The following is a 57,671-nucleotide window of genomic DNA, read 5'->3' as shown; positions in this document are numbered from 1 at the left end:
AGGTCGCGGTGAGCGCCGCACCGGCGCCGGGGAACAGCGAGCGAACGTGACCGCCCGGGAGGCCGGCGCCGGCCGGCCTCCCGACGGCTGAGGCGCCGGGCGCCCCGGCCATCCAGAACGTGCCCGGTCCGGCCTTTCTCCACAGGGGTGGGGAGGCTGGACCGGGCACACCCTTGCGCGCGGACGGCGGGGCGCCGTGCCGGACGGCGCCAGGTTGGCCCACCTACCCGACGCCGTCGCGGTCGGCGACGAGCCGGCGTCTCGGACGGGCGCGTGCGGTGACAGGTGTTCGGCCCCGGTCTCTGGATCCGCTGACCCGGCCGAGCGCGTTCAGGCCAGTGCGACCGAGACCAGATCCGTGAAGACGGGATGCGCGGCTTCCGTTCCGGGGCCCGCGCCGGACGCGCCGCCCGGGTTCTCCTCGGGGCGGTTCACCAGCGCCGTTCTCCACTTCGCCCGCCGAGCCGCGTCGAGTTCCCGGGCGAGGTCGGAGACGAAGAGCATCTCCTCCGCCGGGACGCCGACGCCGCCCGCGATGAGGCGGTAGGAGTTCGCCTCCTTTTTCGGCCCGGCGGTCGTGATGTCGAAATGGCCGCGGAGCCACCGGCGCAGATCCCCGAACTGGGTGTGCGCGAACCAGAGCCGCTGGGCCTGGACGGATCCCGACGAGTAGACGTAGACGGGCACCCCGCGAAGCCTCCATTCACGAAGCGCGTCCAGGGTGTCGGGATAGACGTGCCCGGTCACCTCGCCCGTCGCGAATCCCTCGGCCCAGATCATGCCCTGGAGCGTTTTGAGCGGCGCCACCTTGCGGTCCTCGTCGGACCACCGCTCCAGGGCCCGGATCACGGCGGCATCGTCGTCCGGCGCGTCCTCTAGACGAAGCCTCTCCCGCGTCTCCCGAAGGACGTCCCTTGCCTGATCCTCGTGGTCGGCGACCCATTTTCGCAGGCGCTCACGCGCGTAAGGGAACAGCACCTCCTGGACATGGGCGGTGGAACTCGTGGTGCCCTCTATGTCCAGGACGACGGCGCCGGTCATACCCGGGCCAGGAGGTCGTCGAGCCGCGGGAAACGCGAGGCGATGCTCTCCGGGAGGAACTCGCCGATCCAGCCGTCCTCCTGCTGGAAGAAGCGAATGGCGGTGAAGGACGGGGTGCGCCCCATGTCGAACCAGTGGACGGTGCGCTTCGGCACGGAGAGCAGATCACCGGCCGTGCAGACCGTGGCGTAGACCTTGCCATCGACGTGCAGATAGAAGCAGCCGGTGCCGTCCACGAAGAAGCGCACCTCGTCCTCCTTGTGGAAGTGCTCCTCCAGGAACTTCGACCGCGCTTGGGCGGCGAGCTTCACCCATTCCGGGTCGCCGGGGTTCGGGATCATCCGCACGACGTCGACGAGGGTGTAGCCGCCCTCCGCGCTGATCCGGTCGATGTCGTGCCGGTAGGCGTCCTTGATCGTGGACTCGTCCGCCGAGGCGGGCAGGGACGCGGCGGTCTCCCAGTGCTCGACGCGCACGCCGATCCCGGCGAGTTCGCGGCGGACGGCGCCCGCGTCCTCGGTCCGGAGCAGCACGGTGCCCGGTGCGTCGTCGGGCATGATCTGGAGCAGCGTCATGGGGCGCCTCCTCAGGGTCAGATGGTCGTGGAGCCGTTCATCAGAAGCGAGAGGCGGGAGAGCGCCTCGACGCATTCGAGACGGTTGCGGGCATGGTCGAGGTCGCGTCCCCACGTCGTGACTCCGTGCCGCTCGATGAGCAGACCGGCCGTGGCGCGCGGCGGGCTCGCGCGCAGAAAGGCGCCGACGTCGGCGGCGATCCGGCGGACCTCCGGCCAATTGACGAAAACCGGGACGCGGACGTGCGAAGGGTCGTCGAGCCCCAGGCCCTTGGCCAGCTCCATGTCGACGAACTCGACGTGGGCGACGTCCTGCCCCGCGCGATGGAACCGGGGAAGCGAGGCGAGCGCCGTCGAATACGGGGCATGCGCGTGAATGACCGCGCCGCAGTCCTCGTATTCCCTGTAGAACGCCAAATGAACAGCGGTTTCGGCGGAGGGGCGCCGCGTCTCGCCGGTGAGCCGCGACCCGTCGCCGGCGTTGACCAGAACGGTGTCGCGACGGTCGACCGTGCCCTTGGCGCATCCGCTCGCGGAGATCAGGACCGCGTCTCCTGATCTGACCGAAATGTTGCCGGACGTGCCTTCCATCCAGCCCCGTCCGTACAACTGCCTGCACATGTGCGCCACGTGCTCCCGCAGGGTCGCGGGCACCGTTTCGAGGTCAGCGGAGTTCATCGTTCTCCCGGTCGCCCTCGGAGGTGACGGTGCGGAGGCGCCGGCCTGAAGGGGCACCGCCGCACAGCCAGCCTCCACCAACGTCCGAACGGCGGCAAGGGCGTTCCCGCCGCTCCACTCGTCCGATAATCCTCGCGGTATACATACCGGTATAGCAACTTACCTAGCCATACCGTTAGGGGTACATTCCAGGGGTGGGCGCCGATAAGGCGCTCCCAGGCGGCACTTACCTGGGAGGAGGTGGGGAGACGGAGCCTTGACGGGCTTTGTGTCCCCTTTCGGAGATGACGCACAGCACGGGGCTCCCGGGCCGGGGCGGCCGGCGGCGCCCCCTCACCCCCGCCGGCGCGCGCGTTCTGGGGACCGCCTCGCGCCTGTTCTACGAGCACGGCCTGCGCGCGGTCGGCGTGGAGGCCATCGCCGACGAGGCGGGCGTGACCAAGAAGACCCTCTACGACCGCTTCGGCTCCAAGGACGACCTGATCCTCGCCTACCTGCGCGGACGCGACGAGCTGTGGCGGTCGACGCTCGTCGGCTTCGTGGAGGAGCGCGGCGGCACGCCCACCGAGCGGCTGCTGGCGACCTTCCGGGCACTGGACGGGTGGCTGAAGGAGCGCAACCGGCGCGGCTGCGCCTTCGTCAACGCGCACGTCGAACTGCCCGAGGACCACCCCGGCCAGCGGCTGGCGCGCGAGCACAAGGCGTGGATGCTCGACTACCTCGAAGGGCTCGCCGCCGACGCCGGGGCCGCCGATCCGGCCCTGCTGGCGCGCCGGCTCCTGATCCTGCACGAGGGCGCCTGCGTCACCGACTCCATGGGCACGGTGGACGGGGCCGCCGAACTGGCCGAGGAGATGGCGGCGGCCCTCATCGAGAGGTCGCTGGCGCCCACGTCCGCCTGACCTGCCGCGCGAGCGGTGTCAGGCCGGGCGAACGCGGTACATGTGTGGTGAGGGCGTCCTCATCCTGAGCGGATTTCCGCGCCCGAGCAGGTCCAGCGATGAGTTCTCCATACATCAGGAGTCGATACCGCCATGACGACGCATACGCTCCAGACCCCCGAGGTCGATCTCGTGTACGACGTGCACGGCACGCCGCCGTCCGCCGCCGGGCGCCCGGCGCTGCTCATGATCGGACAGCCCATGGAGGCCGCCGGTTTCGGCGCGCTGGCCTCCCACTTCCCCGACCGCGCCGTGGTCACCTACGACCCGCGCGGCATCGGCCGGAGCGTCCGCAAGGACGGCCGCACCGACCACGTGCCCGAGGCGCAGGCCGCCGACGTGCACGCGCTGATCGAGGCGCTCGGCGCGGGCCCGGTCGAGATGTTCGCCAGCAGCGGCGGCGCGGTGACCGCGCTCGCGCTCGTCACGGCCCACCCTGGCGACGTGACCACGCTGGTGGCGCACGAGCCGCCGCTCATCCCGCTGCTGCCCGACGCGGACGCGGCGCGGCGCGCGGGGGCCCGCGCGCGGGAGGTCTACCAGGCGAAGGGCTGGGGCGCCGCCATGGCGATCTTCATCGCGATGATGTCGTGGCGGGGCGAGTTCACCGACGACTACTTCGCCGGGCCCGAGCCGGATCCCGCGGCCTTCGGGATGCCCGCCGAGGACGACGGCTCCCGCGACGACCCGCTGCTGTCCGACCGGTCCCAGGCGGTCGGCGAGTACCGTCCCGACGCCCGCGCGCTCGCCGCCGCGCCGACCCGGGTCGTGATCGCGGTGGGCGAGGAGTCCAAGGACACCCTCACCGGGCGCACCGCGGTGGCGACCGCCGAACTCCTCGGGCAGGAGCCGGCGGTGTTCCCGAGCCACCACGGCGGCTTCGTCGGCGGCGACTCCGGGTTCGCCGGGAAGCCGGAGGAGTTCGCGCGCCGGCTCCGCGAGGTCCTCGACGGCGCGGGCTGACGTCCCCGGCGCCGCGATCATGGGTGCGGGGCGGGAGCGTGTCGCTCCCGCCCCGCACCCATGGCTCCGACGAGGGCGGTATGAGATCCCGAATCGCGTCACGCACTCATTCCGCCATCCGCGTCGTGCCGCCGCGAAAGTGACGGATCAATGCACGTCGAGGTCGATGCACGCGTAGAAGGCGTTGGCGGTGTCGGCGATGTTCCAGACCGCGAGGACTTTCTGCCGCCCGGTGACCCCACCGAGGTTGACCGTGTGGGACGAGCCGCTTCCGCCGAACGTCGCGATGCGCCGGCCGCCGAGGAAGTAGTCGTAGCTCCTCGTGCTGTGGCGGGCCGTGAACGTCCAGGAGAAGGTCACGCTCTGGCCGACCGAGGCGGCCTTCCACGGCTTGCTGTCGTCGTCGAGGTCGGCGAACCTTGAGTTTCCGCCGCTGCAACTCTGGAGCCCCTTCGGGCCCTCCACGCTCTGCGGTTCCCACCTGATCTCGCCGCACTTGACGGTCCCCTGCGCGCACTGGGCCTGCCGGCTCGGTGGCGAGTTGACGTAGCCGTGGGCGAGGGCGGTGGTGGCGGGGAGCACCACGGTGACGAGCGGGGCGATTCCCACGCCCGCCGCGATCGCGGCGAACCTGCGTCGTGATGACTTCATGCGGAGTTCCCTGTTTTCGGGGTGGTCAGGTTTTCTCACGGGCGCCGGCCGGCGGGCAGCCGGCATTTTCGGGAGCGGGCTCGGCGGGTGGATGATGGAGGGGAGCGGGGCATGCGAACTCCATCAATAGGAATTTTCCTATTCGGTGGTTGGACGTTAACTCTCCGTCCGTTCAGTGGCAAGACGCCGCCAGTGCCCGCTGATTCACAGGCGCCATACCGGCCCAGGCCAGAACCCGAACCAGTCCGGCCCGCCGGGAATAATCGTCACAGTGTTCCCAGGATCGGCCGATCGGTCGGCAACAAATGCCTATAAGACGGGGACGAATCCCCCGCCGGCACGCGGTCAGGCGGCGTCCGAGGCGAGGTGTTCGAGCGCGGTGACGAGCCGCGCCGGGGTGGGCCGGGCCAGCATCTCCTTGCGCAGCCCGGCCGCGCCGTCGCGGTAGGCGGGGTCGCCGACCAGGCTCTCGACGGCCGAGCGCAGCGCGGCGGGGGCCGCCTCGTGGCCGCGCAGGTGCAGGCCCGCCCCGGCGGCGGCGAGGCGGCGGCCGGCGGCCTCCTGCTCGGAGGCGAACGTGGCGGTCAACTGGGGGACGCCCGCCCAGAGCGCGGTCATCGCGCTGCCGCTGCCGCCGTGGTGGACGACGGCGGCGCAGTCCGGCAGCACGGCCATCAGCGGGACGTGCTCGGTGACGCGGACGCCCTCGGGCACCGCGCCGAGGGCGGCCACGTCCCCGGCGGTCGCCGTGACGACCACCTCGCAGCCGAGGCCGTCCAGCGCCTCCAGGATGGCCGGGAGCAGGTAGGAGTTCGGGCCGGTGGTCGCGGTCAGCGCCGTCGACCAGGTCACGCAGACCCTCGGGCGGCCGGGCGCGGGCGGTTCCAGCGCCCACGGCGGGACGGGCGTGGTCCCGTTGAACGGGACGTAGGCGTAGGGCAGGCGCTCGGCCGGGGCCGGCACGTCCAGCGACGGCGGGCAGGGGTCCAGGACGCGTTCGATCATGTCCAGGTCGAACGCGTCCTGGCCGTGGCGGGGGAAGGACCCGCTGTGGTCGGTGGGGACGATGCGCATGTGCTCGGGCTCGTGGGTGCCGACCGGGCCCCACAGGCTCAGCGCGGACGGCACGCCCGTGGCCCGCGCCGCGAGCAGCCCCTCCAGGCTTGCCGGGTCGTGCAGGACCAGGTGCGGCCGCCAGGCGCGCGCGAACTCCACGCTCGCGTCGAAGCCCCGGGCGGCCCGCTCGGCGAGGGCCGGGGCGACCTCGTCCCGGAAGGCCGCGAGGTCGAAGTCCGCGAGGTCGTCCAGCGGTTCGCCGGTGAGCGGGTGCGGGGGCAGCCAGGGGTAGGGCCAGTCACCCTCGGCCGCCTCCCGGTACGCCTGGAGGCGGAGCCGGGTGATGACCCTCATGCCGTCCAGGACGGGCACCGGGAGCAGGCCCGTCCGGCCGACCGCCGCCGTCTGGTCGGGGGTGCAGAGCACCCGCACCTCGTGCCCCGCCGCTTGCAGCGCCCAGCCCTGCGGGACGAGCGCGGAGTAGTGGGTCGCCTGCGAGGACACGGTGAACAGGACCCGCACGTGGACGCTCCCCCCGACGAAGACGGCACACCGACGCCGGTCAGGACGCGAGGCGGTCCCGGTCGTGCGGCTCGTCCCAGTCTGCCCGGTGGGGCTCGACCTCGATGCGGGACACGGCGGGATCGAGGAACGGCGGCCCGAGGTGGGTGAAGGCGTCCAGGTCGGTGGTCTCGCGGAAGGCGCGCCGCGAGTACAGGTCGCGGGCGTATCCCCACAGGTGCGGGAAGTCGACCAGGCGGCGTTCGCTGATCTTGCAGAACGGGTTGTAGGTGAGGTCGAAGCGGGCCAGCGTCACCCACAGCCGGACGTCCGACTCGGTGATCGCGTCGCCGTGCAGGAAGCGGCGGGTGGCGAGGCGCTCGTCCAGGCCGTCCAGCGTGGCGATCACGCGGCCGCGCAGCTCGGCGTACGCCTCGTCGGACGCGGCGCCCGCGACCCGGTAGTTGCCGTCGTTGAAGTTGACGTAGATGTGATCGTTCAGCTCGTCGATCTCGTCCCGCAGCTCCACCGGGTAGAGGTGGACGGTCGGGTCGCCGAACTCCTCGAACTGGGTGCCGAGGTCGATCGTGAGGTTGAAGAAGTCGTTGCTGACGATCCCCTTGGTCGTCCGGTCCCAGAGCACGGGGACCGACACGTGGCCGCCGTAGCCGGGCTCGGTCGCCTCGTAGGCCTCGCGCAGGAACCGGAAGCCGTTGACCGGGTCGGCGCCGCGCCTCTCCCGGAAGGCCCAGCCCCGCCCGTCCCGCTCGTCGTCCACGTAGGAGAGGGAGACGACGTCTTCGAGCCCCTTCAGGATCCGGACGATGGCCGAGCGGTGCGCCCACGGGCACCGGTGCGAGACGTAGAGGTGGTAGCGCCCCGGCTCGGCCCTGTAGCCGCTCGACCCGTCGGCGGTGACGCGCGCCTGGAAGGGGTAGCGGGGCCGGTTCCAGCCGCCGTTGTCCACCTTGAGCGCGGTGGCCCCGTAGACGCCGTGCTTGTCGAGGTCCACGGCGTCGGCGTAGACGGGGGCGGCGGTCGGCGTGCTCATCAGTCCGTCTCCAAGGGAGGTCAAGGGGGGCGCGAGGGAGCGGTCCAAGCGAACCACCGCCCCGACGGCCAGTCAACTATTCCTATTCTTTAAATAGGGAATTCGCGTCGCCGCTAGGGGTTCCCGGCGCGACGATAGGGGGACCGCGCGCCGGTCCGCCGTCCGACGATGGCAATCATGAAAGCCCTGGTCCTTTCGGGCGGGTCCGGAACACGGCTGCGCCCCATCACCCACACGTCCGCGAAACAGCTCGTGCCCGTCGGGAACAAACCGGTCCTGTTCTACGGGCTGGAGGCCATCGCCGAGGCGGGCATCACCGAGGTCGGCATCGTGGTCGGGGAGACCGCCGCCGAGATCGAGCGGGCCGTCGGCGACGGGTCGTGGTTCGGCCTGCGGGTCACCTACCTCCGGCAGGAGGCGCCGCTCGGCCTGGCGCACGGCGTCCTCATCGCGCGCGAGTTCCTCGGCGAGGACGACTTCCTGCTGTTCCTCGGCGACAACTTCATCGTCGGCGGCGTGACCGGCGTCGTGTCCGGGTTCCGCGCGGACCCGTGCGACGCGCGGCTGCTGCTCACGCAGGTGCCGGACCCGAGCCGCTTCGGCGTCGCCGAGCTGGGCCCGGACGGGCGGATCATCGGCATCGAGGAGAAGCCGCGCCGCCCGCGCAGCGACCTGGCGCTGGTCGGGGTGTACCTGTTCGGCCCGGCGGTCCACCGCGCGGTCCGCGCGATCGCGCCGTCGGCCCGGGGCGAGCTGGAGATCAGCGACGCCATCCAGTGGCTGCTGGACGAGGGCCTGGACGTGCGCTCGACGACGATCACGGGATACTGGAAGGACACCGGCGACGTCGACGACATGCTGGAGGCCAACCGCACGGTGCTGGAGGGCCTGGAGCACAAGGTCGAGGGCGACGTCGACGCCGACACCGAGATCATCGGACGGGTCCGCATCGCGGCCGGCGCGATCGTGAAGGGGTCGCGCATCGTGGGCCCGGCGATCATCGGCGCGGACGCCCGGATCGTCGGCTCCTACGTCGGCCCGTTCACCTCCATCGCCGACGGCGTCCGCCTGGAGGACAGCGAGATCGAGTACTCGATCGTGCTGGACGGCTCGTCCATCCAGGGCGTGCGGCCGATCGAGGCGTCCCTGGTCGGGCGGGCCGTGGAGGTCACCCCCGCCGCCCGCACCCGCGCCGCCCACCGGCTCGTCCTCGGCGACTACAGCAGGGTGCGGATCTCATGACGCGGCTCCTGGTCACGGGCGGCGCCGGGTTCATCGGCTCGCACTACGTGCGGCGGCTGCTCGGCCCCGAGGGGCCCGGCGACGTGTCGGTCACGGTCCTGGACGCGCTCACCTACGCGGGCAACCGGGCGAACCTGGCCGAGGTCGAGGGGCATCCGGGGTTCCGGTTCGTCCACGGCGACATCTGCGACGCCGGCCTCGTCGCCGGGCTGGTCGCCGAGCACGACGAGGTCGTGCACTTCGCCGCCGAGTCCCACGTGGACCGCTCGATCGAGGCGGCGGCGGCGTTCGTGCGCACCAACGTCGTCGGGACGGGCACGCTGCTGGACGCGGCGCTCCGCGCGGACCTGCGAACGTTCGTCCACGTGTCCACCGACGAGGTCTACGGGTCGGTGGAGGAGGGGTCCACGGCCGAGACCGCGCCGCTGCGGCCCAGCTCGCCGTACGCCGCGTCCAAGGCCGCCGGGGACCTGCTCGCCCTCTCCTACCACCGCACGCACGGCCTGGACGTGCGGGTGACGCGCTGCTCCAACAACTACGGGCCCTTCCACCACCCGGAGAAGCTCATCCCCCTGTTCGTGACCCGCCTGCTGGAGGGGCGGCGCGTCCCGCTGTACGGCGACGGGCTGAACGTCCGCGACTGGCTGCACGTGGACGACCACACCCGCGCCGTCGAACTGGTGCGCGCCAAGGGCGCCCCGGGCGAGGTCTACAACATCGGCGGCGGGACGCACCTCACCAACCGGGAGCTGACCGGGCTGCTCCTGGAGGCGACCGGCACCGGCTGGGACCTGGTCGAGCGCGTCGCCGACCGCAAGGGGCACGACCGCCGGTACGCGGTCGACGACGGCAAGATCCGCGCCGAGCTGGGCTACGAGCCGCGGACCGGGCTCGGCCCCGGGCTCGCCGCGACCGTCACCTGGTACCGGGAGAACCGGCACTGGTGGGCGCCGGCGCGGTCCTGACCGGTCCCGCGGCGGCGTGCCGCCGCACCTCGTCGACCAGCCGGGCCTGCTCCAGCACCAGCGCGCCCTCCAGGACGGACGGGACGCCGTCGCGGACGCGCCGCACGAACGCCGTGACCGCGCCGGCGAAGTGGTCCTCGGCGGGCAGCGTCAGTTCCTCGGCGTGGTCCTGGCGCTCGATCCGCAGCACCGGGCGGTGCGCCGCCGACGGCGTGTACGCCCACAGCAGCTCGATCCGCCCGGTGCTCCCCCACAGCGCGTACCGGGAGCGGTAGGAGCGGTCCGCTCCCCACGTCAGGTGGGCGGTCTCGCCGCCGGGCGCGGTCAGCAACGCCGCGCCGGACACGTCCACGTCCCGCTCGGCGTCGAACCGCAGGTGCGCGCCGCGCACCTCCAGGCCGGACCCGAAATAGAGGAGGGCCGTGCGCACCGGATAGACCCCGGCGTCGGTCAGCACCCCTCCCCCGAGGTCGGTCCGGTAGATGTTGCGGCCGTCGGGCATCGGGGGGAACCCGAACTCGGCGGTCAGCGCGCGCGGCTCCCCGATCGCGCCCTGCGCCACCAGCTCCTGGACGCGCGCGTGCTGGGAATGGCACAGGAACATGAAACTCTCCAGCAGCGCCAGGCCGCGCGAGGCGGCGAGCGCGACCAGCACCCGGGTGTCCTCGGCGGTGGCGGTGAGCGGCTTCTCCGCCAGCACGTGGCGGCCCGACTCCAGCGCCCGGCTCACCCACGCGAAGTGCAGCTTCGCGGGCAGCGGGACGTACACCGCGTCGAGGTCGGCGCGCTCCAGCAGCGCCTCGTAGCCGGTCACCGGCTCCCCGCCGAACCGTTCGGCGAAGCGCCGCGCCTTGGCCGGGTCGCGGCTGGCGATCGCCGTCAGCCGCACGTCCGGGTGGGCGGCCAGGGCCGGGAGCGTGCGCCGCCAGGCGATGTCCGCGCAGCCGATGACGCCGATTCTCAAGGGTGCCGAATTCACCGACACGACCTCCATCCACGAAAGGGCAGAATCGCGACGAGAATAGGAACGGCGCGGCCCGCGCTCCCCCCTGACGTGCCGTCCTCCATCCCCGGACACCCCCCTTATCTCCCCCCTGACCACCGGCCGCGAACATCACGGACCACCGCCGCGGCACGCATATTGGAGTCCTTTGTAAGGGTATTTCTTGGGAGGGCCGATGTCGGGGATTCTCACGGCGTTGACGAGCGACCACCGGAGGGCCGTGCGGATCGCCGAGTCGGCGCAGGCCGCGGCGGGCGTCATCACGCTGGCGCGGTTCCACGAGTGGTTCGCCGAGCGCCGCAAGGGCGACGTCTCGCGCGTCGAGCGGGTGCCGCTGGACGCCCTGGACCGCTGGGGAACCGATCCCGCGACCGGCGACATCCGCCACGACAGCGGCCGGTTCTTCACCGTGACGGGCCTGGCGGCCGAGGTCGCCGGCGCGGCGGTGCCCGCGTGGACGCAGCCGATCCTGCTCCAGCCGGAGATCGGCATCCTCGGCATCCTGGCCAAGGAGATCGACGGCGTCCTGCACTTCCTCATGCAGGCCAAGAACGAGCCCGGCAACCCCGGCGGCGTGGAGATCTCGCCGACCGTGCAGGCGACGCGGAGCAACTACACGCGCGTGCACCAGGGCGCCCCGGTCCCCTACCTCGACTTCTTCCGCGACACCCGGCGCCACCACGTCGTCGCCGACGTGCTCCAGTCGGAGCAGGGCGCGTGGTTCTTCCAGAAGCGCAACCGCAACATCATCGTCGAGACGACCGACGAGGTGGAGCCGCTGGAGGGCTTCGTCTGGCTCACCCTCGGCCAGCTCCACGCGCTGCTGGCGGGCGACACGGTGGTCAACATGGACGCGCGGACGGTGCTGTCGTGCCTGCCGTTCTCGGGCGTCGGGCTGTCCTCGTCCTACCCCTCGCCGTCCCCGTCCCGGGCGCTCGGCGACGAGGAGTTCCGGCAGTCCGTGCTGCGCTCGTGCAGCGAGGAGTTCGCGGGCCTGCACGACATCGGCGACATCCTGAGCTGGATCACCGGGACGCGCAGCGGGCACGAGGTGGGGGCGCGCCGCGTCCCGCTGCGCGAGGCCGAGCTGTGGCACCGCGACGAGGAGGCGATCCGGCACGAGTCGGGGCTGTTCTTCCGGGTCATCGGCGTGGAGGTGGAGAGCGGGCACCGCGAGGTCGCGCGGTGGAGCCAGCCGCTGGTGGAGCCGATCGGCGTCGGCGTCAACGCGTTCGTGGTCAAGCGGGTGGACGGCGTCCTGCACGCGCTGGTCCACGCGGGCGTCCAGCCCGGTTACCTCGACGTCCTCGAACTCGGCCCGACCGTGCGGTGCACGCCGGGCAACTACGCCTGGCTGCCCGAGGCCGCGCGGCCGCCGTTCCTGGACGAGGTGCTGGCCGCGCCGCCGGAGCGGATCCGGTTCTCCAGCGTGCTGTCGGAGGAGGGCGGCCGGTTCTACGGCGCCCGCAACCGCTACCTGATCGTCGAGGCGGACGCCGACCACGCGCCCGACCCGGGGCCCGACTACCGGTGGCTGACCCTCCACCAGCTCGTCGGGCTGCTGCGGCACAGCCACTACGTCAACGTCGAGGCGCGCAGCCTGGTCGCGTGCCTGCACAGCCTGGCGGGCCGGCCCGCCTGACACCCCGTCGCGCCGGCCCGCCGGGCGTCAGCCGTGGTGCCCGCCGCCCTTGCCGCGCCCCGGCGCGCCGGCCGACATCCTGGCCGCCATCGTGGTCTGGACGGTCCGCGGCGCCACGACGAACGGCCGCATCATCCCGTGGTCCTCGTGCTCCAGGATGTGGCAGTGGTACACGTAGTTGCCGGTGCCGCCGTGGAAGCGTCCCGCGACCGTCACGTGGTCGTGCTCGTCGATGCGGACCGTGTCCTTCCAGCCCTGCTCGTCCGGGCCGAGCCCCTTGGGGGCGCCGTAGGTGGCGGTGTAGGTGAAGATGTCGTTCGCCGCGTCGGAGGCGACGGCGACGGTGTAGGTGTCGCGGGCCAGCGCCTGGAACGACATCAGGTGGACGTGGGTCGGGTGGTTGGGGCCCGCGAGGTGGACGAAGTTCCAGATCTCCCATCCGTCGAGCGCGACGTGGAAGGTGACGGGCTCGTCGAAGCTGCTCGCCGCCCGCCGGAACACGGTCGTCCTCCCGTCCTTCACGATCTTGACGATGCGGTCGCCGCCGCGCGGGACGTACCCGTCGGGGACCTTCGCCAGCTCCCACATCTCGGGCTGCCCGGCGGCGGTGCCGTCGTGGGTGGCGGACGCGACGTAGCGCTCGGCGAAGCCCGCCGGGACCTTGTCGCGGGTCAGCCGGGAGAACGAGGGCGACACCGTGGCGGGGACCTTGAAGGAGTCGGCCGGGCCCTTCCCGGCGACGCGGAACTGGAGGATCTCGGGGCCCAGCGGCGAGGTGGCGAGGTCGGTGTTGGACAGCTGGAGCCGCGCGCCCCTGAACGCGGCGAAGTCGATGAGGACGTCGGCGCGCTCGGCCGGGGCGAGCGTGAGCCGGTCCAGCTTGACGGCGGCGCCGAGCAGGCCCTGCTCGGTGCCGATCTGGACGAACGCGCCGTCCACCGGTGAACTGGTGGTGCCGTCGGAGCTCTCGCGGCGCAGCTCCAGCGTGTAGGTGCGCGCGTTGGAGCCGTTGAGCAGCCGGAACCGGTACCAGCGCGGCTCGACGTCCAGGTGCGGCCAGATCACCCCGTTCGCCAGGTTGTAGGGGCCCGCGAACGGCAGCGAGACCCGCCGGTCGCCGAGGTCGTAGTAGCCGACCTTGTGCAGGAGCCGCCCGTTGAAGGCGCCGGTGGCGTCGGTGTCGAGGTTGCGGTCGGCGAGGATCAGCGGGACCTCGTAGGCGCCCGACGGCAGGCGCAGCGCGTCCTCCTCCCTGTCGCGGACGATGTACATGCCCGCGAGCCCGGCGAACACGTTGTAGGCGGTGATGTCCATCGCGTGGTCGTGGTACCAGAGCGTCGAGGCGCGCTGCGCGTTCGGGTACTCGGTGGCCTGGCCCTGGCCGAACGAGACGCCGTTCTTGGGCCAGCCGTCGCTGTCGCCGCAGACCTCGCCGCCGTGCAGGTGGGTGACCACCCAGGGGGCCAGCTTGGCGACCTCGGAGATCGGCTCGGCGTCGCCGCGTCCGGGGCCGAGGATCGAGTCGATGCCGGTGAAGGGGACCGCGACGGCCGTCGCGGGGAACGCGCTCTCGATCCGGTTCAGCCAGCTCACCTTGATCCGCTGGCCGGCGCGGACGTCGATGACCGGGCCGGGGAAGCTCCCCTCGTAGGTCCAGGCGGGGGTCGGGGGAAGCTGCGAGTGCAGCCGCACCGTCGCGGCCCGCTGCCGGATGGTGAGGGCGCCGTCGGGCCGCAGCACCCTCGGGACGGGAAGCGGGTCGGCGAACTTGGTGAGGCCCGTCGGCGCCTTCCGGAAGACCCGGGAGGCCGTCGCGAACGCGGCGAGGTTCGCCTGAAGGGTGGCGGCCACGCCGATACCGGCGGCCGAACCTGCGAGGAACTGACGACGACTGGGCATGGGGGGCTCCTCCACGAGCGTTGGGTCGGCGGAAACGATCTTTCGCACGCGCCGGAGCCGGGCTCAATCGGGGAGCCGGAAGTCAGGGGGTTCGGGCGGTCACGCGTCAGGTTTACCGGGCTCCCGACAGGGGATGAGCAGGCCCGTCACGGGTGGCCCGGGGTGCCCGCGCGTCTGGTGCGGCGGTCGATAGGCGCGCGATTGCCGGGCAGTGGGCGGAGATCTTCGATCATCGGACCCGTGGTCGCACTGGTCGAACGAGACGAACAAACACGGCAACTCGACGCCCTGATGGAGGACTGCCTGGCCCGCCGCGGGCGGGTCGCGCTCCTGGAGGGGCCGATCGGCACCGGCCGGACGGCGCTGCTGCGCGGCGTCGCCGAGCGCGCCGAACAGTCTGGATTCCGGTGTCTTCGTGCTTCCTGCTCCCCCGCCGAACAGGCGCTCCCCTACGGCGTCGCCGGCCAGCTCCTGCGCGGCCTGCCCCGGCCGGAGGGGCCCGGCGACGGCTCCGGCCGCACGCTGGACGACCTCCTCGACGACGTCGCCGCCCTGGACGGCCCGGACGCGGCACCGGCGCCGGCGGAGATCGCGCGGACCCACCACGAGCTGGCGCTGGCGCTGCTGGGGATCGCCGAGCGGCAGCCGCTCCTGGTCACCGTGGACGACCTCCGCCACGCCGACGTCCCGTCCCTGCACTTCCTGCTGCACCTGGTGCGGCGGCTCGGCTCGGCGCGCGTGCTGGTCGTGCTGGCCGACGAGGCGGCGCCCCGGCCGCGGCACCTGGCGTTCCTCGCCGAGCTGTCGCGCAGCCCGGAGCTGCACCGGCTGCGGCTGGCGCCGCTGTCGCGCGCCGGGACCGCCCGCGCGGCGGCCGCGCTGATCGGCGCGCCCCCGGATCCGCGCCTGGACCTGCACGCGGTCAGCGGCGGCAACCCGCTGCTGCTGGACGCCCTCGCCGAGGACGTCCGGGCCACCGGCGGCCCGCGGGCGCAGGGATACGGGCTGGCCCTGCTGAGCTGCCTGCACCGGGGCGACCCGGCGACGCTCGCCGTGGCGCGGGCGCTGGCGATCATGGGCGAGGAGGCCGCGCCCGCCGAGCTGTGCCGGCTGGGGGCGCTGACCTCCGAGGAGGCCGGGCGCGCGCTCGGCGCGCTCAACGCGGCGGAGGTCCTCGACCGGGGCCGGTTCCGGCACCCGGTGGCGCGGACGGCCGTGCTGGACGACCTCGCCCCGGCGGAACGGTCCGAACTGCACCGGCGCGCCGCGCGCCTGCTGCACGAGCGGGGCGTGCCCGCCGCGCGGGTGGCGCGGCACCTCGCCGAGGCCGACCACGCGCAGGAGCCGTGGGCGCCGGCCGTGCTGCGCGAGGCGGCCGAGCACGCGCTGCTCGACGACCGGGCGGAGAGCGCGGCCCGGTTCCTGCGGCTGGCGCACCGGGGCCTGTCCGACGAGGGGGAGCGCGCGGCCGTCCGGGCGCGGCTCGCGGGGGCGGAGTGGCAGACCGCCCCGTCCTCGGCGGCCCGGCACCTGGCGCCGCTGGTGACCGCCGCGCTCGGCGGCCGGCTCGGCCTCCCCGACGGCCTGGCGCTGGTGAGCCGGCTGCTGTGGTTCGGGCGCGGCGGCGAGGCGCTGCGGGTGCTGGACCGGCTGCGCGCGGACGCGCGTCCCGAGAACGGCGACCTGCGCGACGCCGAGGTGTGGCTGGCCTACGCGCACCCGCCGCTCGCGCGCGACCGGCGCACGCCGGTCCTCGCCGCCGACCGGCGGTTCGCCGTCCCGGCGCCGGGCGGCGACCCGCAGCTGCACGCGGTGGCGATCCTCGCCGACGGGCTGACCCGGCGCCGCGGCCAGGGCCTGGTGGACCGTGCCGAGCAGGTGCTCCGCGACCTGCCGCTGCATCCGCGCAACCCGTGGACGGTCGAGGCGGCGCTGCTGGCCGTCCAGGTGCTGCTGCGCGCGGACCGGCTCGACGTGGCGGCGGCCTGGTGCGAGGACGCCACCGGCGAGGGCGGCGGCGAGGGCGGGGAAGACACGCGGGCGGCGTTCTTCGCGGCGGCCCGCGCGGAGGTGGCGCTGCGGGCGGGCGACCTGCCGACCGCGCTGCGCGAGGCGCGGGAGGCGCTGGCCCGGCTCAGCGCGCGGTCGTGGGGGGTGGCGATCGGGTACCCGCTGGGGACGCTCGTCCTCGCCGCCACCCGCGCGGGCGAGTACGACGAGGCCGCCCGGTGCCTGGCCCTGTCGGTCCCGGAGCCGATGTTCCAGAGCCGCCACGGGCTGCACTACCTGTACGCCCGGGGCCACCACCACCTGGCGGCCGGGCACGCGCACGCCGCGCTCGCCGACTTCCTGAGCTGCGGGGAGCTGACCCGCGGCTGGGGCCTGGACACCGCGGGCCCGGTGCCGTGGCGGACGGACGCGGCGGAGGCGTGGCTGCGGCTCGGCAACCGCGACCAGGCCCGGCGGCTGATCCGCGAGCAGCTCTCCCGCACCGACGGGCGCGGCCCGGCGCTGCGGCTGCTGGCCGCCGCCAGCCCGGTCGGGCGGCGGCTGCCGCTGCTGACCGAGGCGGTCGACCTGGCGGAGGCGTCCGGCGACCGGTTCGAGCAGGCGCGGGTGCTCGCCGACCTCAGCCGCGTCCACGCGGCGGGCAACCGGCGGCGCGCCCGGCTGCTGCTGCGCCAGGCGCTGCACGTGGCGAACATGTGCGGGATGCGGCCGCTCGCCCAGGAGCTGCTGTCGGTGCAGGACGACCTCGGCGGCGCGGAGGCGATGGCCGACGGGCTGGAGGGCATCGCGTCGCTGACCGACTCCGAGCGGCGGGTGGCGTCGCTGGCGGTGCTCGGCAACACCAACCGGGAGATCGCCGCGAAGCTCTACATCACCCCGAGCACGGTCGAGCAGCATCTCACCCGCATCTACCGCAAGCTGGGGATCCGCCGGCGCAAGGAGCTGCCCGCCGACCTGTGGGCGGGGCTCAGGAAGACCGGCTGACGGCCTGGTCCGCGCCCAACCCGTCGAGGAGCTCGTCGACGAGGGCCGTGGTGCCGTGGCGGTCGGCCGCCGTCCCGAACAGGTAGAAGTCGGGGCGGACGAGCGCCGCCGCGGCACCGGCGCGGGCCAGGTAGGGCAGGTGGACGGCGTCGAGGTCGGCGGCGGCGTCGAGCCGGACGGTCCGCGCGCCGAGCCACGCCAGCGCCCCCGCGCGGGCGGGGTCGAGGAGGTCCCTGGGGTCCTCGGTGGTGAGCAGGACGAAGCGGGGGGCTCCGGTGATCTCGTCCAGCAGGCCCTCGCGGCCGCCGACCCGCACGCGGCCCTGCGGGGTCAGCCCACCGGCCGGGCCGCGCGGGCGGCCCCGCGCGTCCCGCGCGAGCAGGCCCTCGGTGAGGGGGTGGACGGCCGAGGGCGGGGGCGCGGCCAGGCCGCGCTCCCGCATGCCGATCATGACGGCGTCGCGGTCGGCGGCGGCCTTCGGGTCGGTCTGGCAGATGACGCGGCCGAGGTCCACGGACATGGTGATCGCGTGCCGGACGTGCTCGCGCCGCTCGGCGGTGTAGGTGTCCAGGAGCGTGTCGGCGGCGCGGCCGGTGAGGACGAGGTCCAGCTTCCAGGCCAGGTTGGCGGCGTCCCGGAAGCCCGAGCACATGCCCTGCCCGGCGAACGGCGGCATCAGGTGGGCGGCGTCGCCCGCGATCAGCACCCGGCCCTCGCGCCAGCGGTCGGCGTGCCGCGCCTGGAAGGTGTAGACGGCGTGCCGCTCCAGCGTCGCGTTCTCCTCGTGCACGCCGAACAGCGCGAGCAGGCGCCACACGTTCTCGACGGAGCCGAACTGCTCCGGCGGCTCGTCCGGCAGCCGCATGAACTCCCAGCGGCGGTGGTCCGGCCCGGCGGAGACGGCGGTGCGGGGCCGGGCCGGGTCGCAGACCTGAAGGTTGTTGGGGACGAAGTCGCGCGGCTCGTGCAGCCGCACGTCGCAGGTCAGCCAGTCGTTGAAGAACCGCAGGTCGGTGGAGGTGGCCGCGACCGCGTCCCGGACGAGGCTCCCGGCGCCGTCGCAGCCCACGACGTACCGCGCGGACAGCACGCCGCCCTCGGGCCCCTCGACGGCGGCCTCGACCCGGTCGCCGGTGTCGCGCAGGCCGGTCACGCGGTGGCCGCGCAGTACGCGCAGCGTGGCCTGGCGGGCGCCGCGCGCGGTCAGCGCCGCCTCGATGCCCGGCTGGTACATCGAGACCGAGTCGGGCCAGCCGGACCAGCCCCGCTCGGCGACGTCCACCTCGAACAGCGTCGCGCCGGCGCCGTTCGTCCAGACGTAGTCGCGGGACGGCTCGGCGACCTCGCGGAGGGCGGCGCCGATCCCGGCGGCGGCGAGCACGCGCGCCGACTCCCCGTCGAAGGACACCGCGCGCGGCATCGGGTAGGGCTTCGGGCGGCGCTCGACGACGGTGACGCGGTGCCCCTGCCGGGCGAGCAGCGTGGCGGTCACCTGGCCGACCGGCCCGTACCCGACGACGAGGACGTCGATATCCGTGCCGCTCATCGGGTGCTCCCCGCGCGGAGGATGTCGGCGACGACGCGTTCGTGCTCGGCGGGGTCGGTGAGGACCCGGACGGTCTCCTGGCCGCCGTCCACGGTGAGCAGGCGCTTGCCGATGAGGACGCGCTGCCCGGTGGCGAAGGACCGGCCGCGCACCAGGATCGCGGCGCCCGCCAGCGCGCGGGCGAACTCCTCCAGCTCGGCGGAGGGAGCCTGCCATTCGGCCAGGTCGCGGGGCCGGTCGCGGAACCGGTAGACGGCCTGCCACGCGCCGGACGGGACGCCGCGCTCGACCACCTGGTAGCCGTCCGCCGCGACGACGCGGAACCGGCTGCCGTGCTGCCGCTGGACCTCCGGGCTCAGCCGCAGCGGCTCCAGGTAGGACGGGCCGACGAAGCCGACGTCGACGAGGTGCACCTCGCCGTCGAGGCGGACGTGGTTGAAGACGTGCTCAAGGTCCGGGCCGAACGAGCCGTCCATCTGCCGGATGCCCGCGCCGAACACGCCGACCTCGAACCCGAGCGCCCCCAGCAGGGCGCGGAACAGGCCGCTCAGCTCGTAGCAGACGCCGCCCCGCCCGCCGAGGACGATCGCGTCGAACGCGGCGTCGAGGTCGATGTCCACGCCGGCCCACAGCGCGGTCCCGCGCCCCGCGTTCAGCGCGCTGTCGTAGGGGAACGTGGCGAGGTGCCGGTGGTGCAGGGACCGCAGGGTCTCCAGCGTCGGCGCGGTGGGGCCGCGGTGGTCGAGGGCCTTGAGGTAGGTGTCGACGTCGAACGGCATGGTTCAGCCCTCCACCGGATCGGTCGGCGCGGTCGGCTCGGTCGGCTCGGACAGCTCGGTCAGCAGGTGGTCGGCCAGCTCGGCCGGGGTGGCCAGGTCGAAGATCAGCATCGCGGGGAGCTCCAGGCCGGTCGCGGCGGCGAGCCGGTTGCGCAGCTCGACGGCGGTGAGCGAGACGAACCCGGCCTCGAAGAACACCTCGGCGGGGGCGAGGGTCTCGGCGGGCGGGCGGCCCAGCACCGCCGACGCCTCGGCGCGCACGAACGCCAGCAGGGTCTCGCGGCGCTCGTCCTCGGGGAGGTCGGCGAGCCCGGCGAGCGGGTCGGCCTTCTCCTCGGGCTCCTCCGCCTCCGCCGCCGGGCGGGCGGTGGCGGTGGGCGCGGCGGACTCCAGCCAGTAGTGGCGGTGCTGGAAGGCGTAGGTGGGCAGGTCGACGCGGGGGCGGCCCGCCAGGAGCGCCGACCAGTCGACTCCGGCGCCGCGCACGCGCAGGGCCGCCGCCGACAGCAGGAACGCGCCGAGCCCGCCCTCGCCCCGGCGCAGCGTGCCGGTCACGGCTGCGGCCGGCCCGGCGGCGCCGGTGATCTCGGCCGCCAGCACGGGGTGCGCGCTCACCTCGACGAACGTGCGGAAACCTTCGTCCAGGAGAGCGCGGGTCGCGGTGTCGAAGCGGACGGTGCCGCGCAGGTTGCGGTACCAGTAGGCGGCGTCGAGGCGCGTGGTGTCGATCCGGCCGCCCTCGACGGTCGAGTAGAACGGGACGGCGGACGGCTTCGGCGCGAGCCCGTCCAGGAGCGCGTGCAGCTCGTCGCGGATGCCCTCGACGTGCGCGCTGTGCGAGGCGTAGTCGACGGGGACGCGGCGGACCCGCACGCCGTCGTCCTCGCAGGACTCGATCAGCTCGGCGAGTGCGTCGGCGTCCCCGGCGACGACGACCGAGGCGGGTCCGTTGACCGCCGCCGTCGCGAGGCGGCCGTCCCAGCGCCGCAGCCGGGCGGTGACCCTGTCCTCGGGGAGCGCGATCGAGGCCATGCCGCCCTTGCCCGCCAGGCCGCGGCCGATGGCCTGGCTCCGCAGCGCCACGACGCGCGCCGCGTCCTCCAGGGACAGGGCGCCGGCGATGTGCGCGGCGGCGATCTCGCCCTGCGAGTGCCCGACGACGGCGTCGGGACGGACGCCGAACGACTCCCACAGCCGCGCCAGCGCCACGTTCACCGCGAACGAGGCGGGCTGGACGACGTCCACGCGTTCCAAGCCGCCCCGCAGCTCCTCGGCCAGCGACCAGTCCACGTACGGCTTCAGGGCGGCCTCGACCTCGTCCAGCGCGCGGGCGAACACGGGAGACCCGGCCGCGAGTTCGACGCCCATCCCCGACCACTGCGCGCCCTGCCCGGAGAACACCAGGACGGTGCGGCCCTCGACGTCCGCGACGCCGGTCACCGCGACCGGCGAGGGCTCCCCCGCCGCCACCGCGCGCAGCCCGTCCAGCGCCTCGCCCCGGTCGGCGGCGACCACGACGGCGCGGTGGGCGAGCGCGGCCCGGCCGGACGCCAGCGACGCGGCGACGGCACCGGGCTCCAGCCCGGGGCGGTCAGCCACGAACGCGGCGAGCCGCGCGGCCTGGGCGCGCAGCGCGTCCGGGGACCCCCCCGAGACCTCCCAGGGGGTCCGGTCCAGGGGCGGGGGCGGGGCCTCCGGTTCGGCGTCCGCCGGGGCCTGCTCGATGATCACGTGCGCGTTGGTGCCGCTGACCCCGAACGAGGACACCCCGGCCCGGCGGGGGCGACCGGGGTCGGGCCACTCCCGCCGCTCGGTGAGCAGCCGGACCGCGCCGTCCTGCCAGTCGACCTGCGAGGACGGAGCGTCCACGTGCAGCGTCGCGGGCAGGACGCCGTGCCGGAGGGCCTCGACCACCTTGATGATCCCGGCGGCCCCGGCGGCGGCCTGCGCGTGCCCGATGTTGGACTTCAGCGACCCGAGCCACAGCGGGCGGTCGTCCGGGCGGTTGCGGCCGTAGGTCGCGAGGAGCGCCTGGGCCTCGATCGGGTCGCCCAGCGGCGTGCCGGTCCCGTGGCCCTCCACCGCGTCCACATCCTGCGGGGTCAGGCCCGCCGCGTCCAGCGCGGCGCGGATGACGCGCTGCTGGGACGGCCCGTTGGGCGCGGTGAGCCCGTTGGACGCGCCGTCCTGGTTGACGGCGCTGCCGCGCACCACCGCCAGCACGGGATGGCCGTTGCGGAGGGCGTCCGGCAGCCGCTCCAGCAGGAGCACCGCCGCGCCCTCGGCCCAGCCGGTGCCGTCGGCGGCGTCGGCGAACGCCTTGCAGCGCCCGTCGGGCGCGAGGCCGCGCTGCCGGGAGAACTCGACGAACGGCGACGGCCGCGCCATCACCGCGACGCCCCCGGCGAGCGCGAGCCGGCATTCGCCGTCGCGCAGCGCCCGCGCCGCGAGGTGCACGGCGACCAGCGAGGACGAGCAGGCGGTGTCGACCGTGAGCGCCGGGCCTTCGAGGCCGAGGGTGTAGGAGACCCGGCCGGACACGACGCTGCCCGAGGTCCCGGTGCCGAGGAACCCCTCCAGGTCGCCCGGCACGTCCGCGAGGCCCGCGGCGTAGTCGTGGTACATCACGCCGGTGAACACGCCGACGCGTTCGCCGCGCAGCGCGGTGGGCGCGACGCCCGCGCGTTCGAGCGCCTCCCAGGAGATCTCCAGCATGAGCCGCTGCTGGGGGTCCATCGCCAGCGCCTCGCGCGGCGAGATCCCGAACAGCGCGGCGTCGAACGCCCCGGCGTCGCGCAGGAACCCGCCCTCGCGCACGTAGGAGGTGCCGGGGCGGTCGGGGTCGGGGTCGAAGAGCGCGCCGAGGTCCCAGCCCCGGTCGTCGGGGAAGGACGAGAGCCCGTCCCGGCCCTGCGACACCAGGTCCCACAGGTCCTCGGGCGAGGCGACCCCGCCGGGCAGGCGGCACGCCGCCGCGACGATCGCGACCGGGGCGTCGGCGGCCCGCGCCGCGAGCCGGTCGACCTCCTGCCGCAGCCGCTCGTTGTCGGCCAGCGCGACGCGCAGCGCCCGCACGACCCTGTCCTCGCTCATCGGTTCCCTCCGAGTGCCCGTTCCACCAGGTCGTCGACGCTCATCTCCTCGATCGCCGAGGCGACCGGGTCCTCGGGCGGGTCGGGCACCAGCTCGGCCAGCAGCCGCCGGGCCAGGTCGGCGGGGGTCGGGTGGTCGAAGACGAGCGTGGCGGGCAGCCGCACCCCGGCCGCCCGTGCGAGCCGGTTGCGCAGCTCGACCGCCGCGAGCGAGTCGAACCCGAGGTCCCGGAACGCCTGCGCCGCGCCGATCTCGTCCGGCGAGGCGTGCCCGAGGACGGACGCGGCGCCGCGCCGGACGAGGTCCAGGGTGAGCCCCGGGCGCTCGGGGGCGGGCAGGGCGGCCAGGCGCGCGGCGAACGACGCGGTCTCCCGCTCGGCGGCGGGCGGCGCGGCGGCGCGGGCCGGGCGGACCAGGCCGCGCAGGACGGGCGGCAGGTCCCCCTCGGCGGCGAGGGAGCGCAGCGCGGCGAGGTCGAACCGCGCCGCGACGAGGACCGGGTCCCGCGCGCCGAGCGCGGCGTCGAACAGGGCCAGCCCCTCCGCGGTGGAGAGCCCGGCGAGCCCGGCGCGGGCGAGCCTCGCCAGGCCCGCGTCGCCGAGGTGCCCGGTCATCCCGCTCGCCCGCGCCCACAGCCCCCACGCGATGGACACGGCGGGGAGCCCCTCGGCCCGCCGCAGCCGGGCGAGCCCGTCCAGGAACCCGTTGGCCGCCGCGTACCCGGCCTGGCCCGCGTTGCCGAGGACGCCGGCGCCCGAGGAGAACAGGACGAACGCCGCGAGGTCCAGGTCGCGGGTCAGCTCGTGCAGGTTCCAGGCGGCGTCGGCCTTGGGGCGGAACACCGCGGCGATCCGCCGGGGGTCGAGGTCGTCGAGCAGCGCGTCGTCCAGGACGCCGGCCGCGTGGACGACGGCGGTCAGCGGATGCTCGGCCGGGACCGTCGCCAGGACGTCCGCCAGCGCCGCCGGGTCGGCGGCGTCGGCGGCCGCGACCCGCACCCGGGCCCCGGCCTCGCGCAGCGCGGCCGACAGCCCGTCCGCGCCGGGCGCGGCGTCGCCGCGGCGGCTGACCAGGAGGAGCTCCCGCACTCCGTGCGCCTCGACGAGGTGGCGTGCGACGAGCCCGCCCAGCGTTCCGGTGCCTCCGGTGATCAGCACCGTCCCGCCGGGATCGAGGGGCCTCGGCGCGGCCGTGTCGGCGTGCGCGATCCGGGGGACGTGGGCGCTCCCGGCCCGCAGCGACACCTGGGGTTCGCCGGAGGCGATGATCCCGGGAAGCGCCGCCCTCGCGTTCTCGGCCGCGTCCGTCTCCAGCAGGACGACCCGTCCGGGCTGCTCGCGCTGCGCCGACCGCACGAGGCCCCGGACGGCCGAGGCGGCGAGGTCGCCGGGCGCGTCGCCGGTGAGGACCGCGACCGGGCCGCCGTCGCCGCTGAGCCGGGCGGTGAGGAAGGCGAGCGCCGCCGCCGTCGCCTCCCGGGCCCGCTCCGGGGTCCGGCCGCCGTGGGCGGTGAGGTCGAGCACGTCCTCGTCCGGGATCCCGGCGGCGGACGCGGGCAGGGTGACCGGCACCGGTTCGAGCCGGTAGGCCAGGTCGTGGGCGGGCGCCAGCCGGTCGGGGGCCACGGGCCTGAGCACGAGGGAGCCGATCGAGGCGACGGGCGCGCCGCCCCGGTCGGCGACGGTGATCGCGTACGCGGACGCCGCCGCGTCGCGGGTCGCCCGGACGCGCAGCGCCGACGCCCCGGACGCGTGCAGGCGCACGCCGGTCCAGGCGAAGGGCAGCGGGATCCGGCCGTCCTCGGGGACGTCCGCGCCGAGGAGGCGGGTGGCCTGGAGTGCGGCGTCCAGCAGGGCCGGGTGCAGGGCGAAGCCGTCCGCCTCGACGCCCTCGGGCAGCTCGACGTCCGCGAAGACCGCGTCGCCGCTCCGCCAGGCCGCGCGGAGCCCCTGGAACGCGGGCCCGTAGGCGTAGCCGTCCTCCGCCATCCGCGCGTAGAAGTCGCCGACCGGGACCGGCTCGGCGTTCGCGGGCGGCCACGGGAACGGCTCCGGCGCGGGCCCCCCGGCGGACAGCCGGCCGGTGGCGTGCCGGGTCCACCGTCCTTCGTCCCGCCGCGAGTGGATGGCGACGTCCGGGCCGTCGGCGACGACCCTGAGCTGGACCTCCCCCTCGCCGGGGACGGTCAGCGGCGTCTCGATGACGAGTTCGTCCAGCCCGCCGTGCCCGGTCTCGGCCCCGGCGTGCAGCGCCAGCTCGACCAGCGCCGAGCCCGGCAGGACGGTCGTGCCCGCGACCGCGTGGTCGGCGAGCCAGCCGTGGTCGCGCGCGGACAGGCGGCCGGTGAGCACGACGCCGCCCGGCAGCGGGACGGCGGCGCCGAGCAGCGGGTGCCCGGCCTCCTCCAGCCCGGCGGCGGTGAGGTCGCCGCCGCCGCGTCCGGTGTCGAGCCAGTAGCGGCGGTGCTGGAAGGCGTAGGTGGGCAGGTCCGCGCGCCGGAACGGGCCGGGCCCGAACGCCGCGCTCCAGTCGACGCCGACCCCGGCCGCGTGCGCCTCGCCGGCGGAACGCAGGAACCGGTCCAGCCCGCCGTCGTCGCGGCGCAGCCCGCCGACGACGACCGCGGGTGCGGGGACGGTCTCCGCGATGCTCGGGACCAGGACCGGATGCGCGCTGATCTCGATGAACGCGCCGAACCCGTCCTTGGCGAGGGTCTCGGCGGCGTCGGCGAACCGCACGGTCCGGCGCAGGTTGCGGTACCAGTAGCGGCCGTCGAGGGCCGTCGTGTCGAGCCACCGGCCTTCGACGGTGGAGAAGAAGGGCACCGGCGAGGTCCGGGGGCTGAGGCCGTCGAGCAGGTCCGCCAGTTCGCCCTCGATGGACTCGACGTGGGAGCTGTGGGAGGCGTAGTCGACCGGGATCCGGCGCACGCGCACACCCTCGGCCTCGTAGGCCGCGACCAGGTCGTCCAGCGCGTGCGGGTCGCCCGAGACGACCGCCGAGGCGGGGCCGTTGACGGCCGCGATCTCCAGCCCGGGGACGAGCCGCGCGGCGACCCGCTCGACCGGCAGCGCGACCGACACCATGCCGCCGCGCCCGGCCAGGCGGCGGGCGATGGCCTGGCTCCGCAGCGCCACCACGCGCGCCGCGTCCTCCAGGGAGAGCGCCCCGGCGATGTGCGCGGCGGCGATCTCCCCTTGGGAGTGGCCGACCACCGCGTCGGGACGGACGCCGAACGACTCCCACAGCCGGGCCAGCGCCACGTTCACCGCGAACGAGGCGGGCTGGACGACGTCCACCCGCTCCAGCCCGCCGCCCAACTCCTCGGTCAAGGACCAGTCGGCATACGGCTTCAACGCCGCCTCGACCTCCGCCAGCGCACCGGCGAACACCGGGGACGCCTCGGCCAGCGCCAGTCCCATCCCCGACCACTGCGCTCCCTGGCCCGGGAACACGAAGACCGTCCTGCCCTCGGCCTCGGCGGGGCCGGTCGACTCGACCTCCGCGAGCGCGGTGAGCGCGGCGGCGCGGTCACCGGCCACGACGACCGCCCGGTGCTCCAGCGTCGCCCGCGTGGTGGCGAGGGCGTGCCCGATCTCGGCCGGGGTGAGGTCGTCGTTGTCGGCCACGAACGAGGCGAGCCGTTGCGCCTGCGCCCGCAGGCCGTCCGCCGTGCGCGAGGAGAGGAGCCACGGCACCGCCCCGGGCTCGGGCCCCTGCCCGTCCTCGGCGGGCGGCTCGGCGACCGCCTGTTCGAGGATCACGTGGGCGTTGGTGCCGGACACCCCGAACGACGACACGCCCGCCCGGCGCGGACGGTCCACCTCGGGCCAGGCGCGCGGCTCTTCCAGCACCCGGACGGCACCCGCCGACCAGTCCACCTTCGACGTCGGGGCGTCCACGTGCAGGGTCGGCGGCAGGACTCCGTTGCGCAGCGCCTGCACCATCTTGATCACACCGGCCACGCCCGCCGCCGCCTGCGCGTGCCCGATGTTCGACTTCAGCGACCCGAGCCACAGGGGCCGGTCGTCCGGCCGGTCCTGACCGTAGGTCGCCAGCAGCGCGCGCGCTTCGATGGGGTCGCCCAACTTCGTGCCCGTGCCATGGCCCTCGACGGCATCGACGTCGCCGCTCGACAGCCCGGCGTTCAGCAGCGCCTCGCGGATCACCCGCTCCTGGGAGGGTCCGTTCGGCGCGGTCAGACCGTTGGACGCGCCGTCCTGGTTCACCGCCGAGCCGCGCACCACCGCCAAGACCTCGTGGCCGTTGCGGCGCGCGTCCGACAGGCGCTCCAGCACCAGCACCCCGACGCCCTCGGAGAGGCCGGTGCCGTCGGCGGCCTCGGCAAACGCCTTGCAGCGGCCGTCGGCGGCGAGCCCGCGCTGGCGGGAGAAGTCGACGAAGACCTCCGGCGTCGCCATCACGGCCACTCCCCCGGCCAGCGCCAGCGACGACTCGCCCGAGCGCAGCGACTGCGCGGCCAGGTGCAGCGCCACCAGCGACGACGAGCACGCCGTGTCCACCGTCACCGCCGGGCCCTCCAGGCCGAACGTGTAGGACACGCGGCCGGTGGCGACGCTGCCGGAGTTGCCGATGCCGAAGTAGCCTTCGAGGCCGTCCGGGAGGCCGCCGAGGTTGTCCCGGTAGTCGTGGAACATCAGCCCGGTGAACACCCCGGCGCGGGCGCCGCGCAGCGAGGTCGGGTCGATGCCCGCGCGTTCGAGCGCCTCCCACGACACCTCCAGCAGCAGCCGCTGCTGAGGATCGATGGCGAGCGCCTCGCGTGGCGAGATCCCGAACAGCGCCGCGTCGAAGCCGCCCGGCTCGTCCAGGAAGCCGCCTTCCTTGGCGTAGGTCCTGCCGCGCCGTTCGGGGTCGGGGTCGTGGAGCCGGTCCGGGTCCCAGCCCCGGTCGCGGGGGAACGCGGAGACGGCGTCGCGGCCCTCGGCGACGAGCGTCCACAGGTCCTCCGGGGAGGCGACCCCGCCGGGGAGGCGGCAGGCCATGCCGACGATCGCGATCGGCTCGGTCCGCCGGGCCTCGGCCTCGTGCAGCCGGGCACGGGCGCGCCGCAGGTCGGCGAGGGTCCGCCGCAGGTAGTCGCGCAGCTTCTCGTCGTTGGCCATGTGCTCCTCCTTCAGACCTGTCCGAGTTCGTGGTCGACGAGCGCGAAGAGCTGGTCGTCGCTCGCCGCCTCCAGGTCGGGGCCGGGCTCGCCGGACCCGGCGAGGCGGGCGGTCAGGGCGTCGAGGCGCGCGAGGATCCGGTCGCGGAGCGCGCCGTCCGCCGGGGGGTCGCCGAGCGCGCGTTCCAGCCGTTCCAGTTCACGCAGGGCGGGCGGGGCCTCCTCGCGCGGCGCGACGCCGAGTTCGGCGCGCAGGTGCTCGGCGAGCGCGACCGGGGTGGGATGGTCGAAGACGGCGGTGGCGGCGAGCCGCACGCCCGTCGCCTCGGCGAGCCGGTTGCGCATCCGGACGGCGGCCAGCGAGTCGAACCCGGTGTCCTTGAACGCCTGGTCCGCCCGCACGGGCTCCCCGGCGGGGCGGCCGAGGACGTCCGAGGCGGTGGCGCGCACCAGCTCGACCAGCTCGCGGAGCCGCTCGGCCTCCGGAAGCCGGGCGAGGCGGTCGGCCAGGCCCTCCTCGGCCGGCGCGGCCACGGCCGCGGCCGCGCGCGGCGCCGTCCGCACCAGGCCGCGCAGCAGCGCGGGCAGCGTGCCCTCGCTCGCCCGGTCGCGGAGCGCCGCGTGGTCGAGCCGGGTGGGGACGAGCACGGCCTCGGCGCCGGCGCGCAGCGCGAGGTCCAGCAGCGCGAGGGCCTCCGATGACGAGAGCGCCACCTGGAGCCCCTCGGCGAGCCGGTCGCGGCCCGCCTCGCCGAGGCGGCCGGTGAGGCCGGACGCCTCGTCCCACAGGCCCCAGGCCAGCGAGACGGCGGGCAGCCCTTCGGCGCGCCGCGCCTCGGCCAGCCCGTCGAGGAACCCGTTGGCCGCCGCGTAGTTGCCCTGGCCCGGGTTGCCGAAGACCCCTGCGCCGGAGGAGAACAGGACGAACGCCGCCAGGTCCAGGTCGCGGGTCAGCTCGTGCAGGTGCCAGGCCGCGTCCGCCTTGGGGCGGAACACCGTGTCGACGCGCCCCGGGGTCAGCGACGCCAGCACGCCGTCGTCCAGCACCGCCGCCGTGTGCACGACGGCCGTCAGCGGGTGCTCGGCCGGTACCTCTGCCAGCAGGCGCGCGAGGGCGGCCCGGTCGGAGACGTCCGCCGCGACCACGCGCACCCGGGCGCCGGCCGCGCGCAGCTCGTCCGCCAGCTCGCCCGCGCCGGGGGCGGCCGGGCCCCGGCGGCTGACCAGCACCAGCTCGCGGACGCCGTGCACGGCGGCCAGGTGCCGCGCGACCAGCCCGCCCAGCGTCCCGGTGCCGCCGGTGACCAGCACCGTGCCGTCCGGGTCGAGTCCGGGCCCCGCGCCGCCGGCCCCCGCCCGCGCCAACCGGGGCGCGTGCAGCCCACCGGCGCGGACGGCGAGTTCCGGCTCGTCCGCCGCGTGCGCGGCGGGCAGCAGGGGGCGCGCGGCGTCCGGGTCGTCGGCCTCCACGAGCGTGATCGGCTCCGGGTCCTCCAGCCGCGCCGTGCGGAGCAGCCCCCGCACGGCCGACCCGGCGGGCCCGGGGCGGGTGAGGACGACCTTCGGGGGCCCGCCGGCGATCCCGCGCAGGGCCCGCTCGACCAGTGCGCGGGCCGCCTCGGGCGGCGCGCCGCCGGGCACGCCGGTGAGGTCGAGCACGTCCCCGGGCGCGAGCGGCGCGGCGTCCGGGGACGTCCGCACGGGCGTCCAGGCGATCCGGTGCAGGGCGTCGGCGGCGGGCTCGGCGGCCGGGCGCAGCACCAGCGAGCCGATCCCGGCGACCGGGCGCCCGGTCCGGTCGGTGATCGCGAAGGACACGGCGTCCTCGCCCGCCCGCGCGGCGTGCACGCGCAGCGCCGTGGCGCCGGACGCGTGGTGGGCGACGTCGTTCCAGGCGAACGGGAGGAGGGGCCTGCCGTCGGCGGAGCGCGGCGCCGCGCCCAGGTTCGCGGACTGGAGCGCCGCGTCCAGCAGGGCGGGGTGCAGGCCGAAGCCGTCCGCCGTGACGCCTTCGGGCAGCTCCACTTCCGCGAACACCTCGTCGCCTCGGGTCCACGCGGCACGCAGCCCCCGGAACGCCGGGCCGTATTCGTATCCGCGCTCGGCGAGGCCGTCGTAGAAGGAGGCGAGGTCGACCGGCTCGGCTCCGGTGGGCGGCCACGCCACCGGCGCGGGGACGGGGCTGTCGGCCGTCACCCGGCCGGTGGCGTGCCGCGTCCAGGGGGCGTCCGGCTCGGGACGGGCGTGGACGCTCAGCGGGCGCCTCCCGGCATCGTCCTCGGCGCCGACGGAGACCGAGACCTCCACCGCGCCGTGGTCCGGGATCGCCAGCGGCGCCTCGATGACCAGGTCGTCCAGTGCGGTGGCGCCGGTCTCCCGCGCGGCCCGCAGGGCCAGCTCGACGAAGGCCGCGCCCGGCAGCAGGACGCGTCCCGCCACGGCGTGGTCGGCCAACCAGGGCCGGCCGGTGAGGGAGAGGCGGCCCGAGGCGAGCACGCCGCCGGTCTCCGGGTCGGGCGTGACCGTCTCCAGCAGGGACCCGGACGGCTCGATCCAGTAGCGGCGCCGCTGGAACGCATACGTCGGCAGCCGCACCGGCCGGGGCGCCGGGGTGTGGAGCGCCGACCAGTCGACGGGCACGCCGCGCACCTGGAGCTCGCCGAGCGACAGCAGGAAGCGCCGCAGGTCGCCGTCGTCGCGGCGGAGCGAGCCGACGACGGCGGCCGGACGGTCGTCCAGGATCTCCTGGACGCTCGCCGAGAGCACGGGATGCGCGCTGACCTCGACGAACGCGCGGAAGCCCTCCTCGGCGAGGGTCTCGACGGCGTCGGCGAAACGGACCGTCCGGCGCAGGTTGCGGTACCAGTAGCCGCCGTCGAGCGTCGTGGTGTCGAGCCACCGGCCCTCGACCGTCGAGAAGAACGGCACCCGCGACGGCTGCGGCGTGATGCCGTCGAGGAGCGCGGCCAACTCCTCCTCGATCGACTCGACGTGCGAGCTGTGCGAGGCGTAGTCGACCGCGATCCGCCGCACCCGGACGCCGTCGGACTCGCAGGCCCCGACCAGCTCGTCCAGGGCGCTCGGGTCCCCCGCGACGACCACCGACGACGGGCCGTTGACCACGGCGATCTCCAGGTCGCCGGTCAGCCGCGCGGTCACCTGGTCCAGCGGGAGCGCGACCGACACCATGCCGCCCCGGCCCGCCAGCCCGCGCGCGATGGCCTGGCTCCGCAGCGCCACCACGCGCGCCGCGTCCTCCAGGGAGAGCGCTCCGGCGATGTGCGCGGCGGCGATCTCGCCCTGCGAGTGCCCGACGACGGCGTCGGGACGGACGCCGAACGACTCCCACAGCCGCGCCAGTGCCACGTTCACCGCGAACGAGGCGGGCTGGACGACGTCCACCCGGTCCAGGGGGTCGGTCAAAGACCAGGCGACGTAGGGCTCCAGGGCCCGCGCCGCCTCGGCCAGCGCGTCGGCGAAGACCGGGGACGCCTCGGCGAGGGCGCGGCCCATCCCCGCCCACTGGGCGCCCTGGCCGGGGAACACGAAGACCGTCCGGCCCGTGACGTCCGCCGTGCCGGTGACCAGGGCCGGGGACGGGTCGCCCTGCGCCAGGGCGTCGAGCGCCTCCGCCGCCTCGACCCGGTCGGCGGCCACGATGACGGCGCGGTCGGTGAGGGCCGCTCGGGCGGTGGCCAGCGCGTGCCCGATCTCCGCCCCGGCCGGGGCGCCGTCCTGCCTGGCGAACGACGCGAGCCGGGCCGCCTGCGCCCGCAGCGCCTCCGGCCCGCGCGCCGACACCGGCCACACCGTCACGGCCGGTTCCGCGGCCTCGGCCGCGGCGACCGGCTCGGCGACCGGCTCCGCCTCCTCGATGATCACGTGGGCGTTGGTGCCGGACACCCCGAACGACGACACGCCCGCCCGGCGCGGACGGCCGACCTCGGGCCACTCGCGCGGCTCGTCCAGCAGCCGGACGTCGCCCGCCGACCAGTCGATCCGCGACGACGGGGTCTCCGCGTGCAGGGTCCGGGGCAGCACGCCGTTGCGGAGCGCCTGCACCATCTTGATGACGCCGGCCACGCCCGCGGCCGCCTGCGTGTGGCCGAGGTTCGACTTGACCGAACCCAGCCACAGCGGCCGGTCGTCCGGGCGGTCCTGGCCGTAGGTCGCCAGCAGCGCCTGCGCCTCGATGGGGTCGCCCAGCCTCGTGCCCGTCCCGTGGGCCTCGACGGCGTCGACGTCCGCGCCGGTCAGACCGGCGTTCGCGAGCGCCTGGCGGATCACCCGCTCCTGGGAGGGGCCGTTCGGCGCGGTCAGACCGTTGGACGCCCCGTCCTGGTTCACGGCCGAACCCCGCACCACCGCCAGTACCTCGTGGCCGTTGCGGCGCGCGTCCGACAGGCGCTCCAGCACCAGCACCCCGACGCCCTCCGACATGCCGAAGCCGTCGGCGTCCTCGCCGAACGCCTTGCAGCGGCCGTCGGCGGCCAGCCCGCGCTGCCGGGAGAAGCCGACCACGCCCTCCAGCGTGGACATGATCGAGACGCCGCCCGCGAGCGCCAGCGACGACTCGCCCGAGCGCAGCGACTGCGCGGCCAGGTGCAGCGCCACCAGCGACGACGAGCACGCCGTGTCCACCGTCACCGCCGGGCCCTCCAGCCCGAGTGAGTAGGAGACCCGGCCGGTCAGCACGCTCGCCGCGGTGCCGATGACGAGGTAGCCCTCGTCGACCCGGTCGCGGGCGGCGTTCGTCCCGTAGTCCTGGCCGTGCGTCCCGACGAAGACGCCGGTGGGGGTCCCGCGCAGCGACGTGGGGTCGACGCCCGCCCGCTCCAGCGCCTCCCACGACACCTCCAGCAGCAGCCGCTGCTGCGGGTCCATGGCCAGCGCCTCGCGCGGGGAGACGCCGAAGAAGTCCGCGTCGAAGTCGGCCACGCCGCGCAGGAACCCGCCGCCCCGGACGTAGGTCCGGCCCGGCGCGTCGGGGTCGGGGTCGTGGACGCCGTCGAGGTCCCAGCCGCGGTCCGCCGGGAAGGCGGTGACCGCGTCGCCGCCGGTGGTCACGAACCGCCACAGGTCCTCGGCCGAGTCCACGTCCCCGGGGAAGCGGCACGCCATCGCCACGATCGCGACGGCGTCCGAGCCCGCGACCGCCGAGGACACCGACCGGGGCGCAGCCGCCGTCCCGGAGAGCGCGGAGCGCAGGTGCGCGGCCAGCCGCTCGGCCGTGGGATGGTCGAAGACCAGCGTCGCGGGCAGGCGGAGCCCGGTGGCCTCGGCCAGCCGGTTGCGCAGTTCCACCGCCGTGAGGGAGTCGAGGCCGAGCTCCCGGAACGCGCGTCCCGGTTCGACGGCGTCGGGCCCGGCGTGCCCGAGGACGGCGGCCGCCGCGCCCCGCACGACGTCGAGCAGGTCGCTCGCGTGCGGGATCTCGGGGCCGGTCTCCGCCCGCCGGGCCTTGGCGGGCGCCAGGGAACGCAGCAGCGGCGGCACCTCGCCGCCCGCGCGGACGGCCGCGAGGTCCAGCCGGATCGGCACGAGCGCCGGGCGGTCGCTCTCCAGCGCGGCGTCGAACAGCGCGAGGCCCTGCTCGGCGGTCAGCGGACGGGTCCCGGCGCGCGCCATCCGCGCGAGGTCGGTGTCGGAGAGCCGTCCGCCCATCCCTTCGGCCCCGCCCCACAGCCCCCACGCCAGGGAGACCGCGGACAGTCCCCGCTCCCGCCGGTGGCGGGCGAGCGCGTCGAGGAAGGCGTTCCCGGCCGCGTAGTTGCCCTGCCCCGGGCTGCCGAACGTGGCGGACGCCGAGGAGTACAGGACGAACGCGGCGAGGTCGAGGTCGCGGGTCAGCTCGTGGAGGTTCCAGGCGCCGTCCACCTTGGGCGCGAGGGCGGCGTTCCAGGCGTCCGGTCCGAGCGAGGCCAGCACGCCGTCGGCGACGATCCCGGCCGCGTGGACCACGCCGGTGAGCCGGTCGGCGACCTGCCCGACGACCGCGGCGAGGGCGTCCCGGTCCGCCACGTCGGCCGCGACGGCCCGCACCCGCGCCCCGTGCCCGGACAGCTCCTCGACCCATTCCTCCGGCGCGCCGGACCGCGAGAGCAGGACCAGCTCCGCGACGCCGTGCGCCCGGACGAGGTGCCCGGCGACGAGCCGGCCGAGCCCGCCCGTCGCGCCGGTGACCAGCACGGTCCCGCCCGCCAGCCGCGAGCGCTCCGGCGGCTCCGGGAGCGGCGCGCGGGTGAGCCGCGCCACCAGCACGCGCCCCTCGCGCACCGCGAGCCGCGGTTCCTCGGAGACCAGCGGGAGCGCGGCGGCGACCGCCGCGTCGGCCGGGTCGCCGGTGACCAGGGACGCGAACCGGCCGGGGTGCTCCGACTGCGCGCTGCGCACCAGGCCGCGGACCGCCTCGTGCGCGAGGTCGTCCGGCCGGGTGACGACCAGGAGTCGGGCCGCGGCCGCGCGCGGGTCGTCCGGCCACTCGCGCAGGACGCGCAGGACGTCGAGCCCCACCGCGCGGACGCGTTCGGCGAGCGGCAGCGCGGGGTCGCCGCCTTCCACGCGGTGCACGACGACCTCCGGCACCGGACGCACCGCCTCGTCCGCCGGAACCCACGTCACCTCGAACATCCGGCCGCGCGCGCCGCCCGAGGCGAGGCGGCCGGGGTCGAGCGGGCGCAGCGTGAGCGACGCGACGTCCACCACCGGCGTCCCGGACGGGTCCGCCGCGCTGATGGACACGGCGTCGGGCCCGATCGCGGTCAGGTGGACGCGCAGCGTCCGCGCGCCGGTCGCGTGCAGGCGCACACCCGACCACGAGAACGCCAGGCGCGGCCGGTCGGGGTCGGGCAGCAGCCGCGCGGCGGCGATCGGGTGCAGGGCGGCGTCGAGCAGCGCGGGGTGGAGACCGTAGCCGTCCGGGTCGACGTCCTCCGGGAGCCGGAGCTCGACCCACGCCTCCCCGTCGCCCGCCCAGGCCGCCCGGACCGCGTGGAAGGCCGGGCCGTAGTCGACGGTGAGGTCGTCGTAGAAGCCGTCGAGGTCGAGCGGGCGCGCGGCGGCGGGCGGCGGCCAGGGGACGGCCGTGCCGGGACGGGTGTCGTCGGTCAGCGTCGCGGTGGCGTTCTCGGTCCACTCCGCGTCGGCGCCGTCGCGCGTGTGGACGCGGACGGTCCGTCCCTCCACGTGGAACTGGACGTCGAGCGCCCCGCCCTCGGGCACCACGATCGGCGCGGACCCGGTCAGCTCGGCGACGGCGGGCGCGCCGCGCGCGTCGCCGATGTGGTGGAGGACGTCGAGCAGCGCGGTGCCGGGCAGCAGCACGGCGCCGTCCACGCGGTGGTCGGCGAGCCATCGCGGGTCGCGCGCGGTCAGCCGCCCGGTGAGCACGGCGCCGTCCGCTCCGGCGAGCGGGACGAGCGCGTCGAGCAGCGGGTGCCCGGCCGCCTCCGCCCCGGCTCCGGCGCCCCGGGCGGGTTCGAGCCAGTAGCGCTCGCGCTGGAAGGCGTAGGTCGGCAGCGCGACCGGACGCGGCTCGGCGCCCGCGAACACCGCCGTCCAGTCGACCGGGACGCCCCGCACGTGCAGTTCGCCGAGCGAGAGCAGCAGGCGCCGCGTGCCGCCGTCGTCGCGGCGCAGCGTCCCGACGACCACCGACGGCTCCGGCGCGAGCTCCGCGATCGCGGGCGCCAGCACGGGATGCGCGCTGACCTCGACGAACGCGCGGAAGCCCTCGTCGGCGAGGGTCTCGACGGCGTCGGCGAACCGGACCGTCCGGCGCAGGTTGCGGTACCAGTAGCCGCCGTCGAGCGTCGTGGTGTCGAGCCACCGGCCCTCGACCGTGGAGAAGAACGGCACCCGCGACGGCCGTGGAGCGAGGCCGTCGAGCAGGTCGGCCAGCTCGTCCTCGATCGACTCGACGTGGGAGGTGTGCGAGGCGTAGTCGACCGGGATCCGCCGCGCGCGCACGCCGTCGGACTCGCAGGCCGCGACCAGCTCGTCCAGGGCGTGCGGGTCGCCCGAGACGACCGCCGAGGCGGGGCCGTTGACGGCCGCGATCTCCAGCCCGGGGACGAGCCGGGCGGCGACCTCCTCGACCGGCAGCGCGACCGACACCATCCCGCCCCGGCCGGACGGACCTCGCGCGATGGCCTGGCTCCGCAGCGCCACCACGCGCGCCGCGTCCTCCAGTGACAGCGCCCCGGCGACGTGCGCCGCGGCGATCTCGCCCTGGGAGTGGCCCACGACCGCGTCCGGTGCCACGCCGTAGGAGCGCCACACCTCCGCCAGCGCGACCATGACCGCGAAGGAGGCGGGCTGCACGACGTCCACCCGGTCGAGGGGGCCGCGCAGCTCCTCGGTGAGCGACCAGTCCACGTGGGCGGAGAGCGCGGCGGCGACCTCGGCCAGCCGGGCGGCGAAGACCGGCGACGTCTCCAGCAGCTCCGCGCCCATCCCGGCCCACTGCGTGCCCTGGCCGGGGAACACGAACACCGTCCTGCCGTCCACGTCGGCGACGCCCGACACGACGTCCTGCGCGGGGGCCCCCTCCGCGAGCGCGCCCAGCCCGGCGGCGGCCTCGTCCCGGCCACCCGCCACGACCACCGCGCGGTGGTGCAGCGCGGCGCGGGTCGTGGCCAAGGAGGAGGCGATGTCGGCCGGCCGGGTCTCGGGACGGGCGAGGACGTCGTCGCGCAGCAGCCCGGCCTGCGCGCGCAGCGCGGCCGCCGCGCGGGCTGAGACCGGCAGGGCGACCACGTCCAGGTCGGGCGCCGAGGGGACGCCGGGGGACGCGGCGTCCGGAGCCTGCTCGATGATCACGTGGGCGTTGGTGCCGGACACGCCGAACGACGACACCCCCGCCCGGCGCGGACGGTCCACCTCGGGCCAGCCGCGCGCCTCGTCCAGCAGCCGGACGCCGCCGGACGACCAGTCCACCTTCGACGACGGCGCGTCCACGTGCAGGGTCCTGGGCAGCACGCCGCTGCGGAGCGCCTGCACCATCTTGATCACACCGGCCACGCCCGCAGCCGCCTGCGCGTGCCCGATGTTCGACTTCAGCGACCCGAGCCACAGCGGCTGATCGTCCGGGCGGTCCTGGCCGTAGGTCGCCAGCAGCGCCTGCGCCTCAATGGGGTCGCCCAGCCTCGTGCCCGTGCCATGGCCCTCGACGGCATCGACGTCCGCGCCGGTCAGACCGGCGTTGGCCAGCGCCTGGCGGATCACCCGCTCCTGGGAGGGGCCATTAGGCGCGGTCAGGCCGTTGGACGCCCCGTCCTGGTTCACCGCCGAGCCGCGCACCACCGCCAAGACCTCGTGGCCGTTGCGGCGCGCGTCCGACAGGCGCTCCAGGACCAGCACCCCGACGCCCTCGGACCAGGCGGTGCCGTCGGCGGCCTCGGCGAACGCCTTGCAGCGGCCGTCGGAGGCCAGCGCGCCCTGCCTGGTGAACTCGACGAACGACGTGGGACGGGCCATCACGGCCACTCCCCCGGCCAGCGCCAGCGACGACTCGCCCGAGCGCAGCGACTGCGCCGCCAGGTGCAGCGCCACCAGCGACGACGAGCACGCCGTGTCCACCGTCACCGCCGGGCCCTCCAGCCCCAGCGTGTAGGACACGCGGCCGGAGGCGACGCTGCCGGAGTTGCCGGTGCCCAGATAGCCCTCCAGGTCGGCGGGCACGTCGCCGAGGTCGGTCGCGTAGTCGTGGTACATCAGGCCGGAGAAGACGCCGACGTCGCGGCCGCGCAGCGAGGTGGGATCGACGCCCGCCCGCTCCAGCGCCTCCCACGACACCTCCAGCAGCAGCCGCTGCTGCGGGTCCATGGCCAGCGCCTCGCGCGGGGAGACGCCGAAGAACGCCGCGTCGAAGTCCCCGGCGTCGTGGAGGAACCCGCCGTGCCGCGTGGCCGAGCGCACGGACTCCAGGTCCCAGCCCCGGTCGGCGGGGAACCCGGTGATCGCCTCCGCGCCCTCGGCGACGAGGCGCCACAGGCCGTCGGGGGAGGAGATCCCGCCGGGGAGGCGGCACGCCATGCCCACGATCGCGACGGGCTCGCCGGACGAGACGTGCGGGACGGCGGCGGCCCCGGCGGTGTCCTCGCCGAGCAGCGCCGCCCGCAGGTACCGCGCCACGGCGAGCGGGGACGGGTGGTCGAAGGCCAAGGTGGCGGGGAGCGCCAGGCCCGACCGGACGACGAGCCGGTCGCGCAGCGCGACCGCGGTCACCGAGGTGAGGCCCAGGTCGCGGAAGGCCGCGTCGGCGGGGACGTCCCCGCCGTCCCCGAGCAGACCGGCGACCTCCGCGCGGACCAGGTCGCTCAGCAGCCGGTCGCGGTCGCTCTCGCCGGGCAGGTCCAGGAGGCGGCGGCGCAGTCCGGCCGTCACGGCGCCGTCGGCCGCCACCGGGGCCGACGAGGACGACGGCGCCTCGACCAGGCCGCGCAGCGGGGCGGGCACCTCGTCGGCCCGCAGCGCCGCGAGGTCCAGGCGGAACGCGGCGAGGCAGGTGTCGCCGGACGCGAGCGCCGCGTCCAGCATCGCCGTGCGCTCCTGGGCCGTGAGCCGCCCGGCGCCGGGCGGCGGCGCGCCGCCCTCGACGGGCCCGACCGCCAGCGACAGTGCGGGCAGCCCCCCGGCCGCGCGGCGGCGGGCCAGCGCGTCGAAGGAGGCGGCCGGCGCGGCCTCGTCCTCCCGCCCCGCGGCCCCGAGAAGCCCGGTGACCGGGGAGAGCAGCACGAACGCGTCCAGGTCCCAACCGGCGGCGAGTTCGGACAGGCGCACCGCGTCGTCCCCGTCGCCGGATGCGTGCACGACGGCCCCGACCGGGCCGTGCGCGCCGAGCGCGTCGGTGTCGAGGTCGGCGACGGCGACCTCGACGCCCCGCTCGTCCAGGTCGGCGCGCAGGTCCGCCGCGCCGCGCTCGCCCGCCAGCACCAGCCTCCGGACGCTGTAGGCCCCGGTCAGGTGGCGGGCGACGGCGGCGCCGAGTTCGCCGTCCGCGCCGGTGAGGAGGACGGCCCGGTCCGCGCCGAACGGGGGCCGGGCACCGGCGTCCGCCGCCGTGGCGACCCGCGCCGCGCGCGGCACCAGCGGCACGCCCGACCGGACGGCCGCCTGCGGCTCGCCCGCCGCCACCACCTCGGCGGCGAGCCGCTCGGCGTCGGCGTCCGCGACGGCGTCCAGGTCGAGCAGCGTGAACCGGCCCGGGAACTCGGCCTGGACGCAGCGCACCACGCCCCACACCGCGGCCTGCCCGGCATCCGGACCGGCGTCCGTGCCCTCGACGCCGACCGCCCCGCGCGTCACGACGACGCGGTGCGCGCCCGCGTTCCGCTCGTCGCCCGCCCACTCCCTCAGCCGGGCGGCGAGGCCGTGCGCGTCCGCCGCCAGGACGACCTCGGGTGCGGCGTCGCCCGAACCTGACCGGCCCGGGACGGAGGGCAGCGGGATCCAGTCCAGCCGGAACAGCGTGTCGTGGCGGCCCGCGCCGGACGCGCGCAGCCGCGCCGGGCGCTCCAGCAGGACGCGGCGGGTGACCTTCCCCGAGGCCGTGCGCGGGACCTCGTCGATCTCGTACAGCTCCTCCGGCACCTTGAAGTAGGCGAGGCGCTCCCGGCAGGCGGCGAGCAGCGCCTCCGGGTCCAGGCCGTCCGGGCCCGGCACCACGAAGGCCACCGGCACCTCGCCGAGCACCTCGTGCGGGCGCCCGGCGACCGCGACGTCGGCGACCCCGGGCCGGCCGCGCAGGACCTCCTCCACCTCTCCCGGGTGGATGTTCTCGCCGCCCCGGATGATCAGTTCCTTGATCCGCCCGGTGATGGTGAAGTAGCCGGCCGCGTCCCGCCGGGCCAGGTCGCCGGTGCGGTACCAGCCGTCGCGGAACGCGGCGGCGGTGGCCTCGGGCTGGTTGTGGTAGCCGGCCATCACGCTCGGGCCGCGGACCCAGACCTCGCCCTCCTCGCCCGGCCCGGCGTCCACGCCGGTCTCGGGGTCCACCAGCCGCACGCCGAGGCCCGGCACGGGCAGGCCGCACGACCCCTCGACGCGGGCGCCGGTCGGCCAGTTGATCGTGATGGACCCGCAGGTCTCGGTGCTGCCGTAGGCGTCCAGCAGCGGCGCGCCGAACGCCTCCTCGAACTCCCGGCGCAGCGCCGCCGTGGTGACCGCGCCGCCGACCAGGCACATCCGCAGGTGCGGCGCCCGGAACCCGTCCTCGCGCGCGGCGCGGACGAGGTGGTGGTACATCGTCGGGACGCCCGCGAGGAACGTGGCCCCGTCCTCGCGCAGCGCGGCGAGCACCTCGGCCGCGCTGAAGCCGTCCAGGACGCGCGCGGTCGCGCCGACCGCCGTGACGCCGAGCACGCACGCGATGTGGGAGAGGCTGTGGAACAGCGGCAGCGGCCACAGGACGCGGTCCTCGGCCGTCAGCCCCGGCACCGGGACGTAGCAGGCCGCGACCGACCACAGGCAGTTGCGCTGGGTGGACACGACCCCCTTCGGCCTGCCGGTGGTGCCGGAGGTGTAGAGCATCCAGGCCGGGTCGTCCAGGCCGAGGTCGTCGCGGGCGGGCGTGACGGGCTCGGTCCCCGCGAGCGCCTCGAAGGAGAGCGCCCCCGGCGGGGCGTCGCCCACGACGACGACCGTGATGTCCGGCCGGTCCCGGAGCACGCGGCCCAGCGGCGCGCCGGGCGCGGCGTGCGCGGCCTCGGTGAGCACCAGCCGGGCGCCGCTGTCGTCGAGGAGGTGCGCCAGCTCCGCCTCGGTGAGGCGCGGGTTCACCGGGACGCCGACCGCGCCCGCCCGGACCAGCGCCAGATAGCCCTCGACCATCTCGACGCGGTTGCCGAGCAGGAGGGCCGCGCGGTCGCCCGGCTGGAGCCGGCGCTCGGCGAGATGGCCCGCGAGGCGGCGCGTCCGCGTTTCCAGTTCCGCATAGGCGACGGCCCGCCGCGCGTCCCGGAAGGCGATCTTCCGGGGAGCGCGGCGGGCGTGTTCGGTCAACAATTCGGGCAGCGGCCGAATCAGCTCCGTTCGCAGCATCCCGGCGCATCCCCCAAAGAGAGTGGGTCCTGAACGAAAAGCGCTCGCGAATGGTCGCGGGCCCGTGCGGTCCAGTCTCTTCAAAGAACGGTCCGGGCAATCCCCTAACCGTCCCCCTAAGGGTCCTTACGCGCGGCAGGGGCCGCGGCGGGAACGGAATCGAGGGGCGGGCCCAGCAGGCCCAGCAGGTCGGCGGGGCGGCGCAGCACCGCGTCCGGCCGCTCGGCCAGCAGCGGCGCGGGATCGCCCTCGCCCCACAGCGCGGCGACCGCCGCGACCCCGGCGCCCCGGGCGCTGCGCAGGTCGGTGACGGCGTCGCCGACCATCACCGCCTCCGCCGCGCGGACGCCGAGCAGGTCCAGGGCGTGCTCGACGATGTCGGGCGCGGGCTTCGGGCGCGGCACCTCGTCCGAGCCGATGATGTGCTCGAAGTGCCCGGCGATGCCGAGCACGCGCAGCAGCGACCGCGCCCTCGGCCCGCTCTTGCCGGTCGCGACGGCGAGCCGCAGCCCGCGCCGGTTCAGCTCCGCCAGCAGCGGCCCGACGCCGTCGAAGACGGTGACCTCCCCCGCGAGCCGGTAGCTCTCCCGGACGAACGGCTCCTCGATCTCCGCCGGCAGGCCCATGATGCGCATGATGTCGGGGAAGTAGCGGCCGAGATGCTTGCTGTACTCCTCGAACGGCGCGGGGCCGTCGCCCATCACCTCGGCGTAGGCGGTGCGGAACGCGCGGCGCATCACCTCGAAGCTGTCGACGATGACGCCGTCGAGGTCGAAGACCACCGCGCGCGTCACGCCGGGGAGCTCACCGGCCATGCCCGGCCCCCGCTCCCGCCAGCTCCGGCGCCCGCCCGGCCGACCGCGCCGAGTCGTACAGCCGCTCGATCGCCGCGATCATCTCGCGGGCCCGCCCGATCGCCGCGCCGCCGCGCGCCGGGTCGGCCAGCAGGCCGGGCAGCTCGTCGAGCTGGCGGGAGTACTCGGCGCCGACCGGCTCCCCCGGCACCGGCACGGCCCGGGTGACGCCGCGCCCGGTGCGCACGAGCGTCGAGGACTCCTGCCGGTTCGTGCTGAACCCGAACGTGCAGCGCAGCGCGGCCGTCCCGGCGCCGCCCTCGACGGTGATCGCGGTGACGTCGCGGGCCTCGTGCGAGGCCCAGCTCGTCCGCAGCGCGACCGAGACGCCCCGGTCGGTGACCAGGAAGCCGCGCGCGGTGTCCTCGACGTCGCCGGCGGCGAGCGGGCCCGGGGCGCCGTCCCCGGCGTCCTTCCAGCGCGCGCGGCGCGAGTGGTCGTTGACGAAGTCGGCGGAGACCGTCCCGACGACCTGGTCGAAGACCACCGGGCCGAGCAGCGGCTCGACGGTGTCGAGCAGGTGCCAGCCGAGGTCGAGGAGCGCGCCGCCGCCCGCCTGCTCGCGCCGGACGAACCAGCCGCCCGCCGCGGGCACGCCGTGCGCGCGCACCCAGGACAGGTCCACGTGCCGGATCGGGCCCAGCTCGGCCGCCAGGCCCAGCAGCGCCTGGACGTCGGCGCGGTACCGGGCGGCGCTCCCGGCCAGCAGGACCGCGCCGCCCTCCCGCTCGGCCGCCGCGAGCCGGTCGGCCTCGGCCACGCTGAGGCACACCGGCTTCTCCACGAAGACCGGCACGCCCCGGGCCAGCAGCCGGGCCGCGACGGGGCTGTGCAGGTGGTTCGGGACGGCCACCACCGCGAGGTCGACCAGCGCCGGATCGAGGTCCTCGACGGAGGCCACCGCGACCGGCGCCCCCGCCGCCGCGCGCGCGTCCGCGTCGGGATCGACGACGGCGGTGACCGTGTAGCGCTCGTGCTCGTGCAGCCGGGGCAGCCAGATCCGCCGCCCCGCCCAGCCGAGGCCGACCAGCGCGACCCTCAGCCGGGCGCTCATTTCGCGGTGCCCTGGCGCGCCGTGGCGTCCGCGACGGCGGCGGCGACGATCTCGGCCACCCGGTGGATCTGCTCCTCGGCCGCGAGCAGCGTGCGGTGGTGCAGCCAGACGCCGTCCGCGGAGAGCGCGTCGGCGTTCGGGCAGCGCGCGGCCAGCTCGTCCACGGTCGCGTCCGGCGCGCCGGTCTCCCAGAACGCGTCGGTGCGGTAGATCGCGCGGAACACCACGAACGCGGGCACGCCGCGGGAGACGAGGTCGTCGACGAGCGCGTCGCGCCGCTCCCCCGCCAGCCCCGGGACGCGGAACATCGCCATGTAGTGCGGCACCCGGTCGGCGCGGGGGTCGCGCCCCTGCGGGACGACGCCCGGGATCTCCGCCAGCAGCCGGGCGAGCAGCGGCGCCCGCCGCTCCCGCGTGTCGGCCTGCTCGTCCACCCGGCTGAGCTGGGCGCGCAGGACGGCGGCGGAGAACTCGTTCAGGCGGAAGTTCGACCCCGAGGTCCGGTGCCGGTAGCCGCGGTCCTCGCGCGGCCGCCCGCAGCTGTGCCGCAGGAACGCCTCCTCGTAGGACTCGCGGTCGGGGAAGGTGACCGCGCCGCCCTCCCCGGCCGTCATCAGCTTGCCGTTCTGGAAGCTGTAGGCGGCGACGGAGCCGAACTCCCCCACCCGCCGGCCGTTCCAGCGGGCGCCCTGGGCGTGCGCCGCGTCCTGGACGAGCGGGACGCCGCTGTCGGCCGACAGCTTGGCCAGCCCGTCCATGTCGGCGATCTGCCCGGCCATGTGCACCGGCATGATCGCCCGGGTGCGCGGCCCGACCGCCCGCTCGGCGGCCGCCACGTCGATGCAGTAGGTCTCGGGGTCGACGTCCACCGGCACCGCCACCGCCCCGAGCCGCTGCGCCGCCTGCGAGGAGGAGATGAAGGTGAACGCCGGCACCACGACCTCGTCGCCCTCGCCGACCCCGAGCACCTGGAGCGCCAGCTCCAGGGCGTGCGTCCCGTTCGTCACGGCGAGCGCGTGCCGGGCGCCCTCGTGCTCGGCGAACTCCCGCTCGAAGGCGTCGACCTCGCCGCCGCCCATGCGCCACCACTGGCCCTGCTCCAGCGCGCGGATCAGTCCCGCCCGCTCCCGCTCGTCATACTGCGGCCACTCCGGCAACCCGATATCGCTCATCTGCGCCACGTCCTCCGCGAAATGCGTGCCCGACTGTGCGGCAAACCGTCCCTCAGCGGGGATTTCATCGGCACCGTACCCAAGCGGCGGACGTTTTTCATATCCCCTATCCACCCCCCTATATTTCCCTTGCCCAAGGGATGCGACGCCCTTTCACCCATCAATTGCGCGGCGCATGTTATAACAGCGGTCGTGCAGTTGCTTTTGTTGAACGGACCGAACCTCGGGATTCTCGGACGCCGGGAACCGGAGATCTACGGGACCGACACGCTGGCCGACATCGAGTCCCTCGTGCGCGCGGAGGTGGCGGCGCGCGGCTGGGAGGTCGTGTCGGTGCAGCGCGAGTCGGAGGGCGAGCTGATCGAGGCGGTGCACGCCCGGTGGGACACGGTCGGCGCGATCGTGAACCCGGGCGCGCTGATGATCGCGGGCTGGGGGCTGCGCGACGCGCTCGCCGCCTACCCCCGCCCGTGGATCGAGGTGCACCTGTCGAACGTGTGGGCGCGCGAGAGCTTCCGCCACGAGTCGGTGCTGGCGCCGGTGGCCGACGGGGTGGTCGTCGGGCTGGGCTCGCTCGGCTACCTGCTCGCGGCGCGGGCGCTGACGGCGCTGGTGCCGCGGTGACGGGGGCCGCGGCGAGGGAGGCCCCGGCGCGGCTCGGCATCGACGTGGGCGGAACGAAGGTCGCGCTGCGGCTGGCCTCCGGCGGCCGGGCGCCCCGCGACACCGCGTTCCGCTGGCCCTCGGGCCGCCCGCCGGACCCGGAGGCGGACTGGGCCGCGCTGGCCCGCGAGGTCGCGCGGCTGCGCGCCGGGGCGCCGGTCGGGGCCGTGGGCGTGGCGCTGCCCGCCACCGTCGGGCCGTCGGGGCGCGTCACGGCGTGGCCGGGCCGCCCCGGCTGGGCCGGGCTCGACGTGGGCGCGCGGCTGCGCGCGCTGTTCCCCGGCGCCGCCGTGCGCTGGGCCGACGACGGGGACCTGGCGGCGCTCGCCGAGGCGGAGCGGGCGGGCGCGGCGGGCGTGGTCTACCTCGGGGTCGGCACGGGCGTCGGCGGCGGCGTCGTGCTGGACGGCGCGCCCGTCACCGGCTGCGAGGTCGGCCACCTGGTCGTCGACCGGTCCGCGCGGGAGGAGCGGTGCGACTGCGGCCGGTTCGGCTGCGTCCAGGCGGCCGCGTCGGGCCCCGCGATCCTGCGGCGGGCCGCCCGCCTCCGGGGCCGCGCGGTCGCGTTCGCGGAGCTGCGCGACGCGCTGCCCGCCGGGGAGGGCTGGGCGGCCGGCGCGCTGGAGCCCGCCTTCGACGCGCTCGCCGCGGCGGCGACGAGCCTCGGCGAGCTGTTCCACCCGGAGGTCGCCGTGCTCGGCGGCGGGGTGGCCGCCGCGCTGCCCGGGTTCACCGAGGCGGTCGCCGGACGCGTCGCCGCGTACGCGCGTCCGGGGTACGCGCCGCCGCCGGTGCGGCGGGCGGAACTGGGCGGTCTGTCGTCCCTGCACGGCGCCGTGCTGCTGGCGGAACGAGAGGAGGCCCACCGTGGCCGGACGAGGTGAGCGGGCCGTCAAGGTGGAACTGGGCGAGCGCGCCTACGAGGTGCTGATCGGGCCCGGGGTGCGCGCCGCGCTGCCCGGGGTCGTCGCCGGGATCGGGGCGCGGCGCGCGGTCGTCGTCTCGGCCAGGCCGCCGGAGTGGACGCCCGACCCCGGGGTGCCGTCCACGGTGGTCCAGGCGCGGGACGGGGAGGTCCACAAGACGCTGGCGTGGGTGGAGGAGCTGTGCCGGCGCTTCGCCGACGCCGGGCTGACCCGCTCGGACGCGGTCGTCTCCTGCGGCGGCGGCACCACGACCGACGCCGTGGGGCTGGCGGCGTCCCTCTACCACCGGGGCGTGGCCGTCGTGCACCTGCCGACCTCGCTGCTGGCGCAGGTGGACGCCAGCGTCGGCGGGAAGACCGCCGTGAACCTGCCGCAGGGCAAGAACCTCGTCGGGGCGTACTGGCAGCCCCGCGCGGTCCTCTGCGACACCGACTACCTGGAGACGCTGCCCGAGCGCGAGCGGGTCAACGGGTACGGGGAGATCGCGCGCTGCCACTTCATCGGCGCGGGCGACCTGCGCGGGCGACCCGTCGAGGAGCAGATCGCCGCGAGCGTCGCGCTCAAGGCCGCGATCGTGGCCGCCGACGAGCGGGACGCGGGGCCCCGACACCTGCTCAACTACGGGCACACGCTCGGCCACGCGCTCGAACGCGCGACCGGCTACCGGATGCGGCACGGCGAGGCGGTGGCGGTCGGGACGGTGTTCGCGGGCCGGCTCGCCGGGCTCCTCGGCCGGATCGGCCCGGACCGCGTCGCCGAGCACCGCGCGGTCGTCGCGGCGTACGGGCTGCCGACCGCGCTGCCCTCCGGCGCCGGACGCGACGCGGGCGCGCTCGTCGACCTCATGCGGCGGGACAAGAAGGCCACGGACGGGCTGGCGTTCGTGCTGGACGGCCCGCGCGGCGCCGAGCTGGTGCGCGACGTCCCCGAGTCGCGGGTCGCCGCCGCGCTCGCGGCGATGCCGGTCGGGGAGGGCTGAGATGGGGCGGATCACCGGGACCACCCGGCTGCTGGCCGTGCTGGGCGACCCCATCGAGCAGGTCCAGGCCCCGGCGCTGGTCAACGCGCTGCTGGAGCGGGTCGGCCGGGACGCCGTCCTCGTTCCGGTGCACGTGCGCCCGGCCGACCTGGCGGAGGTCGTCGCGGGGCTGCGGCGCGTCGGCAACCTGGACGGCCTGCTCGTCACCGTCCCGCACAAGATCGAGATCTGCCGGTACGCGGACGAGTTGGCCCCGGCGGCGGCGTTCACCGGCAGCGCCAACGCCCTCCGCCGCGAGGCCGGCGGGCGTTGGCGCGCGGACAACTTCGACGGCGCCGGCTTCGTCGGCGGTCTGCGCGGCGCCGGGCACGACCCGGACGGCCGCCGGTTCGCGCTGGTCGGAGCCGGCGGGGCCGGAGCCGCCGTGGCGGCGGCGCTCCTGGAGGCCGGCGCCGCGCACCTGTCGGTCTGCGACACCGACCCCGGCCGCCTCGACGCCCTGCTCCGCCGCCTCGCCGGGCGCTGGCCGCGCCGGGTGACCGGCTCGGCCGCGCCGCGCGTGCGGGACGCCGACGTCGCGGTCAACGCGACCCCGCTCGGGCTGCGCCCGGACGACCCGCTGCCGTTCGACCCCGCCGCGCTGCGTCCCGGCGCCGTGGTCGCCGACATCATCATGCGGCCCCGGGAGACCCGGCTGCTGCGGGCGGCCGCCGCGCTCGGGCTCGCCGTCCATCACGGAATCCACATGCTCGATCACCAGCTGGAGTGTTATGCAGACTTCTTCCGTATCGACCGCTGACGCCTTCCCAATACAGATAAACTCGATAGAATTAGTATGAAATATGAAGAGTCGAGACGAGCGAGAGGGGGATCCCCTTGCGATTCAGCCTGCTCGGCCCGCTGGAGGCGCGGCGAGACGACCGGCCCGTCCCGCTCGGCGGGGTCAACCAGCGCGCGGCCCTGGGCTTCCTGCTGCTGCACGCCAACACCGTGGTGTCCACCAGCGACCTCATCCGCGCGCTCTGGGACGATCCCGTGCCGCCCACCGCGCGCAAGATGGTGCAGAACGCGATCGCCGCCGTGCGCCGCGCGCTCCCCGCGGACGGGCAGGTGGCGCTCCGGACCGCCCCGCCCGGCTACCTGCTCCGCGTGGATCCCGGCGACATCGACGTGACCCGCTTCCACGCGCTGGTGGACCGGGGCCGCGCCGACTTCCGGGCGCAGCAGTGGGAGCCCGCCGCCCGGCGGCTGCGTGAGGCGCTCGCGCTCTGGCGGGGGCCCGCGATGGCCGACGTGACCGAGACCGGCACCGTCTGGCCCGAGCTGACCATGCTGGAGGAGACCCGGCTGGCCGCGCTGGAGGACTGCCTGGAGGCCGAACTCGCCCTCGGCCGCCACCACGCGCTGATCGGCGAGATGACGTCACTGGCCGAGGAGGAGCCCGCCCGCGAGCGGCTGTGCGGCCTGCTCATGCTGGCGCTCTACCGCTGCGGGCGGCAGCCCGAGGCGCTGGCCGCCTACCAGCGCCTGCGCGACATCCTGCGGGACGGCTTCGGCCTCGACCCCGCGCCCGAGCTGCGGGACCTGGAACGGGACATCCTCAACCAGCACCCCGGCCTGGCCCCGCCCCTGCGCACGGCACGCGACGCGGCGGTGACCATCGAGGGCGCGGTGGCCGCCGAAGGCGCGGAGGCCGCCGCGCCGGCACCGGAGCGGGCTCCCGGTCCCGCGGGCACGCGGCGCTCCGTCTCCGAGCGCAAGCGCGCGAGCGTCCTGCAGGTGCGCACCCGCGTGGACGTGGGCTACGGCGACTCCGAGTGCGTGGACGAGGCGCTCAACGAACTCGCCCGCGTCATCAACGAGGAGGCCCGGCGCTACGGCGGGCTGGTCCGCGAGACGCTGGGCTCGGTGCGTCCGGTCGTGTTCGGCTTCCCCCGCTCCCACGAGGACGACCCGGAACGTGCCATCCACGCGGCGCTCGCCATCCGCGAGCGGATCACGCGGCGGGTCTCGGCGTTCCTCGGCGTCCAGATCGCGATCGCCACCGGCGAGGTCCTCGCGACCTACCGCGACGAGGGCGACACCGTCCCGGCGCAGCTGTCGGGGACGGTGCCGCACGCGGCCGAGCAACTGCTGGCGCACACCCCGCCCGGCACCATCCGGGTGTGCCGCGCGACCGCCCGCGCCGCCGGCCTGCCCCCGCTCCCCGAGGGCGACGACGTCGCCGCGGCCGGGCGCGAGCTGACGCTGCCGCCGCCCGCCCCGGCGCCCCCCTCGGCCGGCACCGGCGCACCGCTCCTCGGCCGGGACCGCGACCTCGCGATCCTCCGCGGCCTGCTGGGCGACGTGGAGCGCAGGCAGCGCCCGCACATGGCCACCATCCTCGGCGAGCCCGGCATCGGCAAGAGCCGCCTCATCGCCGAGTTCGTCGCGGGCCTGCCCGGGCCCGTGCTCGTCGGCCGCACCCCGCCGTACGCGGGCGAGCCCCTCGCGCCGCTCGCCGACACGCTGCGCTCGCTGCCGGACGGCGCGGACCCGGCCCTGCGGATCGAGCGGGCGCCGGCCGAGGCCGGCGGGGCGGAGTGGCGCCGCCACATCACCGGCCTCGCGCTCGACACCCCTGTGACGATCGTGCTGGAGGACCTGCACCGGGCCGACGGCGCGCTGCTGGACCAGGTCGAGGACCTGACCGAGCGGCTCCCCCCGGTCCCGCTCCTGATCGTGGTGACGGCCCGGCCCGAGCTGCGGCAGTCGCGGCCGCGCTGGGGGTGCGGCAAACGCGACGTCACCACGCTCACCCTGGACACGCTCTCCCCCGAGGACGCGGGCGCGCTCCTGCCCCGCGCCTCCGACCCCCAGGTGCTCGGCCTGGTCGGCGGCAACCCCCGGCACGCGGAGGAGTACGCGCGCGCCGTCCGCGCGTGCACCGGCGGCGCGAACGACGGCGCCCCGCCCGTCCCCGCTCGGCTGCGCGCCCTGCTCACCGCCCGCATCGACACGCTCTCGCTCCCCGAGCGCGCGGTCCTGCGGGACGCCACGTTCTTCCAGGGCCGGGTGCGGGTCGAGGGCGTCGCCGCCCTCTCCGGCCGCACCACCGAGGAGACCGCCGAGATCCTCTACGCCCTGGAGCGCAAGGACTTCCTGGTCCGATGGCGCCCCATCACCACGCCCCTGGTCCCCTCCGGCTGCTTCTGGGGGGAGGACCCGCCGCGCGCCCCGGAACGGGCCAGCGACCGCGAGTACTCCTTCCGCCAGCCGCTCCTGCGCGAGATCGCGCACGCCCAGCTCCCACGCAGCCAGCGGATCGCCGGGCACCGGCGCGCGATCGCCTGGATCGCCACGCTGCCCCCCGGCGAGGTCGACCTCCTCGTCCACCACTACCGCCAGCTGGTGGTCCTCAACTCCCCGCAGCTCGCGAACGACGTCGCGCGGCAGGCGCGGCACGCGCTGCTGGACGCCGAGCGCCGCGCGACCGCCGCGGGCGCCCACGACACCGCCGCCCGCTGCCGGCGGGCCGCACGCGACCTGCGTCCGGCGCCGCCGCCCCGGCCGGCGCCCGCCCGCGCCGCGTCCCGCCGCGTGCGGCGGGTGGGCGACCCGCCCGTCGCCAGCTACAACTGACCGTCCGGACGGCGGTCGCGCGGCAGCGTCAGCGCGACCGCCGCCGCGAGCGCGACCAGCACCGCGCCCGCGACGAAGCCGAGCCGGTAGCCCTCGGTCAGCGCGGCGCGCCGGGCGGCGCCGGCGGCGCCCTCGTCACCGGTCGCGGCGGCGGCCAGCGCCGCCATGGCCGCGAGCCCGAGCGCGCCGCCGACCTGCTGCGCCGTGCCGGTCACACCGGAGCGGACCCCGGAGTCGGCGTCGGACGCGCCGGTCATCGCGAGCGCGGTCGCCGCCGGGAGGACCAGACCCGCCGAGACGCCGAGCACCAGCATCGCGGGCAGCGCGTCGACCGCGAACGCGCCCGCGTCCGGCACGCGGGCCAGCCAGCCGAACGCGAGGATCCCGGCGCCCAGCCCCGCGAGCAGCACCCGCCGCACGCCGAGCCGGACGATCAGCGGCCCGGCGAGCCCCAGCGAGGTCGCCCCGATCACGGCCGAGGCCGCCAGGTAGGCGAGCCCGGTCTCCAGCGAGTCCAGGCCGAGCACCTCCTGGAGGTAGAGCGTGACGAGGTACTGGAACCCGAACATCGCGCCGACGAACAGGGCCTGGAGCAGGTTCCCTCCTGACAGCGCCCGGGACCGGAACATCGACAGCTCCAGCAGCGGGGCCGCGGCCCGCCGCTGCCGCAGCACGAAGCCCGCCAGCAGCGCCAGGCCCGCCGCCGCGAGCGCGGCGGAGACCCCCGCGCCGAAGCCGTCGGGCCCGAGACCGCCGATCGCGAGCACCAGCAGCATCAGGCCGCCGGTGACCAGCGCGGCGCCGAGCAGGTCGGCCCCGCCGTCCCGGCCGCCGCCGTGGTCGGGGGCCAGCGTCCCGCGGCCGAAGGCCAGCAGCAGCGCGCCGATCGGCAGGTTCACCAGGAACATCCACCGCCACCCGGCCAGCTCGGTGAGCACGCCGCCGCCGAGCGCGCCGACCGAGCCGCCGCCCGCGGCCACGAACGCGATCACGGTGATGGCCCGGACCCGCTCCCGGCCCTCGGGGAACAGCACCACGACCATCCCGGTGATCACCGAGCCCGCCATCGCGCAGCCCACGCCCTGGACGAACCGCGCGGCCACCAGCGGCGCCGCGCTCCCGGCCGCGCCGCACAGCGCGGACGCGGCGGTGAACACCGCGATGCCGCCGAGGAAGACCCGGCGCCGTCCGAACAGGTCGCCGAGCCGCCCGCACAGCAGCAGGAGCCCGCCGAAGGCGACGAGGTAGCCGTTGACGACCCAGGACAGCTCGGCGCCGGCCAGGCCGAGGTCCTCGCGGATGCGCGGCAGCGCCACCGCGACGCCGGTGCCGTCGACGATCAGCATGAGCTGGCCGGTGGCCAGCACCGCGAGGGCCGGGCGGCCCGAGCGCGCCGTTCTCACCGCGGTCTCCGCGACGTCCATCGAGCCCCCTTCTTTGCCGCCGATTGTTCCGCCCGCGATCCAATTCGGGTAGAGGGAACATCGGTGTTACCACGGGAAGGAAAAGTGCCTTCTTTCGCCGCCCGCGGAGATCGTGAACAATTGGGTTCAGCCGAAAGACAGGGAACGGGAAATGACAAAGATCGCCATTATCGTCGGTAGCACGCGGCCGGGCCGGATCGGCCGTGCGGTGGCGGACTGGGTGCACCTGGTCGCCTCCAAGCGCACCGAGGCCGAGTACGAGGTCGTCGACATCGCCGACCACGGCCTGCCGCTCTACGACGAGCAGATCCCCGCGGCGGTCGGGCAGTACGCCGGCGACCACACCAAGGGCTGGGCCGAGGTCGTCGCCGGGTACGACGGCTTCGTCGTGGTGACCCCCGAGTACAACCACGCGCCGCCCGCCGCCCTGAAGAACGCGTTCGACTTCGTCTACGCCGAGTGGGCCAACAAGGCGGTCGGCTTCGTCGGGTACGGCGCGGTCGGCGCCGCGCGGGCCGTCGAGCACCTCAAGCTGGTCGCGACCGAGCTGAGCCTGGCGTCGGTGGCCGCGCAGGTCACCCTGCTGATCCCCGGGGACTTCCCGAGCTACCCCGAGTTCACGCCGCAGGAGTTCCGCGAGGCGGAGCTGGAGCGCGTGCTGACCCAGGTCGAGTCCTGGTCGAAGGCGCTGGCCACCGTCCGGGCCGCCTGACGCCCTCCCCAGATCCCCCCGCGCGTGGGCGCGGGCACCCTCCCGCCGGGTGCCCGCGCCCACGTGTGTCCGAGGTCTTCCGTGCGTCTTCCGTGCGTCCGAGGTCTTCCGTTCCTCAGGGGACGTCCAGCCGCGTCCCGTACAGGCGCGCGACCCGCAGCCTGATCACCAGCCTGCGGTCGGCGACCATCTGCTCCAGGAACGCCTTCTCGTCGGCGGCCTCCGCGAACGGCGGCTGGAGTGCGAGCAGCTCGCGGCCGGCGGGGTCGCCGGGCGCCTCGCTGACGGCCGACAGCTCGGCCCGCCCCTGCGCGACGGCGAAGGCCAGATAGTCGGCGCTGGTCACATACAGCGCCGCGCGGGGGTCGTGGCGCAGCCGCCGCACCTTGGCCCGGTCGGCGGTGGTGCTGATCCGCGCCGTCCGCTCCACCGGGTCCCAGTGGTAGGCGACGGTGGACAGGTGCGGGTGGCCGTCGCGCTTGTTCGCGGCCAGCGCGCCCATCGCGTGCCCGGCCACCAGCGCCGTCAGCTCCTCGTCGGACAGGGGCAGCGGCCCCGGCCCCTGCCCCGGCCCGTACGTCACTTCTGCGTCTCCGGCGGGAACGGGATCACCTTGTGCGGGACGATCTGGACGACCACCCGCGACACGTCGTCCACGTCGTGGACCTCGTCGAGGTACTTCAGCGTCAGCTCGTCGGCCAGTTCCTTGCCGCCTCCCTCCAGCACCTTCGCGGTGCCGCGGATCTCGATCGAGACGATCGGGTTCTCGATGTCGAACACCGACACGTTGACCCTCGGGTCGCGGGAGATGTTGCGCTCGGTGCGGCGGCCCGCGTGGGTCACGAACAGCAGGGAGTCGTCCTCGCCGCGTTTGATCAGGACGATCGAGGAATGCGGGCTCCCGTCCTCGTTCACCGTGGCGACGACGGGGAAATTCTTGTTGTCGATGAATGCCCGTGTCCGCTCATCGAGTTTCTCAGCCATGCGATGAATGTATAAGCCGTGGTGGGCGCGGGACTCCCCTGATCACCCCCCTACTGCACCGCTTGCGGAGGGAGGGGATCCAGCCATGCTCCGGTCAGCTCGGCGACCGCCGCGCCGTCGGCGTCCGCCAGTTTCCGGGCGACGAGCGCGCGGGTGTCGGCGGCGGTCTGGACGCGCGCCGGCGGGTCCTCGGCGGCGAGCACGTCCACGATGGCGGCGGCGACGTCGGCGGCCGTCTGCGTGGCGGGGAGGCCGGGCAGCGTCCCGCCTCGCGCGGCGGCGTTGTCGAAGTAGCGCCGCAGCAGCTTCTCGTAGGGGCCCGCCTCGGCGAACAGGCGCGCCCAGTCGGTGCGGCGGACCGCGTCCGTGCTCAGCGGCCCCGGCTCCACGATCGACACCGCGACGCCGAGGCGCCGCGCCACCGGCGCGAAGCCCTCCAGGACGCCCTCCAGCGCGAACTTCGACCCGCAGTAGGCCTCCTGGAACGGCAGCCCGAGCGCGCCCGCGACGCTGCCGACCGCGACGAACCTGCCGCCCCCGGCGCGCAGGTGCGGCAGGGCGGCCTTGAGCAGCGCGACCGGGCCGAACACGTTCACGTCGAACGTCCTGCGGTAGCTCGCGAGGTCCTCGCGCTCGAAGGTGTCGACGCCGGTGACGCCCGCGCTGCTGACGATCGCGTGCAGGCCGCCGTGGCGGGCCGCGACGCCGTCCACGAACCCGGGCAGCGACTCCTCGTCGGTGACGTCCAGCTCCGCGACGTCGACCTCGGCGCCGGTCCGGGCGACCAGCTCGTCGAGGCCCGCGACGCGGTCGAGGGAGTGGACGGAGGCCACGACGCGGTATCCGCGCCCGGCGAGCGCGACCGCCGTGCTCGCCCCCACCCCCGATCCGCTGCCGGTGACGATCACCGCTCCGGTGGGCGGGCTCGCGGTCATGACGCCTCCTGTCGCGCCGGGCGGGCGAGGCGGGTCTCCAGGACGTCGGCCGCCCGGCGCGCGCCCCCGGCGGCCCGCGCGTGCGCCTGCAACTCCCGCACGCGCGCCCGGACCGCCTCGTCCGAGGCGACCGCCTCCACCTCCGCCACGAGCCGGTCGGCGTCCAGCGCGGACGGCGGGATCACGCGCCCGGCGCCGAGTTCGAGGGTCCGCTCGGCGTAGGGCAGGAAGTCCGGGGCCGGGGGGACGATGACGACGGGCGTCGCGGTGTGCCACGCCTCGACCAGCGAGCCGCTGCCGCCGTGCGTCACGAACACCTCCGCGTGCTCCAGCACGCCGACGCCCGAGACCCAGCGGTGGACCTCCACGTTCGGGGCGAGCGCGGCGATCCGCTCGACGTCGGCGTCGGCGAGCCCGTCCCCGACCGTCACGACCACGTGCCAGTCACGGCCGGAGAACGCGCGGGCGACGGTCTCGAAGAACCCGGCGTCGCCGTTGCGGACGCTGCCCAGCGACACCAGCGCCACCCGGGGCGCGCCCGCCGGGGGATCCCAGGTGCCGAGGAAGTCGCGTCCGCCGACGCTCGGCCCGACGAAGTGGACCAGCTCGGGGTCGAACGTCTCGTACGCGGGCTGGAGCCGGGACGGGACGAACGCGATCGTCAGCTCCTCCACCCGCCGCGTGCTCCACAGGAAGTCGCCGACCTGGTCGCCGAGCCCGAACCCCTCCAGCGCCCCGGCGATCTCCTCCACCGGGTCGGCGAGGCGGGCGTCCGGCGCGAGGCGGTCCCGGTGCTCGATGTAGGAGTAGTGCTCGTTGGACACCACGCTCGGGGTCAGCAGGACGGGCGGCAGCCCCCATGTCCTGGACAGGATCCGGCCCGCCTGGAACGCGGCCTCGTCGTAGGCGACGGCGTCGGGGCGCTCGTCGCCGAAGTGCTCGCGCGCGGCGCGCAGGATCGCGAGGTTCTCGCGGAAGAACGCGCGGGTCGCGGCGGCGGGGTCGTCCTCGGACAGGCTGGTGAGCGGGTCCAGGGAGGCGTAGGCGACCACCTCGGCGCCGAAGCGCCGGACCCGCTCGGCCAGCCCGTCGGCGACCACGTAGGTGACCCGGTGCCCGCGCCGGACCAGCTCGCTCACGAGGTCGAGCTTCGGCAGCACGTGCCCGTTCGAGGGGATGTCGAGGAACAGCAGATGCAGGCTCATGGGATGCTCCGATCTGTCGTATCGGCTGTGAGCGCCGTGTCCGGGCCGGTCTCTTGTGAGGGGGCGGTCCCCCACACCCGCCGCGTCAGGCCGTACACGTCGCGGGCCGCGGCCTCCGACACCAGCCCGTCGCGCACGTCGGCGCGGACGGCCGCGCGCGACCGCTCCCGGGGGTCGCCGTAACCGCCGCCGCCCGAGGTGTGGATCTCGATGACGTCGCCGCGTCCGAGCACGAGCGTGCTGTTGGTGCGCGGCACCGTGACCCGCCCGTCCCGGTGGCGGACGACGCTCCGGTTCGCGGGGGCGGCGAGGCCGCCCGCCAGGCCGTAGGGGACGGTCTGCTCCAGCGCGCCCGACCCGATGCACACGACGCGGACGCCGTCCTGGTCGATGCGCCACCGCGAGTAGCCGCCGAGGCCGCCGCGCCACCGCCCCGCGCCCGCCGAGTCCGTCGCGAACCCCTGCTCCAGGACGGTCGCGGGCGCGCCGAGCTCGTGCAGTTCGACGTCCACCTCGCGGCCGCCGCCCATCGCGACGGGCGGGCCGATCGCGTCCCACCCGTCGAACCCGAGCACGGCCCCGGAGCCGCCCTTGAGCGCGCCGGTGGCGCCGAACGCGCGGCCGGTCCGCTCGTCGACCCCGACGGCGGCGAACGCGTAGCCCCGGCACCAGCCCGCGTGGGTGATCGCCGGGTCGGCCCGCGACAGCGCCAGCCACACGGTCTCGACGATCGCCTCGCACGCGGTGATCGTGCACAGCGTGGTCGCGGCCGGTTCGACCGCGTGCGTGATCGTGCCGGGCCGGGTGCGGATCTCGACCGCCGCCAGGGCGCCGCCGTCGCGGCGCTGCGCGGGGTCGGTCACGCCGAACAGCGCGAGGAGCGTCGAGGCGACGGTGTTGGCGCGGGTCGAGTTGGCGTAGCCGACGACCTGCGGGTCCGAGGCGGTGAAGTCGAACACGGCGCGGTCCCCCGCCACGGTGAGCGCGAGCCGGACCGCGATGGGCTCGCGGTGGTGCTCGCCGCCGTCGTCGAGGTGCCGGACGGCCTCGTAGGTCCCGTCCGGCCAGCGCGCGATCTCCGCGCGCATGTGCCGGGCCGAGGCGGCGAGCTGGATCCGCACGGCCTCCAGCACCGGCTCGACGCCGAACGCGTCGAGCATCGCGAGCAGCTCGCGCTCCCCGATCGAGGCCGCGCCGATCTGGCAGTGCAGGTCGCCCTCGACCGCGTCGCGCAGCCGCAGGTTCAAAAGGATCAGGTCCCAGACGTCGTCCTGCCGCTCGCCGCCCCGGTACAGCCGGACGGGCGGGATCCGCAGCGCGTCCTCGTAGCAGTCCCGGGCGCCGGGGTTGTAGCCGATCTCCCCGCCGCCGCCGACGTCGGCGTGGTGCCCCTTGGTCGCGGTCCAGAAGCGCAGGACGCCCCGGTGGAAGACGGGTTTGAGGACGGTGACGTCGGGCGGGTGGTTGTTGCCGTGGTAGGGGTCGTTGAGGACGAAGACGTCGCCCTCGCCGACGTCCCCGGCGAACTTGGCGAGCACGCCCTCGTAGGCGCTCGGCAGCGACCCGGCGAGCACGGGGATGAAGTCCTTGGTGGCGATCCAGGCGCCGTCCGCGTCGAAGATCCCGGTCACGAAGTCGCGGCTCTGGAACGCCGCCGACCGGCAGGACCGGAGCATCGCGTCGGCCATCCGCTCGGCGATCGCGTGCAGCCGGTTGCCGACCACCGAGGCCAGGATCGTCCCCGTCATCGGACCGCCTCCAGACGGGTCTCCCGCAGCGCGGCCAGCACCTCGGCCCGTTCGCGGTCGGCGGCGAACACGAGCGTGGTGCCGCTCGCGGTGACCTCGAACGCGAACCCGGGCGGGACCACGATGGTCGTGCCCGCTCCCGCCAGCAGCGCGGGACCCTCCTGGCGCTCGTCCACGGGCACCGACCGCACGCTCCGGACGGGCACCTCGCGGAACGCGCCGTCGAACCACGCGCGCCGCACGCCGTCCGGCTCCACCGGCCCGGACGGGGCGGGCGCGCTCCGGGGCGCGTCGGTGGGCGTGCGGGCTTCGAGCCGCAGGTTCACGACCTCCACCGGCACCTCCGGTTGCGCGAAGCCGTAGAGCCGGTCGTGCAGCCGGTGGAACCGCTCGACGAGCCCGGCGACCGCCGCCGCGCCGCCGCTCGGCACGGCCGGGAACGGCACCGTGATCTCGTGGACCTGGCCGATGTAGCGGACGTCGGCGAGCCGGGTGAACTCCACCGCCGGACCCGCCTTCGCGGCGCCCTCCAGCACGGCGCCCTCCAGCACGGCGAAGGCGGCGTCGACCTCGGCGGCGTCGACGCCCGTGGCGCGCGGGTCGCGGCCC

Annotated in this window: 36 protein-coding genes (2 of these 36 only partly in view); 13 read left to right on the top strand and 23 right to left on the bottom strand. The window is 75.8% G+C overall.

Going from position 1 to position 57,671, the window contains the following annotated elements; genetic code table 11:
- Window positions 1–50, top strand: the 3' end of a protein-coding gene (locus tag KLI87_RS40140; protein ID WP_308166066.1) for a M28 family peptidase. It extends 3,301 nt beyond the left edge of the window; only the last 50 of its 3,351 coding nucleotides appear in the window; its start codon lies beyond the left edge, outside the window; its stop codon occupies window positions 48–50.
- 280 nt (window positions 51–330) lie between these two features.
- On the opposite strand, the gene mtnC is transcribed toward KLI87_RS40140, so the two are convergent.
- From mtnC to mtnB, 3 genes are read right to left on the bottom strand one after another with little or no spacing between them, the layout of a single operon-like run.
- Window positions 331–1,041 (bottom strand): acireductone synthase, encoded by a 711-nt coding sequence (mtnC, locus tag KLI87_RS18765; protein WP_156218205.1) that lies wholly within the window; start codon window positions 1,039–1,041, stop codon window positions 331–333.
- Window positions 1,038–1,616 carry an acireductone dioxygenase gene (locus KLI87_RS18760; protein WP_156218206.1) on the bottom strand — a complete coding sequence of 193 codons (579 nt, stop codon included), beginning with the start codon at window positions 1,614–1,616 and terminating at the stop codon, window positions 1,038–1,040. Before KLI87_RS18760 ends, mtnC begins: the two co-directional genes overlap by 4 nt.
- 17 nt (window positions 1,617–1,633) lie before the next feature.
- Window positions 1,634–2,293: a methylthioribulose 1-phosphate dehydratase gene (gene mtnB / locus KLI87_RS18755; protein WP_214618031.1), complete on the bottom strand. Its 660-nt coding sequence runs from the start codon at window positions 2,291–2,293 to the stop codon at window positions 1,634–1,636.
- 284 nt (window positions 2,294–2,577) lie between these two features.
- Between mtnB and KLI87_RS18750 the strand changes: the two genes are divergently transcribed.
- Both KLI87_RS18750 and KLI87_RS18745 read left to right on the top strand, forming a co-directional pair.
- Entirely contained in the window at window positions 2,578–3,195 is a 618-nt protein-coding gene (locus KLI87_RS18750) for a TetR/AcrR family transcriptional regulator (RefSeq protein ID WP_214618030.1), read from the top strand.
- A 132-nt stretch (window positions 3,196–3,327) separates the two neighbouring features.
- Window positions 3,328–4,197 carry an alpha/beta fold hydrolase gene (locus KLI87_RS18745; RefSeq protein ID WP_214618029.1) on the top strand — a complete coding sequence of 290 codons (870 nt, stop codon included), beginning with the start codon at window positions 3,328–3,330 and terminating at the stop codon, window positions 4,195–4,197.
- Between the two features lie 147 nt (window positions 4,198–4,344).
- Here the strand turns inward: KLI87_RS18745 and KLI87_RS18740 are convergent, their stop codons facing one another.
- The 3 genes from KLI87_RS18740 to KLI87_RS18730 form a co-directional block, all read right to left on the bottom strand.
- Window positions 4,345–4,848: a lytic polysaccharide monooxygenase auxiliary activity family 9 protein gene (locus KLI87_RS18740; RefSeq protein WP_156218210.1), complete on the bottom strand. Its 504-nt coding sequence runs from the start codon at window positions 4,846–4,848 to the stop codon at window positions 4,345–4,347.
- 345 nt (window positions 4,849–5,193) lie between these two features.
- Window positions 5,194–6,426 carry a nucleotide disphospho-sugar-binding domain-containing protein gene (locus tag KLI87_RS41030; RefSeq protein WP_214618028.1) on the bottom strand — a complete coding sequence of 411 codons (1,233 nt, stop codon included), beginning with the start codon at window positions 6,424–6,426 and terminating at the stop codon, window positions 5,194–5,196.
- 40 nt (window positions 6,427–6,466) lie between these two features.
- Entirely contained in the window at window positions 6,467–7,456 is a 990-nt protein-coding gene (locus KLI87_RS18730) for a glutathione S-transferase C-terminal domain-containing protein (RefSeq protein ID WP_156218211.1), read from the bottom strand.
- Window positions 7,457–7,633: 177 nt separating this feature from the next.
- Here KLI87_RS18730 and KLI87_RS18725 point away from each other — a divergent pair, with 177 nt between their 5' ends.
- Together KLI87_RS18725 and rfbB are read left to right on the top strand one after the other, a co-directional pair.
- Entirely contained in the window at window positions 7,634–8,698 is a 1,065-nt protein-coding gene (locus KLI87_RS18725) for a glucose-1-phosphate thymidylyltransferase (RefSeq protein ID WP_214618027.1), read from the top strand.
- Window positions 8,695–9,663 (top strand): dTDP-glucose 4,6-dehydratase, encoded by a 969-nt coding sequence (rfbB, locus tag KLI87_RS18720; protein WP_214618026.1) that lies wholly within the window; start codon window positions 8,695–8,697, stop codon window positions 9,661–9,663. The genes KLI87_RS18725 and rfbB overlap by 4 nt, the downstream gene beginning before the upstream one ends.
- Here rfbB and KLI87_RS18715 read toward each other — a convergent pair.
- Window positions 9,614–10,642 carry a Gfo/Idh/MocA family oxidoreductase gene (locus KLI87_RS18715; RefSeq protein ID WP_308166065.1) on the bottom strand — a complete coding sequence of 343 codons (1,029 nt, stop codon included), beginning with the start codon at window positions 10,640–10,642 and terminating at the stop codon, window positions 9,614–9,616. The two genes, rfbB and KLI87_RS18715, sit on opposite strands and share 50 nt — an antisense overlap.
- Window positions 10,643–10,841: 199 nt before the next feature.
- Here KLI87_RS18715 and KLI87_RS18710 point away from each other — a divergent pair, with 199 nt between their 5' ends.
- Complete coding sequence (locus KLI87_RS18710; protein WP_156218215.1) at window positions 10,842–12,308, top strand: NDP-hexose 2,3-dehydratase family protein; 1,467 nt, start codon at window positions 10,842–10,844, stop codon at window positions 12,306–12,308.
- A gap of 27 nt (window positions 12,309–12,335) precedes the next feature.
- Here KLI87_RS18710 and KLI87_RS18705 read toward each other — a convergent pair whose 3' ends face one another.
- Window positions 12,336–14,207: a multicopper oxidase family protein gene (locus KLI87_RS18705; protein ID WP_214618024.1), complete on the bottom strand. Its 1,872-nt coding sequence runs from the start codon at window positions 14,205–14,207 to the stop codon at window positions 12,336–12,338.
- Between the two features lie 240 nt (window positions 14,208–14,447).
- On the opposite strand from KLI87_RS18705, the gene KLI87_RS18700 reads away from it, so the two are divergent.
- Window positions 14,448–17,201, top strand: a complete 2,754-nt coding sequence (locus KLI87_RS18700; protein ID WP_214618023.1) for a LuxR family transcriptional regulator — start codon at window positions 14,448–14,450, stop codon at window positions 17,199–17,201.
- Here the strand turns inward: KLI87_RS18700 and KLI87_RS18695 are convergent.
- The 8 genes from KLI87_RS18695 to KLI87_RS18660 all read right to left on the bottom strand — a co-directional run bounded on the left by KLI87_RS18695 (window position 17,185) and on the right by KLI87_RS18660 (window position 43,865).
- Entirely contained in the window at window positions 17,185–18,747 is a 1,563-nt protein-coding gene (locus KLI87_RS18695) for a bifunctional 3-(3-hydroxy-phenyl)propionate/3-hydroxycinnamic acid hydroxylase (RefSeq protein ID WP_214618022.1), read from the bottom strand. The two genes, KLI87_RS18700 and KLI87_RS18695, sit on opposite strands and share 17 nt — an antisense overlap.
- Window positions 18,744–19,526 (bottom strand): arylamine N-acetyltransferase, encoded by a 783-nt coding sequence (locus KLI87_RS18690; protein WP_156218218.1) that lies wholly within the window; start codon window positions 19,524–19,526, stop codon window positions 18,744–18,746. Before KLI87_RS18690 ends, KLI87_RS18695 begins: the two co-directional genes overlap by 4 nt.
- Window positions 19,527–19,529: 3 nt before the next feature.
- A complete protein-coding gene (locus KLI87_RS18685) occupies window positions 19,530–22,619 on the bottom strand; it encodes a type I polyketide synthase (protein WP_214618021.1) in 3,090 nt (1,029 codons plus the stop codon).
- Window positions 22,616–27,745: a type I polyketide synthase gene (locus KLI87_RS18680; protein ID WP_214618020.1), complete on the bottom strand. Its 5,130-nt coding sequence runs from the start codon at window positions 27,743–27,745 to the stop codon at window positions 22,616–22,618. The genes KLI87_RS18685 and KLI87_RS18680 overlap by 4 nt, the downstream gene beginning before the upstream one ends.
- 11 nt (window positions 27,746–27,756) lie before the next feature.
- Entirely contained in the window at window positions 27,757–40,785 is a 13,029-nt protein-coding gene (locus tag KLI87_RS18675) for a type I polyketide synthase (RefSeq protein ID WP_214618019.1), read from the bottom strand.
- Between the two features lie 116 nt (window positions 40,786–40,901).
- Window positions 40,902–41,600 (bottom strand): HAD-IA family hydrolase, encoded by a 699-nt coding sequence (locus tag KLI87_RS18670; RefSeq protein WP_214618018.1) that lies wholly within the window; start codon window positions 41,598–41,600, stop codon window positions 40,902–40,904.
- Entirely contained in the window at window positions 41,590–42,693 is a 1,104-nt protein-coding gene (locus KLI87_RS18665; RefSeq protein ID WP_214618017.1) for a Gfo/Idh/MocA family protein, read from the bottom strand. The genes KLI87_RS18670 and KLI87_RS18665 overlap by 11 nt, the downstream gene beginning before the upstream one ends.
- On the bottom strand, window positions 42,690–43,865 hold the full coding sequence (locus KLI87_RS18660) for a DegT/DnrJ/EryC1/StrS family aminotransferase (RefSeq protein WP_156218223.1): 1,176 nt from the start codon (window positions 43,863–43,865) through the stop codon (window positions 42,690–42,692). The genes KLI87_RS18665 and KLI87_RS18660 overlap by 4 nt, the downstream gene beginning before the upstream one ends.
- Window positions 43,866–44,057: 192 nt before the next feature.
- Here KLI87_RS18660 and KLI87_RS18655 point away from each other — a divergent pair, with 192 nt between their 5' ends.
- From KLI87_RS18655 to KLI87_RS18635, 5 genes are all read left to right on the top strand, one after another.
- Window positions 44,058–44,489 (top strand): type II 3-dehydroquinate dehydratase, encoded by a 432-nt coding sequence (locus KLI87_RS18655; RefSeq protein WP_242887707.1) that lies wholly within the window; start codon window positions 44,058–44,060, stop codon window positions 44,487–44,489.
- Entirely contained in the window at window positions 44,486–45,412 is a 927-nt protein-coding gene (locus tag KLI87_RS18650) for an ROK family protein (RefSeq protein ID WP_214618016.1), read from the top strand. Before KLI87_RS18655 ends, KLI87_RS18650 begins: the two co-directional genes overlap by 4 nt.
- A complete protein-coding gene (locus KLI87_RS18645) occupies window positions 45,396–46,433 on the top strand; it encodes a 3-dehydroquinate synthase (RefSeq protein ID WP_214618015.1) in 1,038 nt (345 codons plus the stop codon). Before KLI87_RS18650 ends, KLI87_RS18645 begins: the two co-directional genes overlap by 17 nt.
- Window position 46,434: 1 nt before the next feature.
- Entirely contained in the window at window positions 46,435–47,232 is a 798-nt protein-coding gene (locus KLI87_RS18640) for a shikimate dehydrogenase (protein WP_214618014.1), read from the top strand.
- Between the two features lie 77 nt (window positions 47,233–47,309).
- Complete coding sequence (locus KLI87_RS18635; RefSeq protein WP_214618013.1) at window positions 47,310–50,054, top strand: BTAD domain-containing putative transcriptional regulator; 2,745 nt, start codon at window positions 47,310–47,312, stop codon at window positions 50,052–50,054.
- On the opposite strand, the gene KLI87_RS18630 is transcribed toward KLI87_RS18635, so the two are convergent.
- Complete coding sequence (locus KLI87_RS18630) at window positions 50,045–51,478, bottom strand: MFS transporter (protein WP_214618012.1); 1,434 nt, start codon at window positions 51,476–51,478, stop codon at window positions 50,045–50,047. The two genes, KLI87_RS18635 and KLI87_RS18630, sit on opposite strands and share 10 nt — an antisense overlap.
- Window positions 51,479–51,629: 151 nt before the next feature.
- Here KLI87_RS18630 and KLI87_RS18625 point away from each other — a divergent pair, with 151 nt between their 5' ends.
- The gene (locus KLI87_RS18625) at window positions 51,630–52,190 is read left to right on the top strand and encodes an NADPH-dependent FMN reductase (protein ID WP_156218228.1); all 561 of its coding nucleotides are present in this window, start codon (window positions 51,630–51,632) and stop codon (window positions 52,188–52,190) included.
- 115 nt (window positions 52,191–52,305) lie between these two features.
- On the opposite strand, the gene KLI87_RS18620 is transcribed toward KLI87_RS18625, so the two are convergent.
- The 6 genes in view from KLI87_RS18620 to KLI87_RS18595 are tightly spaced (at most 50 nt apart) and all read right to left on the bottom strand, a layout consistent with a single transcriptional unit that may run on beyond the window.
- The gene (locus KLI87_RS18620; protein ID WP_308166064.1) at window positions 52,306–52,773 is read right to left on the bottom strand and encodes a TIGR03618 family F420-dependent PPOX class oxidoreductase; all 468 of its coding nucleotides are present in this window, start codon (window positions 52,771–52,773) and stop codon (window positions 52,306–52,308) included.
- Complete coding sequence (locus KLI87_RS18615; protein WP_156218229.1) at window positions 52,770–53,174, bottom strand: TIGR03618 family F420-dependent PPOX class oxidoreductase; 405 nt, start codon at window positions 53,172–53,174, stop codon at window positions 52,770–52,772. Before KLI87_RS18615 ends, KLI87_RS18620 begins: the two co-directional genes overlap by 4 nt.
- 50 nt (window positions 53,175–53,224) lie before the next feature.
- Window positions 53,225–54,109, bottom strand: coding sequence for an SDR family NAD(P)-dependent oxidoreductase (locus KLI87_RS18610; RefSeq protein ID WP_156218230.1), 885 nt, complete (start codon window positions 54,107–54,109; stop codon window positions 53,225–53,227).
- Complete coding sequence (locus tag KLI87_RS18605; protein WP_214618011.1) at window positions 54,106–55,314, bottom strand: macrolide family glycosyltransferase; 1,209 nt, start codon at window positions 55,312–55,314, stop codon at window positions 54,106–54,108. Before KLI87_RS18605 ends, KLI87_RS18610 begins: the two co-directional genes overlap by 4 nt.
- Window positions 55,311–57,062 carry a hydantoinase B/oxoprolinase family protein gene (locus KLI87_RS18600; RefSeq protein WP_214618010.1) on the bottom strand — a complete coding sequence of 584 codons (1,752 nt, stop codon included), beginning with the start codon at window positions 57,060–57,062 and terminating at the stop codon, window positions 55,311–55,313. Before KLI87_RS18600 ends, KLI87_RS18605 begins: the two co-directional genes overlap by 4 nt.
- A protein-coding gene (locus KLI87_RS18595; RefSeq protein WP_214618009.1) for a hydantoinase/oxoprolinase family protein crosses the window boundary here: on the bottom strand, window positions 57,059–57,671 show its 3' end. It continues 1,502 nt past the right edge of the window; 613 of the gene's 2,115 nt are visible here — the last part of the coding sequence; its start codon lies beyond the right edge, outside the window; its stop codon occupies window positions 57,059–57,061. Before KLI87_RS18595 ends, KLI87_RS18600 begins: the two co-directional genes overlap by 4 nt.

Origin of the sequence: Actinomadura sp. NEAU-AAG7 (assembly GCF_018603865.1) — a bacterium.
GTDB classification, from domain to species: domain Bacteria; phylum Actinomycetota; class Actinomycetes; order Streptosporangiales; family Streptosporangiaceae; genus Spirillospora; species Spirillospora litoris.
This window is presented reverse-complemented; position numbering and strand designations above follow the sequence as displayed.

Excerpts from the sequence above, each read along its gene's own strand:
- mtnC (WP_156218205.1), bottom strand. The coding sequence starts at position 1,041 with ATGACCGGCGCCGTCGTCCTGGACATAGAGGGCACCACGAGTTCCACC.
- KLI87_RS18760 (WP_156218206.1), bottom strand. The coding sequence starts at position 1,616 with ATGACGCTGCTCCAGATCATGCCCGACGACGCACCGGGCACCGTGCTG.
- mtnB (WP_214618031.1), bottom strand. The coding sequence starts at position 2,293 with ATGAACTCCGCTGACCTCGAAACGGTGCCCGCGACCCTGCGGGAGCAC.
- KLI87_RS18750 (WP_214618030.1), top strand. The coding sequence starts at position 2,578 with ATGACGCACAGCACGGGGCTCCCGGGCCGGGGCGGCCGGCGGCGCCCC.
- KLI87_RS18745 (WP_214618029.1), top strand. The coding sequence starts at position 3,328 with ATGACGACGCATACGCTCCAGACCCCCGAGGTCGATCTCGTGTACGAC.
- KLI87_RS18740 (WP_156218210.1), bottom strand. The coding sequence starts at position 4,848 with ATGAAGTCATCACGACGCAGGTTCGCCGCGATCGCGGCGGGCGTGGGA.
- KLI87_RS18730 (WP_156218211.1), bottom strand. The coding sequence starts at position 7,456 with ATGAGCACGCCGACCGCCGCCCCCGTCTACGCCGACGCCGTGGACCTC.
- KLI87_RS18725 (WP_214618027.1), top strand. The coding sequence starts at position 7,634 with ATGAAAGCCCTGGTCCTTTCGGGCGGGTCCGGAACACGGCTGCGCCCC.
- rfbB (WP_214618026.1), top strand. The coding sequence starts at position 8,695 with ATGACGCGGCTCCTGGTCACGGGCGGCGCCGGGTTCATCGGCTCGCAC.
- KLI87_RS18710 (WP_156218215.1), top strand. The coding sequence starts at position 10,842 with ATGTCGGGGATTCTCACGGCGTTGACGAGCGACCACCGGAGGGCCGTG.
- KLI87_RS18705 (WP_214618024.1), bottom strand. The coding sequence starts at position 14,207 with ATGCCCAGTCGTCGTCAGTTCCTCGCAGGTTCGGCCGCCGGTATCGGC.
- KLI87_RS18695 (WP_214618022.1), bottom strand. The coding sequence starts at position 18,747 with ATGAGCGGCACGGATATCGACGTCCTCGTCGTCGGGTACGGGCCGGTC.
- KLI87_RS18690 (WP_156218218.1), bottom strand. The coding sequence starts at position 19,526 with ATGCCGTTCGACGTCGACACCTACCTCAAGGCCCTCGACCACCGCGGC.
- KLI87_RS18685 (WP_214618021.1), bottom strand. The coding sequence starts at position 22,619 with ATGAGCGAGGACAGGGTCGTGCGGGCGCTGCGCGTCGCGCTGGCCGAC.
- KLI87_RS18680 (WP_214618020.1), bottom strand. The coding sequence starts at position 27,745 with ATGGCCAACGACGAGAAGCTGCGCGACTACCTGCGGCGGACCCTCGCC.
- KLI87_RS18675 (WP_214618019.1), bottom strand. The coding sequence starts at position 40,785 with ATGCTGCGAACGGAGCTGATTCGGCCGCTGCCCGAATTGTTGACCGAA.
- KLI87_RS18670 (WP_214618018.1), bottom strand. The coding sequence starts at position 41,600 with ATGGCCGGTGAGCTCCCCGGCGTGACGCGCGCGGTGGTCTTCGACCTC.
- KLI87_RS18665 (WP_214618017.1), bottom strand. The coding sequence starts at position 42,693 with ATGAGCGCCCGGCTGAGGGTCGCGCTGGTCGGCCTCGGCTGGGCGGGG.
- KLI87_RS18660 (WP_156218223.1), bottom strand. The coding sequence starts at position 43,865 with ATGAGCGATATCGGGTTGCCGGAGTGGCCGCAGTATGACGAGCGGGAG.
- KLI87_RS18640 (WP_214618014.1), top strand. The coding sequence starts at position 46,435 with ATGGGGCGGATCACCGGGACCACCCGGCTGCTGGCCGTGCTGGGCGAC.
- KLI87_RS18630 (WP_214618012.1), bottom strand. The coding sequence starts at position 51,478 with ATGGACGTCGCGGAGACCGCGGTGAGAACGGCGCGCTCGGGCCGCCCG.
- KLI87_RS18625 (WP_156218228.1), top strand. The coding sequence starts at position 51,630 with ATGACAAAGATCGCCATTATCGTCGGTAGCACGCGGCCGGGCCGGATC.
- KLI87_RS18615 (WP_156218229.1), bottom strand. The coding sequence starts at position 53,174 with ATGGCTGAGAAACTCGATGAGCGGACACGGGCATTCATCGACAACAAG.
- KLI87_RS18610 (WP_156218230.1), bottom strand. The coding sequence starts at position 54,109 with ATGACCGCGAGCCCGCCCACCGGAGCGGTGATCGTCACCGGCAGCGGA.
- KLI87_RS18605 (WP_214618011.1), bottom strand. The coding sequence starts at position 55,314 with ATGAGCCTGCATCTGCTGTTCCTCGACATCCCCTCGAACGGGCACGTG.
- KLI87_RS18600 (WP_214618010.1), bottom strand. The coding sequence starts at position 57,062 with ATGACGGGGACGATCCTGGCCTCGGTGGTCGGCAACCGGCTGCACGCG.